55 protein-coding genes (1 of these 55 running past the window's edge) are annotated in these 55,928 nt (G+C 67.4%); 41 read left to right on the top strand and 14 right to left on the bottom strand.

Annotated features, from left to right (window positions below; genetic code table 11):
* The coding region (locus tag MAE01_RS10445; protein WP_147039488.1) for a peptide deformylase at nt 1-395 on the top strand (395 nt) is incomplete at its 5' end.
* Between the two features lie 149 nt (nt 396-544).
* Here MAE01_RS10445 and MAE01_RS10440 read toward each other — a convergent pair.
* Nucleotides 545-2,371, bottom strand: a complete 1,827-nt coding sequence (locus tag MAE01_RS10440) for an AMP-dependent synthetase/ligase (protein WP_147039487.1) — start codon at nt 2,369-2,371, stop codon at nt 545-547.
* A 178-nt stretch (nt 2,372-2,549) separates the two neighbouring features.
* Here MAE01_RS10440 and MAE01_RS10435 point away from each other — a divergent pair, with 178 nt between their 5' ends.
* Both MAE01_RS10435 and MAE01_RS10430 read left to right on the top strand, forming a co-directional pair.
* The gene (locus MAE01_RS10435; RefSeq protein ID WP_147039486.1) at nt 2,550-3,236 is read left to right on the top strand and encodes a lysophospholipid acyltransferase family protein; all 687 of its coding nucleotides are present in this window, start codon (nt 2,550-2,552) and stop codon (nt 3,234-3,236) included.
* 38 nt (nt 3,237-3,274) lie between these two features.
* Nucleotides 3,275-4,615 (top strand): class II 3-deoxy-7-phosphoheptulonate synthase, encoded by a 1,341-nt coding sequence (locus MAE01_RS10430; RefSeq protein ID WP_147039485.1) that lies wholly within the window; start codon nt 3,275-3,277, stop codon nt 4,613-4,615.
* A 425-nt stretch (nt 4,616-5,040) separates the two neighbouring features.
* On the opposite strand, the gene pknB is transcribed toward MAE01_RS10430, so the two are convergent.
* Together pknB and MAE01_RS10420 are read right to left on the bottom strand one after the other, a co-directional pair.
* Nucleotides 5,041-6,981 carry a Stk1 family PASTA domain-containing Ser/Thr kinase gene (gene pknB / locus MAE01_RS10425; RefSeq protein WP_147039484.1) on the bottom strand — a complete coding sequence of 647 codons (1,941 nt, stop codon included), beginning with the start codon at nt 6,979-6,981 and terminating at the stop codon, nt 5,041-5,043.
* Nucleotides 6,982-7,045: 64 nt separating this feature from the next.
* Nucleotides 7,046-8,284, bottom strand: coding sequence for a LysM peptidoglycan-binding domain-containing protein (locus tag MAE01_RS10420; protein ID WP_229718160.1), 1,239 nt, complete (start codon nt 8,282-8,284; stop codon nt 7,046-7,048).
* Nucleotides 8,285-8,430: 146 nt separating this feature from the next.
* Here MAE01_RS10420 and MAE01_RS10415 point away from each other — a divergent pair, with 146 nt between their 5' ends.
* On the top strand, nt 8,431-8,781 hold the full coding sequence (locus MAE01_RS10415) for an Rv2175c family DNA-binding protein (protein WP_147039482.1): 351 nt from the start codon (nt 8,431-8,433) through the stop codon (nt 8,779-8,781).
* A 21-nt stretch (nt 8,782-8,802) separates the two neighbouring features.
* On the opposite strand, the gene MAE01_RS10410 is transcribed toward MAE01_RS10415, so the two are convergent.
* Nucleotides 8,803-9,891: a polyprenyl synthetase family protein gene (locus MAE01_RS10410; protein ID WP_229718161.1), complete on the bottom strand. Its 1,089-nt coding sequence runs from the start codon at nt 9,889-9,891 to the stop codon at nt 8,803-8,805.
* A gap of 87 nt (nt 9,892-9,978) precedes the next feature.
* Between MAE01_RS10410 and MAE01_RS10405 the strand changes: the two genes are divergently transcribed.
* The 19 genes from MAE01_RS10405 to MAE01_RS10315 all read left to right on the top strand — a co-directional run bounded on the left by MAE01_RS10405 (nt 9,979) and on the right by MAE01_RS10315 (nt 28,235).
* On the top strand, nt 9,979-10,368 hold the full coding sequence (locus MAE01_RS10405; RefSeq protein ID WP_147039481.1) for an SCO2097 family morphological protein: 390 nt from the start codon (nt 9,979-9,981) through the stop codon (nt 10,366-10,368).
* A gap of 251 nt (nt 10,369-10,619) precedes the next feature.
* Nucleotides 10,620-11,051 (top strand): division/cell wall cluster transcriptional repressor MraZ, encoded by a 432-nt coding sequence (gene mraZ / locus MAE01_RS10400; RefSeq protein ID WP_147039480.1) that lies wholly within the window; start codon nt 10,620-10,622, stop codon nt 11,049-11,051.
* Nucleotides 11,052-11,151: 100 nt separating this feature from the next.
* Nucleotides 11,152-12,090, top strand: coding sequence for a 16S rRNA (cytosine(1402)-N(4))-methyltransferase RsmH (gene rsmH, locus MAE01_RS10395; RefSeq protein ID WP_147039479.1), 939 nt, complete (start codon nt 11,152-11,154; stop codon nt 12,088-12,090).
* Entirely contained in the window at nt 12,087-12,665 is a 579-nt protein-coding gene (gene ftsL, locus MAE01_RS10390; protein WP_229718162.1) for a cell division protein FtsL, read from the top strand. Before rsmH ends, ftsL begins: the two co-directional genes overlap by 4 nt.
* A 19-nt stretch (nt 12,666-12,684) precedes the next feature.
* Complete coding sequence (locus tag MAE01_RS10385) at nt 12,685-14,466, top strand: peptidoglycan D,D-transpeptidase FtsI family protein (RefSeq protein WP_147039478.1); 1,782 nt, start codon at nt 12,685-12,687, stop codon at nt 14,464-14,466.
* A gap of 28 nt (nt 14,467-14,494) precedes the next feature.
* Nucleotides 14,495-15,907: a UDP-N-acetylmuramoyl-tripeptide--D-alanyl-D-alanine ligase gene (locus MAE01_RS10380; protein ID WP_147039477.1), complete on the top strand. Its 1,413-nt coding sequence runs from the start codon at nt 14,495-14,497 to the stop codon at nt 15,905-15,907.
* A complete protein-coding gene (gene mraY / locus MAE01_RS10375) occupies nt 15,904-17,013 on the top strand; it encodes a phospho-N-acetylmuramoyl-pentapeptide-transferase (protein WP_147039476.1) in 1,110 nt (369 codons plus the stop codon). Before MAE01_RS10380 ends, mraY begins: the two co-directional genes overlap by 4 nt.
* Nucleotides 17,010-18,542: a UDP-N-acetylmuramoyl-L-alanine--D-glutamate ligase gene (gene murD / locus MAE01_RS10370; RefSeq protein WP_147039475.1), complete on the top strand. Its 1,533-nt coding sequence runs from the start codon at nt 17,010-17,012 to the stop codon at nt 18,540-18,542. Before mraY ends, murD begins: the two co-directional genes overlap by 4 nt.
* Entirely contained in the window at nt 18,511-19,704 is a 1,194-nt protein-coding gene (gene ftsW / locus MAE01_RS10365) for a putative lipid II flippase FtsW (RefSeq protein ID WP_147039474.1), read from the top strand. Before murD ends, ftsW begins: the two co-directional genes overlap by 32 nt.
* Nucleotides 19,701-20,780 carry a UDP-N-acetylglucosamine--N-acetylmuramyl-(pentapeptide) pyrophosphoryl-undecaprenol N-acetylglucosamine transferase gene (locus MAE01_RS10360; protein WP_147039473.1) on the top strand — a complete coding sequence of 360 codons (1,080 nt, stop codon included), beginning with the start codon at nt 19,701-19,703 and terminating at the stop codon, nt 20,778-20,780. The genes ftsW and MAE01_RS10360 overlap by 4 nt, the downstream gene beginning before the upstream one ends.
* Nucleotides 20,781-20,807: 27 nt before the next feature.
* Nucleotides 20,808-22,226, top strand: coding sequence for a UDP-N-acetylmuramate--L-alanine ligase (gene murC, locus MAE01_RS10355; protein WP_147039472.1), 1,419 nt, complete (start codon nt 20,808-20,810; stop codon nt 22,224-22,226).
* Between the two features lie 3 nt (nt 22,227-22,229).
* Complete coding sequence (locus MAE01_RS10350) at nt 22,230-23,159, top strand: cell division protein FtsQ/DivIB (protein WP_147039471.1); 930 nt, start codon at nt 22,230-22,232, stop codon at nt 23,157-23,159.
* A 166-nt stretch (nt 23,160-23,325) separates the two neighbouring features.
* On the top strand, nt 23,326-24,474 hold the full coding sequence (gene ftsZ, locus MAE01_RS10345; protein WP_147039470.1) for a cell division protein FtsZ: 1,149 nt from the start codon (nt 23,326-23,328) through the stop codon (nt 24,472-24,474).
* Between the two features lie 7 nt (nt 24,475-24,481).
* Nucleotides 24,482-25,165, top strand: coding sequence for a YggS family pyridoxal phosphate-dependent enzyme (locus MAE01_RS10340; protein ID WP_147039469.1), 684 nt, complete (start codon nt 24,482-24,484; stop codon nt 25,163-25,165).
* Between the two features lie 40 nt (nt 25,166-25,205).
* On the top strand, nt 25,206-25,694 hold the full coding sequence (locus tag MAE01_RS10335) for a cell division protein SepF (protein ID WP_147039500.1): 489 nt from the start codon (nt 25,206-25,208) through the stop codon (nt 25,692-25,694).
* Between the two features lie 22 nt (nt 25,695-25,716).
* Complete coding sequence (locus MAE01_RS10330) at nt 25,717-26,013, top strand: YggT family protein (protein ID WP_147039468.1); 297 nt, start codon at nt 25,717-25,719, stop codon at nt 26,011-26,013.
* 108 nt (nt 26,014-26,121) lie between these two features.
* Nucleotides 26,122-26,724, top strand: coding sequence for a DivIVA domain-containing protein (locus MAE01_RS10325; RefSeq protein ID WP_147039467.1), 603 nt, complete (start codon nt 26,122-26,124; stop codon nt 26,722-26,724).
* A 9-nt stretch (nt 26,725-26,733) separates the two neighbouring features.
* Nucleotides 26,734-27,312, top strand: a complete 579-nt coding sequence (gene lspA / locus MAE01_RS10320) for a signal peptidase II (protein ID WP_147039466.1) — start codon at nt 26,734-26,736, stop codon at nt 27,310-27,312.
* 2 nt (nt 27,313-27,314) lie between these two features.
* Nucleotides 27,315-28,235 carry an RluA family pseudouridine synthase gene (locus MAE01_RS10315; protein WP_147039465.1) on the top strand — a complete coding sequence of 307 codons (921 nt, stop codon included), beginning with the start codon at nt 27,315-27,317 and terminating at the stop codon, nt 28,233-28,235.
* Between the two features lie 7 nt (nt 28,236-28,242).
* Here MAE01_RS10315 and MAE01_RS10310 read toward each other — a convergent pair whose 3' ends face one another.
* A complete protein-coding gene (locus tag MAE01_RS10310; protein ID WP_147039464.1) occupies nt 28,243-28,842 on the bottom strand; it encodes a TetR/AcrR family transcriptional regulator in 600 nt (199 codons plus the stop codon).
* A 106-nt stretch (nt 28,843-28,948) separates the two neighbouring features.
* On the opposite strand from MAE01_RS10310, the gene MAE01_RS10305 reads away from it, so the two are divergent.
* The 9 genes from MAE01_RS10305 to MAE01_RS10265 are packed head-to-tail and all read left to right on the top strand — an operon-like array spanning nt 28,949 to nt 38,787.
* On the top strand, nt 28,949-29,545 hold the full coding sequence (locus tag MAE01_RS10305) for a DUF6230 family protein (protein ID WP_147039463.1): 597 nt from the start codon (nt 28,949-28,951) through the stop codon (nt 29,543-29,545).
* The gene (locus MAE01_RS10300; RefSeq protein WP_147039462.1) at nt 29,536-30,033 is read left to right on the top strand and encodes a DUF6114 domain-containing protein; all 498 of its coding nucleotides are present in this window, start codon (nt 29,536-29,538) and stop codon (nt 30,031-30,033) included. Before MAE01_RS10305 ends, MAE01_RS10300 begins: the two co-directional genes overlap by 10 nt.
* Nucleotides 30,030-30,764 (top strand): hypothetical protein, encoded by a 735-nt coding sequence (locus MAE01_RS15990; protein WP_186806200.1) that lies wholly within the window; start codon nt 30,030-30,032, stop codon nt 30,762-30,764. Before MAE01_RS10300 ends, MAE01_RS15990 begins: the two co-directional genes overlap by 4 nt.
* Before the next feature lie 44 nt (nt 30,765-30,808).
* Complete coding sequence (locus MAE01_RS10290) at nt 30,809-31,381, top strand: GNAT family N-acetyltransferase (RefSeq protein WP_147039461.1); 573 nt, start codon at nt 30,809-30,811, stop codon at nt 31,379-31,381.
* A 42-nt stretch (nt 31,382-31,423) separates the two neighbouring features.
* On the top strand, nt 31,424-34,942 hold the full coding sequence (dnaE, locus tag MAE01_RS10285; RefSeq protein ID WP_147039460.1) for a DNA polymerase III subunit alpha: 3,519 nt from the start codon (nt 31,424-31,426) through the stop codon (nt 34,940-34,942).
* 11 nt (nt 34,943-34,953) lie between these two features.
* Nucleotides 34,954-35,949, top strand: a complete 996-nt coding sequence (locus tag MAE01_RS10280; protein ID WP_147039459.1) for a hypothetical protein — start codon at nt 34,954-34,956, stop codon at nt 35,947-35,949.
* A 1-nt stretch (nt 35,950) separates the two neighbouring features.
* On the top strand, nt 35,951-37,279 hold the full coding sequence (gene hisD, locus MAE01_RS10275; RefSeq protein WP_147039458.1) for a histidinol dehydrogenase: 1,329 nt from the start codon (nt 35,951-35,953) through the stop codon (nt 37,277-37,279).
* Between the two features lie 4 nt (nt 37,280-37,283).
* Complete coding sequence (gene nrdR / locus MAE01_RS10270) at nt 37,284-37,760, top strand: transcriptional regulator NrdR (protein ID WP_147039457.1); 477 nt, start codon at nt 37,284-37,286, stop codon at nt 37,758-37,760.
* 10 nt (nt 37,761-37,770) lie between these two features.
* Nucleotides 37,771-38,787 carry a quinone-dependent dihydroorotate dehydrogenase gene (locus tag MAE01_RS10265; RefSeq protein ID WP_147039456.1) on the top strand — a complete coding sequence of 339 codons (1,017 nt, stop codon included), beginning with the start codon at nt 37,771-37,773 and terminating at the stop codon, nt 38,785-38,787.
* A gap of 96 nt (nt 38,788-38,883) precedes the next feature.
* Here MAE01_RS10265 and MAE01_RS10260 read toward each other — a convergent pair whose 3' ends face one another.
* On the bottom strand, nt 38,884-39,495 hold the full coding sequence (locus MAE01_RS10260) for a DUF3043 domain-containing protein (protein ID WP_147039455.1): 612 nt from the start codon (nt 39,493-39,495) through the stop codon (nt 38,884-38,886).
* On the opposite strand from MAE01_RS10260, the gene MAE01_RS10255 reads away from it, so the two are divergent.
* The 5 genes from MAE01_RS10255 to MAE01_RS10235 all read left to right on the top strand — a co-directional run bounded on the left by MAE01_RS10255 (nt 39,494) and on the right by MAE01_RS10235 (nt 44,539).
* Nucleotides 39,494-40,903: a dipeptidase gene (locus MAE01_RS10255; protein ID WP_147039454.1), complete on the top strand. Its 1,410-nt coding sequence runs from the start codon at nt 39,494-39,496 to the stop codon at nt 40,901-40,903. The genes MAE01_RS10260 and MAE01_RS10255 overlap by 2 nt on opposite strands.
* A 79-nt stretch (nt 40,904-40,982) precedes the next feature.
* Nucleotides 40,983-41,345: an iron-sulfur cluster insertion protein ErpA gene (gene erpA, locus MAE01_RS10250; protein WP_147039453.1), complete on the top strand. Its 363-nt coding sequence runs from the start codon at nt 40,983-40,985 to the stop codon at nt 41,343-41,345.
* Between the two features lie 96 nt (nt 41,346-41,441).
* Nucleotides 41,442-42,350, top strand: a complete 909-nt coding sequence (ctaC, locus tag MAE01_RS10245; RefSeq protein ID WP_147039452.1) for an aa3-type cytochrome oxidase subunit II — start codon at nt 41,442-41,444, stop codon at nt 42,348-42,350.
* Between the two features lie 5 nt (nt 42,351-42,355).
* Nucleotides 42,356-44,101 carry an aa3-type cytochrome oxidase subunit I gene (gene ctaD / locus MAE01_RS10240; RefSeq protein WP_147039451.1) on the top strand — a complete coding sequence of 582 codons (1,746 nt, stop codon included), beginning with the start codon at nt 42,356-42,358 and terminating at the stop codon, nt 44,099-44,101.
* Nucleotides 44,102-44,104: 3 nt separating this feature from the next.
* Nucleotides 44,105-44,539 (top strand): cytochrome c oxidase subunit 4, encoded by a 435-nt coding sequence (locus tag MAE01_RS10235; RefSeq protein ID WP_147039450.1) that lies wholly within the window; start codon nt 44,105-44,107, stop codon nt 44,537-44,539.
* Between the two features lie 259 nt (nt 44,540-44,798).
* Here MAE01_RS10235 and MAE01_RS10230 read toward each other — a convergent pair whose 3' ends face one another.
* From MAE01_RS10230 to ctaE, 5 genes are all read right to left on the bottom strand, one after another.
* Complete coding sequence (locus tag MAE01_RS10230) at nt 44,799-45,218, bottom strand: rhodanese-like domain-containing protein (RefSeq protein ID WP_147039449.1); 420 nt, start codon at nt 45,216-45,218, stop codon at nt 44,799-44,801.
* Nucleotides 45,219-45,462: 244 nt separating this feature from the next.
* Nucleotides 45,463-47,295, bottom strand: coding sequence for a cytochrome bc1 complex cytochrome b subunit (gene qcrB, locus MAE01_RS10225; RefSeq protein WP_147039448.1), 1,833 nt, complete (start codon nt 47,293-47,295; stop codon nt 45,463-45,465).
* Nucleotides 47,292-48,368, bottom strand: a complete 1,077-nt coding sequence (gene qcrA / locus MAE01_RS10220) for a cytochrome bc1 complex Rieske iron-sulfur subunit (protein ID WP_147039447.1) — start codon at nt 48,366-48,368, stop codon at nt 47,292-47,294. The genes qcrB and qcrA overlap by 4 nt, the downstream gene beginning before the upstream one ends.
* A gap of 36 nt (nt 48,369-48,404) precedes the next feature.
* Nucleotides 48,405-49,208: a cytochrome bc1 complex diheme cytochrome c subunit gene (qcrC, locus tag MAE01_RS10215; protein ID WP_147039446.1), complete on the bottom strand. Its 804-nt coding sequence runs from the start codon at nt 49,206-49,208 to the stop codon at nt 48,405-48,407.
* Between the two features lie 20 nt (nt 49,209-49,228).
* Complete coding sequence (ctaE, locus tag MAE01_RS10210) at nt 49,229-49,921, bottom strand: aa3-type cytochrome oxidase subunit III (protein WP_147039445.1); 693 nt, start codon at nt 49,919-49,921, stop codon at nt 49,229-49,231.
* 142 nt (nt 49,922-50,063) lie between these two features.
* On the opposite strand from ctaE, the gene trpD reads away from it, so the two are divergent.
* The 3 genes from trpD to MAE01_RS10195 are packed head-to-tail and all read left to right on the top strand — an operon-like array spanning nt 50,064 to nt 53,363.
* Entirely contained in the window at nt 50,064-51,128 is a 1,065-nt protein-coding gene (trpD, locus tag MAE01_RS10205) for an anthranilate phosphoribosyltransferase (RefSeq protein ID WP_147039444.1), read from the top strand.
* Between the two features lie 4 nt (nt 51,129-51,132).
* Entirely contained in the window at nt 51,133-52,119 is a 987-nt protein-coding gene (locus tag MAE01_RS10200; protein ID WP_147039443.1) for a PHP domain-containing protein, read from the top strand.
* Entirely contained in the window at nt 52,116-53,363 is a 1,248-nt protein-coding gene (locus tag MAE01_RS10195) for an MFS transporter (RefSeq protein ID WP_147039442.1), read from the top strand. The genes MAE01_RS10200 and MAE01_RS10195 overlap by 4 nt, the downstream gene beginning before the upstream one ends.
* An 18-nt stretch (nt 53,364-53,381) precedes the next feature.
* On the opposite strand, the gene MAE01_RS10190 is transcribed toward MAE01_RS10195, so the two are convergent.
* The 3 genes from MAE01_RS10190 to MAE01_RS10180 form a co-directional block, all read right to left on the bottom strand.
* Nucleotides 53,382-54,302 (bottom strand): 5'-3' exonuclease, encoded by a 921-nt coding sequence (locus tag MAE01_RS10190; protein ID WP_147039441.1) that lies wholly within the window; start codon nt 54,300-54,302, stop codon nt 53,382-53,384.
* Nucleotides 54,303-54,352: 50 nt separating this feature from the next.
* Nucleotides 54,353-55,072, bottom strand: a complete 720-nt coding sequence (locus tag MAE01_RS10185) for a hypothetical protein (RefSeq protein ID WP_147039440.1) — start codon at nt 55,070-55,072, stop codon at nt 54,353-54,355.
* Nucleotides 55,073-55,167: 95 nt separating this feature from the next.
* Nucleotides 55,168-55,713 (bottom strand): hypothetical protein, encoded by a 546-nt coding sequence (locus MAE01_RS10180; RefSeq protein ID WP_147039439.1) that lies wholly within the window; start codon nt 55,711-55,713, stop codon nt 55,168-55,170.
* A 209-nt stretch (nt 55,714-55,922) separates the two neighbouring features.
* Between MAE01_RS10180 and rpsA the strand changes: the two genes are divergently transcribed.
* Nucleotides 55,923-55,928 carry the start of a 30S ribosomal protein S1 gene (rpsA, locus tag MAE01_RS10175; protein WP_147039438.1) on the top strand. It continues 1,458 nt past the right edge of the window, so the window shows 6 of its 1,464 coding nt (coding positions 1-6); its start codon is at nt 55,923-55,925; the stop codon falls past the right edge of the window.

Here is a 55,928-nt window from a genome sequence, read left to right as displayed (position 1 = left end):
TCGTCGACAGCGTGAAGCTCCCAGGGCGCGCCGGCGTCGCGGCTCCGCAGATCGGCGTCGCCGCGCGGGCGTTCAGCTATAACATCGATGGCGACATCGGCTACGTCATCAATCCTGTGCTCGTCGAGGTGCGCGGCGAGCCCGTCCCCACCGGCGAGGGATGCCTCTCGGTGCCCGGACTCTGGCACGACGCGCTGCGTCACCCGTGGGCCCGGGTCGAGGGCGTCGATCTCGACGGCAAGCCGGTCGTGCTCGAAGGGGAGGGGCTGCTCGCGCAGGCGCTCCAGCACGAGACGGATCACCTCGACGGGATGCTGTATCTCTCGCGTCTCTCACCGGAGGACCGCAAGAAGGCGATGCGCGAAGTCAGAGAGAGCGACTGGTTTTTGACGTGAGCCGGATCAATGCCGCGCAGCGGCGTTGACGCGGCTTCGCGGCAAGATTGAGCGAGGAGCGCCGCGACGAGTCGAAATCTCAGCCGTCGCGTGGCAACTCCCACACATGAGAAATGCCCCTGCTCGCGCAGGGGCATTTCCGTAGGTGCTCAGCCGATCGGCACGTTCGTGGTCTGCACCGGCTCGTCGTAGATCGCGGAGATCTCACCGGCGAAGTCCGACACGATCACGTTGCGCTTGATGGACATCTTCGGGGTCAGGTGACCGCTCGCCTCGGTCCACTCGGTGTCGAGGATCGTGAACTTGCGGATCGACTCGGCGCGCGAGACGTTCTTGTTCGCGATGTCGACCGCGCGCTGCACCTCGGCGCGGACGGCCTCGTTCGAGCTGGCATCCGTGAGGGACATGTCGGCGGGCAGGCCGTTGTTGCCGAGCCAGGTGGGCAGCATCTCGGAGTCGAGGGTGATCAGGGCCGAGATGAACGGCTTCTGGTCGCCTACGACGACGACCTGGCCGATGATCGGGTTCGCGCGGATCGGGTCTTCGAGCGCGGCCGGTGCGACGTTCTTGCCGCCGGCCGTGACGATGATCTCCTTCTTGCGGCCGGTGACCGTGAGGAAGCCCTCCGAATCGAAGCTGCCGATGTCGCCGGTGCGGAACCAGCCGTCATCGAACGCCTCTGCGGTCGCTTCAGGGTTGTTCCAGTACTCCTTGAAGACGTTGATGCCCTTGACCTCGATCTCGCCGTCGTCGGCGAGACGCACGCCCACTCCGGGAAGCGCGGGGCCGACGGTGCCGATCTTCGACTTGTCAGCGAGGTTCACCGTCGCCGGAGCCGTCGTCTCGGTGAGGCCGTAGCCCTCCAGGATCACGACGCCGAGGCTGTGGAAGAAGTGGCCGAGGCGCGCGCCGAGCGGGGCGGAACCCGAGACGGCGTACTGGATGTTGCCACCCATCGCCTCGCGCAGCTTGCTGTAGACCAGCTTGTCGAAGAGCGCGAACTTGATCTTCAGGCCGAACGGGATCTTCTTGCCCTCTTCGAGCAGGCGGGAGTGTTCGATCGCGGCTGCCGCGGCGGCGCGGAAGATCTTGCCCTTTCCGCCGCCCTCGGCCTTCTGCTCGGCGGAGTTGTAGACCTTCTCGAACACGCGCGGCACGGCCAGGAGGAAGGTCGGCTTGAACGAGCCCAGCGCCGGCAGCAGCTGCTTCGTGTCGGGCTGGTGTCCGGTGCGCACACCGGCATGGACGTTCAGGATCGAGATGAAGCGCGCGAAGACGTGTGCGGTGGTGATGAACAGCACCGTCGATGCGCCCGGGGTCGAGACGACCTTGTCGAGCGACTTCGCGGAGTTGCGGGTGAGCTCGACGAAGTTGCTGTGCGTGAGCACGCAGCCCTTGGGGCGGCCGGTCGATCCGGACGTGTAGATCAGGGTCGCGATGTCGGAGGCCACCGCGAGGTTGCGGCGACGCTCGATCTCGGCATCCTCGATGCTCGCGCCGGCCGCGGTGAGCGTGTCGATCGCGCCGAGGTGGAGCTGCCAGACGTCGCGGACGAGGGGCAGGTCGCCGCGCACCTCGTCGACCTTGGCGAAGTGGTCGCCGGACTCGACCATGAGCGCGATCGCGCCGGAGTCCTCCATGATCCACTGGATCTGGGCGGGGGAGCTCGTCTCGTAGATCGGCACCATGACCGCGCCGGCGTAGAACAGCGCGAAGTCGACCAGCGACCATTCATAGGTGGTGCGGGCGAGGAACCCGACCTTCTCGCCGGGCTGGATGCCGGCGGCGGCGAACCCCTTGGCCAGGGCGATCACGGCGGTCTGGAAGTCGGCCGCGGTGATGTCGCGCCATCCGGCGCCCTCGGGAACGGAGAACAGTGCGAGGTTCGGTGTGGCCTCGACGCGCTTCACCAGAAGATCGGTGATGTTCGCCTCGGGATCGGCGGGGACGATCGCAGGGACTTCGAATTGAACCACGGCAACTCCTTCGGTACCGGTCGGGCACGGCTTTCCCTGAGTCTAGGGCACAACCTCACGCGAGCTCGATGAATCTTGGCATTCAGTAGCGTATCAACTGAGACTCAGTCGCACGTTCTTGGGCACAGTCTCAGAGCGCGATAGTCCAGCCCGATGCCCGGCGATAGACTGCGTGACGATGTTCTACTGGCTGATGAAGTACGTGGTGGTCGGCCCCATCGTCAAGGCGGTCTTCCGGCCGTGGATCGTGGGGCGCGGCAATGTGCCGCGCAACGGTGCGGCGATCCTCGCCAGCAACCATCTCTCGGTCTCCGACTCGGTTTTCCTCCCGCTGCTGATCGACCGATCGATGAGTTTCCTCGCCAAGAGTGACTACTTCACCGGCCGCGGGATCAAGGGCTGGGCGACGAAGAACTTCATGAAGGCCACCGGTCAGATTCCGATCGACAGGTCGGGTGGCAAGGCATCCGAGGCGTCGCTGAACACCGGCCTGCAGGTGCTCGGCCGCGGCGACGTCCTGGGCATCTATCCGGAAGGGACTAGAAGCCCCGACGGCAAGCTGTACCGAGGCCGCACCGGCATCGCCCGCATGGCGCTCGAGGCCAAGGTTCCCGTCATCCCGGTGATCATGGTCGACACCGATACGGCGATGCCGATCGGGCGCAGCATCCCGCGCGTAGTGCGCGTCGGCATCGTGATCGGAGAGCCGCTCGACTTCTCGCGCTACGCGGGAATGGAGAACGACCGCTACATCCTGCGCTCCGTCACCGACGAGATCATGGTGGCGCTGCACCGGCTGGGGGAGCAGGAGTACGACGACGTCTACGCTTCGTCGGTGAAGGAGCGGGCGCGGCGCCAGTCCTGACGGCGCGAGAGCACGTGTCGCGCCAGTAAGCTGGGGAAATGCCTCAGCAGCACGATGCCGATCTCGACGCCTGGCGCGACCTCCCGATCAAGCAGCAGCCCACGTGGCCGGACGCCGATCGTGTCGCGGACATCTCGCAGCAGATCGCGGCCCTTCCTCCGCTGGTGTTCGCCGGCGAGGTCGACAACCTTCGCGATCGCCTGGCGCGCGCGGCATCCGGCGGAGCCTTCCTGCTCCAGGGCGGCGACTGCGCCGAGACGTTCGCCGGCGCGACCGCCGAGCAGATCCGCAACCGCATCAAGACCGTGCTGCAGATGGCCGTCGTGCTCACGTACGGCGCATCGATGCCGATCGTCAAAATGGGCCGGATGGCCGGGCAGTTCGCCAAGCCCCGCTCCAGCGATTCCGAGACTCGCGGCGAAGTGACCCTTCCCGCATACCGCGGCGACATCGTCAACGGCTACGACTTCACCGAGGGCTCGCGAACGGCAGACCCGGGTCGTCTGCTGCAGGGCTACCACACCGCGGCATCCACGCTGAACCTCATCCGCGCCTTCACGCAGGGCGGTTTCGCGGACCTGCGCGAGGTGCATTCCTGGAACAAGGGCTTCGCGACGAACCCGGCCAACCAGCGCTACGAGCGCATGGCCGTCGAGATCGATCGCGCGATCAAGTTCATGGAGGCGGCGGGCGCCGACTTCGATGAGCTCAAGCGCGTCGAGTTCTTCACCGGTCACGAGGGCCTGCTGATGGACTACGAGAGCCCGATGACCCGCATCGACTCGCGCACGAACACGCCGTACAACACGTCGGCGCACTTCCTCTGGATCGGGGAGCGCACGCGCGACCTCGACGGCGCGCACGTCGACTACTTCTCGAAGATCCGCAATCCCATCGGCGTGAAACTCGGTCCGACGACAACGCCCGAGACGGCGCTCGCGCTGATCGACAAGCTCGACCCGAACCGCGAGCCGGGCCGGCTCACCTTCATCACCCGCATGGGCGCCGGGAAGATCCGCGACGCGCTGCCTCCGCTGCTGGAGGCCGTGCGCGATTCGGGCGCCAAGCCGCTGTGGGTCACCGACCCCATGCACGGCAACGGCATCACGACGCCGACCGGATACAAGACGCGTCGCTTCGACGACGTCGTCGACGAGGTGCGCGGCTTCTTCGAGGCGCACCGCGCGGTGGGGACGTTCCCCGGCGGCATCCACGTCGAGCTGACCGGTGACGACGTCACCGAGTGCCTCGGCGGTTCGGAGCAGATCGACGAGCAGGGTCTCGCGACCCGCTACGAGAGCCTGTGCGACCCGCGCCTGAACCACATGCAGAGCCTCGAGCTCGCGTTCCTCGTCGCCGAGGAGCTCGAGAAGCGCTGAGTTCGGGCGAGTCGGGTTGGAGAAGGTTTCGACTCGGTCGCCTCCGGCTCCCTCGCTCAACCCGTTTCGTCTCGCTCCGCTCGCTCAACGACCCGCGTAGGAGAGCCCCTCGTGGGTGAGCCCTGCGTAGGGGGGCCCGCGTGGGGGAGCCCCTCGTGGGAGAGCCCTCGTGGGAGAGCCCTCGTGGGTGAGCCCCTCGTGGGAGAGCCCTCGTGGGAGAGCCCCTCGTGGGAGAGCCCCTCGTGGGTGAGCCCCTCGTGAGAGAGTCCCCCGCGTGGGGAGTCCGCTCGGGGAGTTCACGCGACGGGGAGCTGGCTTGGGGGATCGCTCGTGGGGAGCACAGACATCTTCTGCGGGGCGTTGAGCGGAGGGGCGCAGCCCCGCAGACGAAACGGGGTGAGCGAGCGGAGCGAGTCGAAGCCGACTCAGAACGCGGCGCTGATCTGCATGTAGATCTCGGTGCCGGCACGACGCATGGAGCCCGCCTTCGGATCCGTGCCGCTCACCTCAGTGATGTCGTTCGGAGCACCGTTCCACAGGACCGCATTCGTCGGCTCGAACCCGGCATCCCGAAGCGTCTGTGCGGCCTCGTCGCGCGTCATACCCTCGACGTCGGGAACCTCGAACAGCTGCGGGCCGAGCGAGACGACGAGGGTCATGGTGTCGCCGGGGCGCCAGTTCTCGCCACCCTCGCGGTCGCCGGTGCGGATGACGCGGCCCTCTTCGACGTCGTTGTTGTATTCCTCGACCGTGCTCGTCTTGATCTGCTTCTCGCCGAGCGCGCTCGATGCCTCCGAGACGGTCATGCCCACGACATCCGGCAGTCCGCCCAGCGACACGATCAGGCTGGCCGTGTCATCCTCGAACACCTCGCAGCCGTCGCCGCACGCGACCGCGTCACCGCCGGCGCGCGGCGTGACGCTGGCGTTGATCACGACGCCGTTCTCGGCACCCGAGTACAGCAGCAGATCGTCGTCGGAGACGTTGATGCCGAGCTCGGCCAGATAACTTCGCGCCTCGTCCGCGGTCTTGCCGTTGAGCGCTTCCACGGTGCGCGGCGCGGGACCGGTCGAGACGAAGACCGTGACCTCCGTACCCTTGTCGAGGCGATCGCCCTCCGCCGGGTCACTGTGGATCGCGATTCCGGGCTCGACATCGACAGAGCTCTCATCGGCCTGCACGGCGACGAAGCCCTCCTCCTCGAGCGCATCTGCGGCCTGTTCGTAGGTCATACCGGCCACTGAGGGCACGGCGACGAGAGACCCGGGTCCTGAGCCGAACCACCATCCGACGCCACCGGCCAGCACCGCCAGCAGCAGCACGAGCGCGAGCAGGAACGCTCCCCGTGCGCGGCGCTTCGATGCCCTGCGCCGAAGCACCGTCGCGTTGTCGACCTGCTGGGAGACCGGGCCGGTCGGCGGAGCGAGCACCATGGTGGCGGGCATGACCGTCGTCACGTCGCCCGAATCGCTCTGCGATCGCATCGGCATTGTCGCCGTCGTGGCGGGCGTGGGGGCGATGCCGAGCTCGCGTTCGATCTCGCGCAGCCGATCGAGCATCGCCTGCGCGTCGTCGGGGCGCTCGTCCGGCACCTTCTCGGTCGACCACAGCACGAGCTCATCGAGCTGCTCGGGGACGCCGGGGTTGCGGACGCTGGGGCGCGGTACCGACTCCGTCGCGTGCTGGAACGCGATCTGCATCGGCTGCTCGCCCTTGTACGGCTGCTCGCCGACGAGCATCTCGTACAGCATGATGCCGAGCGCGTAGATGTCGCTGCGGGCATCCGCGGTGCCCCGGGTGACGAGCTCGGGCGCCAGATAGGCGATCGTGCCGAGCAGCTGCTGTCCTGTGGCGGTGTTCGCGGTCGTCGCGCGAGCGAGGCCGAAGTCGCCGATCTTGATGCGGCCGTCCTCGGCGAGGAGCACGTTCTCTGGCTTCACGTCACGGTGCACGATGCCGGCCTTGTGAGCCGCGGCGAGGCCGGAGAGGATCGCGTCCATGATCGAGATGGTCTGGGGGATCGTCAGCCGCTTCTGCTCGCGCAGCAGCTCACGCAGGGTGATGCCGGGCAGATACTCCATGACGAGGTAGGCGAGCTCGCCGTCCTGGCCCTGATCGAAGACGTTGACGACGTGCGGGTCGGCCAGACGGGCGGCGGCACGCGCCTCCTGGATGAACCGGCTCTGGAAGACCGAGTCGTCGCTGAGGTGGCCGTGCATGACCTTGAGGGCGATCCGCCGCTCGAGCCGCAGGTCGGTGGCGACGTACACAGTCGCCATGCCTCCGCGCGCGATCCGCGCACGAACCCGGTACCGACCGTCGACAAGTCGCCCGATGAGGGGGTCGGCCTGCTGATTGGTCGTCACGTACAGATTCTATGGAGAAGTGCCTGCAAGCCCGCGGAGCGCCTCACCCTTTCGGCCGGGTATCTCAGCCGTAGAGCGCGATCCACTCGTACGCGGCGTCTTCCCACGGACCGTACCGCTCCGGGTACGCCGAGATCTGCACCGCCTGCGCCGCGTCGCCGAAGGGCATGCTCTCCCAGCCGGGCACGTCGAGCAGTCCGTGCGTGATCGTGCCGTCGGCGTTCGACTGGCCGTGGAAGAACGAGCGGATGCTCTGCGCCCTGTCCATGATCTGCTCGGCAGTGCCCCACCCGGTGCTCGGACGCTGCTGGAACAGGCCGAGAGAGTCCCGGTCGCCCCAGTCGAGGTTGCGCAGCCACGACTCGACCATCGAGGTCGCCAGGGCGATCGCGATGCCACGGTCGGAGACGCCGAGCTCACGCCCGATCTTGATGATGAGCGTGGCGTTCTCGGCCTGCGGTGCGTTCAGCGTCGTGCTGTGCGGCGTGCTGGCCTTCGAGGCGGGGGACGGCGTGGATGCCGGCGCCGGCGCGACGGCGACCTTGAGGGTCTGACCGGGGTAGATGATGGACGACGGCTCCAGGCCGTTCGCGGCGTACAGCTCGGCGACGGTGATCCCGTGCTTGTTCGCGATCGCCCACAGCGTGTCGCCCGCGGCGACCGTGTGCGATGCGCCGGCGGGCGCCGGGGCGGCGGTCTTCGCCGGGGCCGCTGCCGGGGCGGATGCTGCGGCAGGAGCGGCAGTGCCGGAGACGGCGATCTTCTGACCGGGGTAGATGACGGCTCCCGAGCCGAGCCCGTTCGCCGCGAGGATCGCATCGACCGAGGTGCCGTTCTTCTTGGCGATGCCGAAGATGGTGTCACCGGCGATGACGACGTGCGTCTTCGCGGTGGCGGCCGGCGCGGGGGCCGCGGCAGCAGCCGCAGCGGGAGCGGCGGACAGGCGGATCTTCTGCCCCGGGTAGATCACCGAGCGCCATCCGAGGTCGTTCCACTCGAGGACGTCGGCTGTCGCGAGACCGAACCGCTGCGCGATCCCGGCAACGGTGTCACCGGGCTGGACGGTGTACGACGACGGCGCAGCCTGGGCCTGCTTGACCTGGCTCTGTTTCACCGCGACCGGCTTCGCGGCGGCCGGTGACAGCTGCGGCAATCCGGCCAGGCGCTGGTGCGATCCGGTGTCGGCCGGAACGGCGGACGCCGGTGCGGCTGCAGACGCAGGTGCTGCCGCGAGAGCGCTCGCCAGCACCCCCAGCGCCGCTGCAGGTACGCCGAGCTGGGCGTAACGGGTGCGGTTCGACAAAGCAGTGAGTCTCAAGGCTTCCCCCCTATTCAGACTCCTGAAACGCTGACACGGATGTAAAGAGAAGTCAACAGAAGTGACGGATGTGGCTGGTGTGCACAGCGAGGCGATGTGCGTCGCTCCGCGGGAGGTGAGATAGTCGAGACGTGTCTGAGAATGCTGCTGAACTCTCCGCTGTCGAATGGCTGACCACGCCTGATCTGGTCGAGATCCTCGACGAGCCGCTCGGGCGGGTGCGCCGCCTGATCGCCGAACAGCACCTGATCGGCTCCACGCGGAACGGCGCGTTCGCAGTGCCTTCGGTGTTCATCGTCGACGGGCGTCCGCTCGCGTCGCTGCGAGGCACCATCATCGTCCTCACCGACGCCGGCTTCACCGATGACGAGGTCATCGACTGGCTGTTCGAAGAGAACGAGGAGCTCGGCCGCACGCCGATCGCCGCGCTGCTGGACGGGCACAAGAGCGCGGTCCGCAGGATCGCGCGGACCCTCGCCTGACAGCCGGCGCGCGAAGGCTCGTCAGGCCGTGCGCACGGTCGCTGCCCGGGCGAGCTCGCGCAGGTCGCTGACCGAGGCATTGTCGAGGCGGGCCCCCGCAAGAGCACGATCGGCCTCCGCCGCATAGGTGCGGATCATGTCCTCGACCCGTTCGAGCGCTCCGGACTCGGCGATCGTGGCCTGCAGTGCCGCCACCTGGGCGGCATCGAGATCGGCATCCCCGAGCAGATCGTCGAGAACGTTCCGGGTGGAGGCGTCCAGGCGCTCCCTGGTCAACGCGATCAGCACGGTGCGCTTTCCCTCGCGCAGATCGTCGCCGGCCGGCTTGCCGGTCACGGATTCGTCGCCGAACACCCCCAGGACGTCGTCGCGCAGCTGGAAGGCCATGCCGACCGGGTGCCCGAACGCGCGCAGCGCACGCTGCTGATCGTCGTCGGCGCCGGCCAGTGCCGCCCCCAGCACCAACGGCTGCTCGATGCTGTAGCGCGCCGACTTCAGCGAGACCACCCGCAGCGCCCGCTCGGCATGCTCCGCATCGGGGTTGACCCGCCACGCGGACTCCTCGGCGATGTCGAGGAACTGTCCCGTGGTCACGTCCCTGCGCATGCGCGCATACTCCCGGCGCACGGTCACGGCATGCGGATGCTGCGCGAGGGCGCGCTCGAGAAGATCGTCGCTCCACGAGATCAGCAGGTCCCCGAGGAGGATCGCGGCCGAGCGGCCGAACGCCTCGGCGCCGCCGGACCATGCGAGCTCTCCATGCCGCGCCTCGAGCGCGCGGTGCGCGGCCGGGCGGCCGCGGCGGGTGTCCGAGTTGTCGATCAGGTCATCGTGCACGAGAGCGGCGGACTGGAAGATCTCGAGCGCGGCGCACAGGTCCCACAGGGCGTCGGTCTCGGCGGCCGCACGATCGGCTGCGCGCGCGACGGAGCGCCACCCGGAATGGCAGAAGCGAGCCCGCAGACGCTTGCCCCCCTGCAGGGTCTCGGCCGCGGCATCCAGGAACATCGCAGCGTCAGGACCGTAGGGCGCCGACTCAGCTCGCGCGTCGGTCAGGAAGCGATCCAGGCGGTCGGCTGTGGCCTGCTGGACTTGGCTGGAGAGGGGCACGATAATCAGCTTAGGTTCTCAGCCGAAACCTAGCCTCCGCGGTTCTGCGCGCGTAGACTGGAAGACACTTAACCCGAGGGGGGCGTCATGCCACTGTCTGAACAGGAGCAGCGTCTGCTCGATGAGATGGAACGCCATCTCCTGCACAACGACGCTGACATCGTCAGCGCGCCTTCGGGGGATCGAACCCTGAGCTATCGCAACCTCGTCTACGGTGCCGTACTGCTGCTCGTGGGCATTGGCGCTCTCGTCGCAGGTGTGGCGCTCGGCGGCCAGCTCGGCCCGGTCGTCAGCATCATCGTCGGCGTGATCGGCTTCGCGGCGATGCTCACCGGTGTCATCCTCGCCGTCACTCCGACGCGTCGAACCGGTCCCGCGCGTCAGACGAAGAACCCCTCGTCCAAGTCCCCGCAGGGCTCGGCCTCCTTCATGGACCGCATGAACGATCGCTGGGATCGTCGCCAAGACGGCCACTGACCTCCACTTCACAGACCCGGATGCCCACGGCATCCGGGTCTTTTTGCGTTTCTGAGCACTTTTCCTCCACTGGGCCTCCACTGCCCTCCACCTGCGCTCCACCCGCACTTCCCGCGGAATGACGGGGGAGCGGTGTCACGCGTGCCGGGCGATATGGCATCATTTTCACCGTTGCTCATATGAATGTGGAGCAAAGTGGAGTAAAGTGGGGCTCACCTCGAGTTGGCCGGACGTAGAGGGGGTGATGGCCGATGTTGCTGGGTACGCACTCACCCAAGCTCGACGACAAAGGTCGCGTCATCCTGCCGGCGAAGTTCCGTGAGGATCTCGGCGGCGGCATCGTCGTCACCCGCGGCCAGGAGCGGTGCCTGTACGTCTTCAGCACCGCCGAGTTCGAGGCCATGCACGAGCGGATCCGGCAAGCGCCGCTCAGCAACAAGCAGGCCCGTGACTTCCTGCGCATGTTCCTCTCGGGGGCCAGCGCAGAGATGCCCGACAGCCAGAACCGCATCACCATTCCAGGACACCTCCGCCAGTACGCGGGGCTCGAGAAGGAGCTCATCGTCACCGGCGTCGGCGCACACGCCGAGATCTGGGATGCCGCGGCCTGGAACGACTACCTCGCCGCCGGCGAGGACACGTACTCAGAACTGGAGCAGGAGGTGATTCCGGGACTCTTCTGACCTCGGCTGTGATGCCCCGCCGCTCCCGCCCCGACACACTTCCCCGGTGCCGGGTCGAGATGCGGAGGGGGATCAGGGCCAAGGTCACCGGAAAACGATCATGAATCTCCGCGACATCCACACCCCCGTACTCCTCGAGCGCTGCATCGAGCTGATGGCCCCGGCGCTGCAGCACGATGGCGCGGTCGTCGTCGATGCCACGCTCGGCATGGGCGGCCACTCCGAGGCACTGCTCGAGCGCTTCGACAACATCCGGCTCATCGGGCTCGACCGGGACACCGACGCGCTTCGCATCGCGGGGCAGCGCCTGGAGCGCTTCGCCGACCGGATCACGCTCGTGCACACCGTCTACGACGAGATCGGCCTGCACGCGCAGGGCGCCTCGGCGATCCTCATGGACCTCGGCGTCTCCTCGCTGCAGCTCGACGAAGCCGACCGCGGATTCGCCTACGCGAAGGACGCCCCGCTGGACATGCGGATGGATCAGACCAAGGGCGTGACGGCCGCAGAGGTCCTGGCCACCTACAGCGAGGGCAACCTCCGCCGCATCTTCGAGCGCTACGGCGAGGAGAAGCTCGCCGCGCGCTACGCCCGCTTCATCGTCCAGGCCCGCGACACAACCCCTATGGTCCGGTCGCAGGACCTCGTCGATCTGCTTCAGAAGGCGACGCCGGCAGCCGCCCAGCGCAGCGGACACCCCGCCAAGCGCGTCTTCCAGGCGCTGCGCATCGAGGTGAACGCCGAGCTGAGCGTGCTGGCCGACGCCATCCCGGCAGCGATGGACGCGCTGAAGGTCGGCGGCCGCATCGTCGTCATGAGCTACCAGTCGCTGGAGGACCGCCTCGTCAAGCAGGCGTTCGCGGCAGCGTCGGCATCCACTGCTCCGGCCGGCCTCCCGGTCGAGCTGCCGGAGCACGCGCCACGGTTCCGCACCCTCACCAAGGGCGCCGAACTCGCCAGCGATGAAGAGAAGGCGCGCAACCCGCGCGCCATTCCGGTGCGCCTGCGCGCCGCAGAACGAGTAAGGGAGGCCGCATGAGTCGCGCCACCGCCGCAGCGATGCTGCCGCAGCCGAAGGGGCCCGCGCAGACCCGTCCCTCGCGAACGCTCAGGCCTGTCACCGCGCCGTCCCCCCGCCGCCGGCCGAAGCTCGCATACGCGCTGATCGCGCTCGGCGGCGCCTTCGCCATCGGCGCAGCTCAGATCGGGCTCTCGCTCGCGATCACCCACGACTCCTACGTGCTGGCCGACCTCACCTCGCAGCAGCGCGAACTCAACCTGCAGACCAGCGCCCTGGAGGACGACCTCGCCGGAATCGCCTCGCCTCAGTACCTGGCGACGGAGGCGTCCGAGCTCGGGATGGTCGTCGCCGGCTCCGCCTCGTACCTGCGACTGAGCGACTCCGCCGTCCTCGGCGCGAACACCGGCGCAGGATGGCGCTCGACCGTCGACCCGACCGGCGTAGGCGCCGTCGACAACGCCCTGCTCGACGCCAAGGCAGCAGAGGCCGCCGCCGCCGCGCAGGCGCAAGCAGACGAAACCCAGAGCACCGCCGTCGATCCGGACCTTCCCCCGGCCATCACCGACGGCCTCCCCAGCCCCTCGACCCGCTGACGAAGATGGGAGCAGCAGCATGACGACTCGAGCCACGCGCGGACCTCGCCGGAGGACCGTGGTCGCCCTCGCGGTGATCCTCGCCGTCCTGGCCGCATTCGTCGTCCGGCTCGTCGACATCCAGGTCGTCAGCGCGAGCGACCACGTCGCGGATTCGCTGCACGTCGGTCAGCTGGGCTACACCGAGACGCTCCGCGGCAACCGCGGCTCCGTCGTCGACGAGAACGGCACCCTCCTCGCCTCGAGCACCAAGGTCTACGACGCGCAGATGGACCCGAAGGTCATGAAGCTGCTCGAGGAGAACGAGGACAACCCGCCCGAGACGCCCTGGCACGAAGCCGCCGACCAGATCGCCGAGGTCACGGGGCTGGATGCCGACGAGCTGCGCGCCGGCGTGGCAGAGACGCTCGCGGCGAATCCGGAATCGCAGTACTACCCCCTCAAGAAGGGGCTCAGCACCGCCGAATACCTGAAGCTTCGCGACCTCGGCCTGAGCTACGTGCACCCGATCCCGCGTGAGACGCGCGTGTACCCCAACGGCGCCGTCGCCGGAAACGTCGTCGGCTACCTCGACAGCGCTGGCAAGGCCCAGGCCGGCATCGAGCAGATGCAGGCCCAGTGCCTCTCGCCGGAGAACGGTGAGCGCACCTATCTGCGGGGAACGGACGGCGTCATCATCCCCGGCAGCGACCGTACGGTCGACGCCGTCGACGGCGGTACCGTGCAGCTCACCATCAACAGCGACCTGCAGTGGTACATGCAGCAGATGATCGCCGAGGAGGCTCAGAAGCAGGGCGCGAAGGCAGGAACGGCGTTCGTCCTCGAGGTCGAGACCGGCAAGATCCGGGCCGCAGCCGAGTGGCCCGCCCTCGACCCCAACGACCTCGACGCGTCGTCGCCGGAAGACTGGGGCACACGCGTCTTCGGACGGTCGTTCGAGCCGGGCTCGACGTTCAAGGCGATCACCGCATCCGCTGTGCTGGACTCCGGAGCCGTGAACATGAACACCACGGTGTCCGCGGCGAGCCATGAGACGTTCCCGAACGGAGCCGTCGTCAACGACGCCTTCGTGCACGGCGCCTACAACTACACGCTCGCCGGAGCACTGATCGACTCGTCCAACGTCGCACTGTCGAAGTTCGGCACCATGGTCGACCCACAGGTGCGCTACGACTACATGAAGAAGTTCGGTGTCGGCGACAAGACGATCGACTTCCCCCGTGAGGAGTCCGGGACGATCCACCCGGTCTCCGAGTGGGACTCGCAGTCGCTGTACACCACGACTTTCGGCCAGTACTTCACCGTGACCGCCCCCCAGCTCGCCGGCGCCTACCAGGCCATCGCCAACGGCGGCGAGAAGATCGATCTGTCGCTCATCGAGTCGTGCACGCTCGCCGACGGCACCGTGGTCGAACGGGACGATCCGAAGCACGAGCAGATCATCTCCGAATCCACCGCCGACACCGTGGCGCGGATGCTGGAGAACGTGTCCGTGCAGGGCAGCCTGGCCGAGCAGATCGAGATCCCCGGGTATCGGGCGGCCACGAAGACGGGCACGGCGCAGGTGCCGGACAACAAGGGCGGCTACAAGCCGGGCGTCTACTACACCAGCATGGTGGGGTTCGCTCCGGCCGAGGATCCCCAGTACGTCGTCGTGGTCACCCTCGACGAGCCGCTTAGAATAAGGGGATCCGCAGCTACAGCGCCCGCCTTCCAGAAGGCGATGACTCAGGTGCTGAAGACCTACCGAGTCTCACCGTCCACAAAGCCGATGGACGAGCTGCTCCCGAAGTTCAAATAGCCGGCACTGCGCCGCGCATGGAGACGTCATGATCGCCCTGTCGCTTGCCGAGATCGCAACCATCACGGGCGGTGATCTTCACCCTGTCGACCCCGACACCGCAGACACCGTCGTGAACGGCGTGGTGGACACCGATTCACGCAAGATGACCCACGGCGGCATCTTCGTCGCGAAGCCCGGGGCAGAGACCGACGGACACCGGTTCGTCGGCGCAGCCGTCGAGAACGGTGCCGCCCTCGCCCTGGTCGAGCACCTGGTCGATGACGCGGTCTCGCAGATCGTCGTCCCCGACGTGGTGGATGCCCTTGCCGCCCTCGCCTCGGCTGTCGTCGCGCGCGTGCGCGCGGGCGGGATGCTGAAGATCGTCGGCATCACCGGATCCAACGGCAAGACCACCACGAAGAACTTCCTCGCCCGCATCCTCGAGTCCGCCGGCGAGACCGTCGCCCCGATCGACTCTTACAACAACGAGGTCGGCGCGCCGGTGACCATGCTGCGCGTCACCGAGAACACCCGATTCCTGGTGAGCGAGTTCGGTGCCGCAGGCCCGGGAAGCATCGCCCGCCTGGCCGGGCTCGTCGAGCCGGATCTCGCCGTGATCCTCATGGTCGGCATGGCCCACGCCGGCGGGTTCGGCGGAATCAAGGAGACCGCGAAGGCGAAAGCGGAGCTCATCACGGCATCCCGCCCCGGCGGCGTCGCCGTGCTCAACATCGACGACCCGCGTGTGGCGGCCATGCGGGAGACGGCCGAGCGCCGCGGCATGACCGTCATGGGCTTCGGCCAGGGCGCCGACGCCGATGTCAGAGCATCCGACATCCATGTCGAGGCCTCCGGCACCCGCGCGACGATCACAGCCGACGGCGAGACGCAGACGCTGCACCTGAAGGTGCTCGGCGCGCACCACGTCGGCAACGCACTCGCGGCGATCACTGCCGCCGGTGTGCTCGGCGTTCCGCTCGCCGATGCCATCGCACGACTCGAGTCGGTCGAGGTCGCTGAACGCTGGCGCATGCAGCCGATGGGCAATGACAGCGTCCGCATCATCAACGACGCCTACAACGCCAGCCCGGACTCCATGGCTGCGGCCCTCCGCACCCTCGCGCAGATCACCGGTCCAGACGAGCGCACGGTCGCCGTCCTCGGCGCCATGAGCGAACTCGGCGAGAACGCGGGGGAGGAGCACGACCGGATCGGTCTGCTCGCCGTCCGCCTCAACATCCGCCGCATCGTCGTGGTGGGACCCGAGGCGCGCCGCCTGTACCTCGCGGCAGTCGGCGAAGGCTCCTGGGACAGCGAGGCGGTGCATCTGCCCGACCAGGATGCCGCGTACGAGTACCTGCGCACCGAACTCCGCGAGGGAGACCGAGTGCTCGTGAAATCATCCAACTCCGTGGGGCTGCGGCATCTCGGCGATCGTCTGGGAGAATTGTTCTCGTGAGATCACTCCTCATGGCGGCGGCGATATCGCTCGCCTTCAACCTCTTCCTGACTCCCGTCTTCCTCCGGCTGTTCCGGCGGTGGGGCTGGGGGCAGGTCATCCGCACCCCCGAGGACGTCGCCAACCCGAGCCACGAGGCCAAGCGCGGCACGCCGACCATGGGCGGCGTGATCTTCATCGTCGGCACCATCGTGGGCTACTTCGCCGGCGTCATCGCCGGCGGCAGCACCCCAGCGCTGTCCGCCATCCTCGTGCTCTGGCTCATGGTGGGCTTCGGCGCCGTCGGCTTCATCGACGACTACATGAAGGTGCGTTCGCAGCGCAGCCTCGGTCTCTCCGGCTGGCGGAAGGTGATCGGCCAGCTCCTGGTGATGGTGCCGTTCGGCGTCGTGGCGCTGAACTTCCCGAACCAGTACGAGCAGACGCCCGCGAGCGGCTACATCTCCCTGTTCCGCGACATCACGTGGCTGAACCTGTTCGCCTTCGGGGTCGTGATCGGCTGGATCGTCTACCTGATCTGGATCGCCGTGATCGGCATCGCGACATCGAACAGCGTCAACCTCACCGACGGCCTCGACGGACTCGCGGCCGGCGCGGGCGTCTTCGTGGTCAGCGCGTACAGCCTCATCGCGTTCTGGCAGTTCAAGCAGTCCTGCGTCGGAACCGGCGTCGAGGCCGACGCGCTGGATGCCTGTTATCAGGTGCGAGATCCGTTCAGCCTCGCGATAGTCGCGGCATCCTTCGCCGCCGGCCTCGTCGGGTTCCTCTGGTGGAACGCCCCCAAGGCCAAGGTGTTCATGGGCGATGTGGGCTCCATGGCGATCGGTGGCGTCATCACCGCCATGGCGATCCTCACCCGCACCGAGCTGCTGCTGTTCGTGATCGCCGGCATCTTCGTGCTGTCCTCCGGATCGGTGATCCTGCAGCGGACCTACTTCAAGGTCACACGCGGCAAGCGGCTGTTCCTGATGAGCCCCTTCCACCACCACCTCGAGATGCGGGGCTGGCCCGAGGTGACGATCGTCGTGCGCCTCTGGATCATCGCCGGTCTCCTCGCGGTGTCCGCGATCGGTCTGTTCTACGTCGAATGGCTCACCCTGATATGACCGCAAGACTGGATGGCCTCACCAGCTGGCACGCCGACTGGAAGCGCCTGCGGGTGGCAGTCCTCGGACTGTCGGTGACCGGATTCTCCGCCGCCGACACGCTCACCGAGCTGGGTGCCGAAGTCCTCGTCCTCTCCGAGTCCGCCTCGGAGGAGTACGAGCGGCTCGTACCGGTCATCGGCGCCCGACTCGTACTCGGCTCCCTCGACTCAGCGCCGGACGAGCTCATCGAGTTCGCTCCGGATGTGGTCGTCGCATCCCCGGGATTCGCGCCGTCGCACCCGGTCATCCGCTGGACGCAGGATGCCGGCATCGCCCTGTGGGGCGACGTCGAACTCGCCTGGCGCGTGCGCGACAAGGTCGTGCGCGCCGATGGAACGCCAGCCGACTGGGTGCTGATCACCGGCACAAACGGCAAGACCACCACCACTCAGCTCACCGCGAGCCTGCTCGTCGAGGGCGGACTGAGGGCAGCGCCCTGCGGCAACATCGGCGTCCCCGTGCTGGACGCGGTGCGCGATCCCGCCGGGTTCGACGTGCTCGTCGTCGAACTCTCCAGTCATCAGCTCTGGTACATCGGCCGCAGCGAACCCGCCGGTCAGCTCGTGCCCCACTCGTCGGTCTGCCTCAACCTCGCCGACGACCACCTCGTCTGGCACGGCAGCGCCACCGCGTACCGCGAGGCGAAGTCGTACGTGTACCGCAACACGCGTGTCGCCTGCGTCTACAACAAGGCCGATGAGGCGACGCGCGCGATGGTGGAGGATGCCGACGTGATCGAGGGTGCGCGGGCCATCGGGTTCGACCTCGGTGTTCCCGGGCCCAGCGACCTCGGGGTCGTCGACGGCATCCTCGCGGATAGGGCCTTCCTCGACGACCGTCGCAACAGCGCACTCGAGCTGACGACGATCGCCGACCTCGAGCGGGTCGGGCTCGCCGCGCCGCACATCGTGCAGAACATCCTGGCCGCCAGCGCGCTGGCGCGCGCTCTCGGCACGCAGCCGGAGGCGATCCGCCGCGCACTGGAGACCTTCCGCCTCGACGAACACCGCATCCAGGTCATCGCACGCCACGGCGGGATCACCTGGGTCGATGACTCCAAGGCCACCAACCCGCACGCCGCGGCTTCCTCGCTGAAGGCCTACCCTGGCGCGGTATGGGTCGTGGGCGGAGACTTGAAGGGCGTTGATCTGTCGGATCTGATCGCGGATGCCGGGCGCACGGCCAGCGCGGCACTGGTGATCGGCGCCTCCCGCACCGAAGTCGTCTCGGCATTCGCACGACACGCGCCCGAGGTGCGGGTGTATGAGGTCGCCACTGGCGAGACTGAAGAGGTCATGACTCGCGTGGTGGAACTCGCCGCGGGAATCGCCACCGACGGGGGCACAGTCCTGCTGGCTCCCGCAGCGGCATCCTTCGATCAGTTCACCGGCTACGCGGATCGGGGCCGCCGCTTCGCCGATGCGGTGCGCACATGGATCGACAGGGGGAGCGCCGATGACACAGGTGGCTCGCCCGTCGAACCCTGAGTCCAGAGGCGCTCAGTCCAGAGGACTCGCCGCCCGCGTCTCACTGGGGCGCATCTTCACGCCACCATCGAACGAGTTCATGCTCATCGCATCCACTGCGGTTCTGCTGACGGTGTTCGGCCTCATCATGGTCATCTCCGCGACCAGCGCGACCGAGTCCGGTGTCATGGACACTGCGCTCAAGCAGGGCATGTTCGCCGTCGTCGGCCTGCCGCTGATGTTCCTGGTCAGCCGCCTTCCGATCTCGTTCCTGAAGAAGCTGGCGTGGCCCGCGCTCATCGGCGCCACGGCCATGCAGCTGCTCGTGTTCACTCCGCTCGGCATCGAAGACGCCGGAAACCGCAACTGGATCCGCATCGCGGGGTTCACGATGCAGCCGTCCGAGTTCTTGAAGCTCGCACTGGCGCTGTGGATCGCCTATGTCCTGCTGCGCAAGCGCACCCGACTCGCCATCTGGCACCACGTGTTCATCCCGGTGATTCCGGTGTCAGTGCTCGCAATCGGCTCGGTCATCGCAGGAAACGACCTCGGCACCGCGATGGTGCTCGTGCTGATCCTGCTCGGCTGTCTGTTCTTCTCCGGTGTGAAGCTGCGGCTGTTCATCCTGCCGGTTATGCTGGGCATCGTGGGCGTCATCGCCCTCGCCGTCGTGAGCCCCGACCGGATGCGGCGCATCACGGCGGTCTGCTCCGACATGAGCAACTACGAGCACGACTGCTACCAGTCCATCCATGCCGTCTGGGGCATGGCCAACGGCGGCATCTTCGGACTGGGCCTCGGCAACTCGCAGGAGAAGTACGGCTGGCTTCCCGCAGCGGCGAACGACTTCATCTTCGCGATCGTCGGGGAGGAGCTCGGCCTCATCGGCTGCGTGGTCGTACTCGCCCTGTTCACGTTCTTCGCCGTTGGCGCGTTCCACGTCATGCGCAAGACCGATGACCCGTTCATCCGCATCGCCACCGGCGGCATCACCGTCTGGATCCTCGGACAGGCGCTCATCAACATCGGCGTCGTGATCGGCGTCTTCCCCGTCATGGGCGTCCCCCTGCCGTTCATGTCGCAGGGCGGTACGGCGCTGCTCGCAGTGCTGCTCGCGTGCGGAGTCCTGCTGGCCTTTGCGCGGACGATCCCTCAGCCGGAGCGGGGTAAGGTCTCGAGGTGACCTCGTACCTCCTCGCCGGTGGCGGCACCGCCGGCCACGTCAACCCCCTGCTCGCCGTCGCCGACGGACTCCGTGACCGAGAGCCCGATGCAGACGTTCTCGTCCTCGGCACGAAGGAGGGCCTGGAGGCCCGCCTGGTGCCGGAGCGCGGCTACGAGCTGCTGATCGTCGACAAGGTGCCGTTCCCGCGGCGCCCGAACGCGCAGGCGCTGGCGTTCCCGCGCAGCTTCAGCAGGGCTGTGTCGCAGGTCCGCAGGCACATCCGCGAGCACGGTGTGGACGTGGTGGTCGGGTTCGGCGGATACGCGTCCGCCCCCGCGTACGTCGCCGCTCGTCGCGAGAAGGTGCCCTTCGTGGTGCACGAGGCCAACGCGAGGCCGGGGCTCGCCAACCGGCTCGGCGCGGGCAGCGCCGCCGGCATCGGCGTCGCCTTCGCCGGAACCCCGCTGAAGAACAGCGAGGTCGTCGGCATGCCGCTGCGGCGCGAGATCGTCGACCTCGACCGCGCGGCACGCCGTGCCGAGGCCGCTGACGCATTCGGACTGGATGCTGCGAAGCCTGTGCTGCTCGTCTTCGGCGGGTCGCTCGGGGCCCAGCGGCTCAACGAGGCGCTGGGGGACTCCTGGGCCGACGTGCTCGCCGCCGGCTGGCAGCTGCTGCACGTCACGGGCGAGCGCAGCGACCTCGCCGACCCCGAGGTGCCCGGGTACGCGCTGCGGCGCTATGTCGACCGCATGGACCTCGCGTTCGCGCTGGCCGATCTGATCGTCTCCCGTGCCGGTTCCGCGACGGTCAGCGAGATCAGCGCCCTCGGCATCCCCGCCGTATACGTGCCGTACGCGGTCGGCAACGGCGAGCAGCGTCTGAACGCGGCGTCCGCCGTGGCAGCCGGTGCCGCCTTCCTGCTCGAGGACGGCACGTTCGACGGGGACACGGTACGGGAGCGGATCATCCCGCTCCTCGGCGACCGCGATCGCCTCGGGGCCATGGCCACCGACGCGGAGAACGTCGGCACCCGCACCGGCACCGAGAACGTCATCGCGATGATCGACCGCGCGCTCAGCGCCGGTCGCTGAGCGCGCGCGAATTAGGATGGAAGCGACATGATCAGACCTGACCTCTCGCTCCCGATCCCGGAGTCCATCACCGCCGCCCACTTCATCGGGATCGGCGGTTCCGGCATGAGCGGACTGGCGAAGATGTTCCTCGACGCCGGCATCCGCGTGTCCGGTTCCGACCGTTCGGACAGCGACAATCTGCGTGCGCTGGCGGCCGCGGGGGCGACCGTGCACATCGGCCATGACGCCGCTCATCTCGGCGACGCCGACACGGTCGTGCACACCGGCGCGATCTGGCCGGAGAACCCGGAGTTCGTCACCGCCAAGGAGCGCGGTCTGCACGTCATCCACCGCTCGCAGGCGCTGCACTGGCTGATCGGCGGACGCCGGCTCGTCTCGGTCGCCGGCGCACACGGCAAGACCACCTCGACCGGCATGATCGTCACCGCGCTGCAGGCGCTCGGCGCCGACCCGAACTTCGTCAACGGCGGAGTGATCGAGCAGCTCGGCACCTCGAGCGCGTCCGGCGCCGACGACCTGTTCGTCGTCGAGGCGGACGAGTCGGACGGCACGTTCCTGCTCTACGACACGGCGATCGCCCTGATCACGAACGTCGACCCCGATCACCTCGATCACTACGGCTCCGACGACGCGTTCCACGACGCGTTCATCCGATTCGCGGATGCCGCGCGCGAGGCCGTCGTCATCTCGAGCGACGACCCCGGCGCGCTCAGGGTCAAGGCCGGGCTGTCGCATGACAAGGTCATCACCTTCGGCCGTGCCGCGGACGCCGACGTGCGCCTCACCGAGATCTCGACCTCCGGGCCCGTCGCGGCAACCGTCACCCACGCGGGACGGGCCGCGCGCATGCAGCTGGCCGTGACAGGAGAGCACAACGCGATCAACGCCGCCGGTGCCGTCTCGGTGCTGCTCGCGCTCGGGCACGGCCTCGAGGAGTCCGTGAAGGCGGTCGAGGGGTTCGCCGGCACGGTGCGCCGCTTCGAGCTGCACGGCGTCGAGCGCGGCGTGAGCGTCTTCGACGACTACGCGCACCACCCCACCGAGGTGAAGGCCGCTCTCGAGGCGGCGCGCGGCGTCGTCGGCGATGGGCGCATCATCGCGATCCAGCAGCCGCACACGTACTCGCGCACGCAGCACATGTACCGCGAGTTCGCCGACGTGCTCGAGACCTACGCCGACCACACCGTCATGCTCGACGTGTACGGTGCGCGCGAGGACCCGGTGCCCGGCGTCACCGGCGAGCTGGTCAGCGGCGCCTTCGCGGATCAGAGCCATGTGCACTACGTTCCCGACTGGCAGCAGGCGGCCGACTACGCGGCGTCCATCGCACGCGAGGGCGACTACCTGATCACGCTCGGCTGCGGCAACGTCTATCTGATCATCCCGCAGGTGCTGGAGTCGCTGAGGCAGAGCCCGGCGCCGCAGCCGAGCGCCGAGGACTGAGCGATGCGTCGCCCTGGGCCGCTTCCACCGTCGCCGGAGGAGACCGAGTCCGTACAGGCTCCGACAAGCCGTCGCCGTGTGGTGGACGAGCCGCGCGACCCGGTCGAGCTCCACGGCGTGCCCCCCGAGCACTCTGCGGCGGCGGATGGCGTCGCCGGCGAGCCGGAGGGGCTCGAAGGCCTCACCGCGCGTGATGTGTGGCGCGCAGCGCGCGCCCGCCGCAAGCGCCTGCGCGCGGAGATCCGCCGGTTCACACAGCGTTCGCGTCGCCGGCGGCTGATCTGGCTGGGTGCGCTCGGCGCGCTCGTCCTCCTGGTCGGAGGAAGCGTGATCGCCGCATACAGCCCGCTGTTCGCGGTCGAGAAGATAACAGTCGCGGGTGCTTCCTCGCTCGACCCCGCCACGATCGAGGCGGCCCTGGAAGGGCAGATCGGCACTCCGCTCGCGCTCGTAGACGAGAGCGAGGTCAAGGCAGCGCTGATCGCGTTCCCGCTCATCGAGACCTACGCCCTCGAGGCCAGGCCGCCCCACGATCTCACCGTGCGTATCGTCGAGCGCACCCCGATCGGAGTCATCGAATCGGATGCCGGGTACACCCTGGTCGACGCGGCGGGAGTCGCTCTCTCGACGACGGCGGAGCAGCCGGCGGGCCAGCCGGTGCTGCACGTCGACGGTGGGATCGATTCGGATGCGTTCGAGTCGGTCGGACTCGTCGTCCGATCGGTGCCGGCCGACGTGCGCGAAGCGCTCGTGGAGGTCACGGCGAGCACCGTCGACGACGTCACGCTGCGGCTGTCGAGCGGGCTGACCGTGGTGTGGGGGAGCGCCGAGGAGTCCGTCGAGAAGGCGCGCACTCTCGTGGCCGCCATGGCGGCGAATCCCGGTGCGAGCAGGATCGACGTGTCCTCTCCGGACGTCGTCGTCGCCGGCTGAACGCGTTTCCGCACCGAAAGCACCGACACGCCCGTGTCGTTGCGTCCGCACGCCGAAACGGCGCATACCTTCGATCAAGAGAACGCAATACCGGGAAATACTTTACACCTCTAGTTGAGGTTTAAGGTTCACATTCTTTCCAGGCTCGACATATCGGAGGCCGGCCATGAGCCAGAACCAGAACTACCTCGCCGTGATCAAGGTCGTCGGCGTCGGCGGTGGCGGCGTCAACGCCGTCAACCGCATGATCGAACTCGGCCTGCGCGGCGTCGAGTTCATCGCCGTCAACACCGACGCCCAGGCGCTTCTCATGAGCGACGCCGACGTCAAGCTCGATGTGGGCCGCGAGCTCACCCGCGGACTCGGCGCAGGCGCCGACCCCGAGGTCGGGCGTCGCGCCGCAGAGGACCACGCCGAGGAGATCGAGCAGGCGCTCACCGGTGCCGACATGGTCTTCGTCACCGCCGGTGAGGGCGGCGGCACCGGCACCGGCGGCGCCCCCGTCGTCGCGCGCATCGCGAAGTCGATCGGCGCGCTGACCATCGGTGTCGTCACCAAGCCGTTCTCGTTCGAGGGGCGCCGCCGCCAGAGCCAGGCCGAGGCCGGCGTCGCCAAGCTCAAGGAAGAGGTCGACACCCTCATCGTCGTGCCGAACGACCGGCTGCTGGAGATCAGCGACCGCGGCATCTCGATGATCGAGGCCTTCGCCACGGCCGACCAGGTGCTCCTCGCCGGTGTGCAGGGCATCACCGACCTCATCACCACACCCGGTCTCATCAACCTCGACTTCGCCGACGTCAAGTCCGTCATGCAGGGCGCGGGCTCCGCGCTCATGGGCATCGGGTCCGCGCGCGGAGCGGATCGCGCGATCAAGGCCGCCGAGCTCGCGGTCGAGTCGCCGCTGCTCGAGGCATCCATCGAGGGTGCGCACGGCGTGCTGCTCTCGATCCAGGGTGGATCGAACCTCGGCATCTTCGAGATCCACGACGCCGCCGACCTCGTCAAGGAGGCTGCGCACCCCGAGGCGAACATCATCTTCGGAACCGTCATCGACGACACGCTCGGCGACGAGGTGCGCGTCACGGTCATCGCGGCCGGCTTCGATGGCGGCGAGCCGTCGCTGCGCCTGGACCCGATGGTCGTCTCCCGCCCGGAGCCGGCCACGCTGCCCGAGGTGACGCTCTCCGACGACGAGTCCGAGGCGCCCAAGGCCGCCGACCCGGTGGACGCGAAGCCCGCTCAGCGCGCTCCGGCGACGAGCCTCGAGCCGGCGTTCGCCGACGACGACATCGACATCCCCGAGTTCCTGAAGTAGGAGCGTCTTGACCGAACTCGCACAGCGGCTGTCCGCGATCGACGCACAGATCGCGGACGCCGCGCGGGCGGCGGGGCGGGATGCCGGCGAGATCACCCGCATCGTCGTCACGAAATTCCATCCCGCGCAGCTCGTGCGCGAACTTCACGCGCTCGGTGTGCGCGACGTCGGAGAGAACCGGCAGCAGGAGCTCACAGCGAAGCATGGCGAGCTCGAGCTCGATGGGCTGCGCTGGCACTTCATCGGCCAGGCGCAGACCAACAAGGCCGGTGCGATCCGGCGCAGTGCTGATGCCGTGCACTCCGTCGACCGGGTCAAGATCGCCGACGCGCTGCATCGTGCTTCTGAGAACGACGACGACGTGCTCGACGTCCTGGTGCAGGTGAACCTCACCGAGGATCTCGGGCGCGGAGGCGTTGCCCCCGCAGACGCGGAGCAGCTCGCCGAGCACATCCTGACACTGCCGTCGCTGCGGCTGCGCGGGGTCATGGGCGTCGCACCGCTCGATGAGGATCCGGCATCCGCGTTCGCGCGTCTGCGCGCGATCTCTGACGGCATCCGCCGGGTCGCGCTCGACGCCACCTGGATCTCCGCCGGCATGACCGGCGACTTCGCCGAGGCGATCGCCGCGGGTGCGACACACCTGCGGATCGGCTCTGCAATCACCGGACCCCGGCCTGACCGGGGTTAACCTCGAAACAGATCAGCCCATGTCGAACACGGAGGACACGATGGGAAACCCGCTGAAGAAGACCATGGTGTACCTGGGCCTCGCCGATGAGGAAGAGGCCTACGAGGAGCAGGCCGCTCCGGCGCCGGCGCGCGCGCACCGCGAGCGTGACCGCGATCGTGGTGGCGATCAGGAAGAGGCCGCCCCGGCTCCCGTGACGCCGCTGCGCCGCCCCGTTGCCGTTCGCCAGCCGTCTGCGGGCGCCGTGAACGAGATCCTCACCGTGCACCCCAAGCAGTACCGCGACGCGCAGCTGATCGCTGAGAGCTTCCGCGAGGGCGTGCCGGTGATCATCAACCTGTCGCAGATGAGCGACGCCGACGCGCGACGACTGATCGACTTCGCCAGCGGGCTGTCGCTCGGCCTGTACGGCCGGATCGAGCGCGTCACCAGCAAGGTCTTCCTGCTCTCGCCCGAGAACATCGCGATCTCGGGTCATGGCGGCATCGCGCACGCAGACCCGGAGGCTGCGGCCTTCGACCAGTCCTGAGTCGCAGAGCTTTTTCAAAGTCGTGGCAGTCGTCTCCTGGATCGCATCGATCGTCCATCTGGTCCTGCTGATCTACATCTTCGTGCTGTTCGCACGACTGATCCTCGATTACATCCCGCTGTTCAATCGAGGCTGGCGCCCCAAGGGCGCCGGTCTGATCGCGGCTGAAGTCGTCTACACGGTCACCGACCCGCCCATCAAGCTGTTCCGGCGCTTCATTCCTCCACTGCGCATCGGCACGCTCTCATTGGATTTCGGGTTCACGTTCACGATGCTCGCCGTGCTGATCCTGATGGCGATCGTGAGGCAGTTCATCTGATCGGGGGCTATGCTTGCTCGAGGTGCGCGCCCCGGGTACGCGCCACATCAATACCGAGCCATGCTTCAGACACTGGCAACAGAACTCATCGAAAGAGGAGCCGAGAAAATGGCACTGACCCCGGATGACGTCGTCACCAAGCAGTTCCAGCACGTCCGATTCAAGGACGGCTTCGACCCGGACGAGGTTGACGACTTCCTCGACGAGATCGTCGTCGAGTGGCGCAAGGCCCTCGAGGAGAACGCCGCGCTGAAGGCGAAGCTCGCCGAATACGAGTCCGGCGAGAAGCCCGCCGAGCAGGCTCCCGTCGTCGACGAGGTGCCCGCACCGGTCGCCGCGGCTCCCGCCGCCCCCGCCGTCGAGTCTCCGGAAGCCACCGGATCCACCTCGACCTCCGCCGGCATCATCGAGCTCGCCCAGCGCCTGCACGACGAGCACGTCGCCGAGGGTGAGACGAAGAAGAAGCAGCTCATCGCCGATGCCGAGGCCGAGGTCGACCGCATCCGCACCGAGGCTCAGGCCAAGCAGCGCGAAGAGTCGGCACGTCTCGAGCGCGAGCGCAACACGCTCGAGGCTCGCATCACCGAGCTCCGCAACTTCGAGCGCGACTACCGCACGCAGCTCCGCGGCTACATCGAGGGCCAGCTGCGCGACCTCGACGAGAAGTCGGCCTCCACGGACTCGACGCCGGTCTCCGCGATCGGACTGTAGGTCAGCTCTTTGCCTGAACGTCGTCCAATTCGTCGGTCGGCGGCCGGCATCATCGTCGCGGTCCTCGCGGCAGTGGTGCTGGCCGCCGATCAGTTCGTGAAGTACCTCACGATCGAGAATCTCCCGCTGCACGAGGTCGTACCCGTGCTCGGCGAATTCTTGCAGCTGTACTACATCCGCAACTCCGGGGCAGCGTTCTCTCTCGGCAGCGAGGTGACCTGGATCTTCACGATCGCACTCACCGTCGTCGCCGGCATCATCATCTGGAAGGCGTTCGGCCTTCGCTCGCGGCTGTGGGCGATCGTGCTCGGCTGCCTTCTCGGCGGCGTTCTCGGGAACCTCACCGATCGTCTGCTCCGCGAGCCCGGCTTCGCGGTCGGCCACGTCGTCGACATGATCTCGATGCCGTGGATGATGCCCGCGATCTTCAACGTCGCCGACATCTTCATCGTGTGCGGCATGATCACTGTCGCACTCCTGGTCGTCCTCGGCATCCGATTCGACGGCACTCGCGAGAAGGACCACGTCGAGTCCGCCGACGCCGGAACGCCCGGCATCGAGCACGAGGCCATCGAGAAGGACGCCTGATCGTGGAGTCCCGTTCGCTGCCCGTGCCTGACGGGCTCGACGGCGCACGTGTCGACTCGGCGCTCGCGAAGATGCTCGGCTTCTCACGAACCTTCGCGGCCGAGGTGATCGCCGCCGGCGGCGCACGGCTCGACGGCGTCGTCCTCGACAAATCGGACCGGCTCCGCAGCGACGGTTGGCTCGACGTCGAATGGCAGCCGAAAGAGGGCCCCGCCATCGTTCCGATCGAGGTGCCTGAGCTCGGCATCGTCCACGATGACGACGACATCGTGGTGGTCGACAAGCCGACAGGTGTCGCAGCGCACCCCTCGATCGGTTGGGAGGGTCCGACCGTGCTCGGCGCTCTCGCCGGCGCAGGTTTCCGGATCGCCACCAGCGGCGCCGCGGAACGCGCGGGCATCGTGCACCGGCTCGACGTCGGCACCAGCGGCCTCATGGTGGTCGCCAAGACCGAGTCCGCCTACACCGACCTCAAGCGCGCGTTCAAGGAGCGCACGGTCGAGAAGGTCTATCACGCGGTGGTGCAGGGGCATCCCGACCCGCTCGCAGGGACGATCGATGCGCCGATCGGGCGGCATCCGAACCACTCGTGGAAGTTCGCCGTGATCCCTGACGGCAAGCCTTCGGTGACGCACTACGAGACGCTCGAGGCGTTCCCCGGCGCTTCGCTCCTCGAGATCCACCTCGAGACCGGACGCACCCACCAGATCCGCGTCCACATGGCGGCGCACCGGCACCCGTGCGTCGGCGACCCGCTCTACGGCGCAGACCCGACGATGTCGGCGAGGCTCGGCCTCACCAGGCAGTGGCTGCACGCGCACCGGCTCGGGTTCACGCATCCGGCCACAGGGGAGTGGGTGCAGTTCGAGTCGGACTATCCCGCCGACTTCGTGCACGCCCTCGAGGTGCTGCGCGGCGACTGAGGCCGTGTCATAAAGCGCTGTCGCTCGAGGCGGCGACGGTCGCATCGAGCGTGCGCACCAGGAGCGCGACGAGTTCGGCGTCGTCGGCGAGGTCATCTGCGGCGACGCTCACGAAGACCTCCTCGGCGAAGGCGACCCAGGCGCGCAGCGCCATTCGCACCGCCCTCGTGTCGGGCACCCCGAGCTCTCCGAAGGCCTCCCTGAGATGCTCGGCGTTGAGTTCGCGCGATTCGTCCACCAGGGCGCGCACGGTCGGGTCGCTGCTCGCGACGCCCCGCACGAGCGACAGGAACGTGCCGCGGTGATCGCGCACGAAAGTCGCGAAACGCCGCAGGGTGTCATCTATGCGCTCGCGCGGCGGCAGATCGGCGCGCGGTGCCGTGGCGTGCAGGAGGCTGTCGCGGGCCGTGGTCACCACGGCGCGATGCATCCCCTGCTTGGACTCGAAGTAGTGGAACGCGAGCGCGCGGGAGACGCCGGCGCGGCGGGCCAGTTCGTCCATCGTGAGCTCGTCCAGCGGGTGGTCGGCGAGGAAGTTCACCCCGATGGCCATCAGCTGCGTGCGACGGTCCTCCGGTGTCAGGCGACTGCGACGCTCCTCCGGCATGTGCTCAGCCTATCCACAGGGCAGGACTACCCATATTGACTCTGAGTCAATGAGGGTTATGCTCGAACGCGGCCGCCGACGACGACGGCCCGACATAGGAGGATCGATGAAGTTCCCGTCACTCACGAAGTCCCACGCCGGTCGCGTCACGCTCGCAGCGGTACCCGTCGGGGTCGTCGCCGCACTGCTCCTCGGCGGCGTCGCACAGGGGCAGGTCCCGGTCTCCTTCGCCGTGTCGGGAAGCCAGTTCCAGATCTCCGCCAGCCAGCTCGAGGGCACCGGGTTCTCGCAGTACGCGGGCGTCGCCACGGACTCCGAGGGCGGCGAGCACACCGTCGCGATCGCGAACATCAAGAGCGCGACGCTCACCGACCTCTGCCAGTCCGTGATCACAGAGACTCCGCTCGGCACCGTCGGCGTGCTGATCAAGGCGGGCGGGGGAGACAACCCCGCGAGCGCCTCCGACCTGCAGATCGGCATGACCGGGCTTGCCGGCGATGCCTCGTTCGGCAACATCCGGATCGGCGTCGACGCGTCGACCGTGCAGACGGATGCCAAGGGCTCAGCCGGCGACTTCGCCCAGGATGCCGACACCGTCTCCATCGCGAACCTCCAGCAGACCGCGTGGAGCACTCAGGCTTCGGTGTTCACCCTGACCGGCATGACCCTCGAGCTGACCGACGGATCGACCCCGTGCTTCTGACGGAGAGCGTCGAGGTCCCCGTGTCTCGGCGGAACGCCCGCGGCCGGTGGCGGCGCTTCACGGCATGGCGCCGACGGCGACCCTTCCTGGGCGGGCTCCTGATCGCCGTCGCCGGTGTGGAGATGTTCTTCTCCGGCCAGATGGACATCGGACACCTTCACGTGCAGCTCGGCATCGAGGGCCTGCAGGCGACGATCATCCCGATCGCGCTGGTGCTGCTGGGCGTTCTCGCCATCACGATGCCCGCGCATCACGTGTTCTACGGCGTGCTGTCCCTTGCGGTCGGCCTGTATGCGCTGGTCGGCGTCAATCTCGGCGGGTTCCTGCTCGGCACGATCATCGCCTGCGTCGGCGGCGTGCTCGTGGTGGCATGGATGACGCCGGAGGCGAGGGCGGAGTCGAAGGCGCGGGCGGGCTCGAAGGCGCGGGCGGGCTCGAAGGCGCAGCGCGCGTCGCGGCGGGAGGCCTCGGCGGAGGAGGCTGGGTGAAGCCCCGCAGTCTGCGCCCGGTCGCCGTCATCGCGGCGCTGCTCATCACCGCGCCGCTCGTCGTGAACGCGGCTCCCTCGCCGCGTCATACCGGGTTCTGCGACTCGTTCCTGTCGTTCCTGTGCCCGAAGACGGATCCGGATCCCGCGGAGACCGCAGCGCCGGAGGACGGACAGACCCCAGGCCTTGAGACCCCCGCGCCGGGCGAGCCCCTCGCGCCGAACGACACCCTCGCTCCGGAGGAGACTCCAGCGCCGGAGGAGACGCCCGCTCCCGAGGATGAAGAGCCGGTGGAGGCGCCCGTCGACGACGGCGCGCCGATCTTCACCGGCACGCCTGCGGCGATGCGCTCCGGAGGGCTCTCCTTCACCGGTCTGAGCGGCATCAGCATCGTCAGCGTGCCCACCGCGGACGGTGGCAGCGTCCGCGCGCTCAGGATCAGCGCGGACTCCATCACGATCAGCGGGTTCTCGCTCACCGTCCGCCCGCACGACGAGCCGGGACTGGTCACCACGGCCGACACGATGTCGTTGCAGGGGAACGTCTCGGTGTACCTCGGATCGATCTCCGCGTCAGCGCTCGGAGGCGAGCCGCTCACACTCGGCACCGACACGCCGCCGTCCCTGGAGGAGATCGAGCCGGGGCTGCTGGATGTGACCATGGGCCTGATCGGCAGCACCGCCGATTCCATCACGTACTCGAACACCGACCAGAACATCGTCGAGCCCTGAGCAGGCCGGTGGCCGATGTCGGCGCCACCGGCCACACTGTCAGCATGAGTATCGAGGTGCGGCCGGCGACCGTCTTCGATGATGTCGCGACTCTCGTCGGCCCGAAGAAGCCGACATCGAACGTGTGCTTCTGCCTGAGCTACCGGATCGGGTCGAAGGAGAACATCTCTCTGCGCGGACCGGAACGCGGCGAACGCATGCGGGAGCTGTGTCACCAGGATCCACCGCCCGGTGTGATCGCCTACTCCGATGACGAGCCGGTCGGATGGGCAGCGCTGCAGCCTCGGCGCGAGACGAGCTTCGCGAGAAACCGGCGGATCCCGCACGTCGACGATCTCGACGTCTGGTCGCTGTGGTGCCTGCGCGTACGACCCGGCCATCGAAAGCAGGGGATCATGCACGAGCTGGTCGCCGGCGCCGTCGCGTACGCGAGGGAGCGGGGTGCGCCCGCGATCGAGTCGTATCCGGTGGACAACCGCGGCGAGAAGGTCGATCTGACGATGATGTATGTCGGCACGAAAGCGCTGTTCGAGAAGGCCGGATTCACGCAGGCGTCCGAGACCGAGTCCGTGCTCAACGGGTTCCCGAGAGTGCTCATGCGGCTCGATCTGCGGTGACGCCGGAAGCCGGCGTCGGTACCCGGACGTAGACTCGATATCGTGGCATCCGACTCCTTCGTACACCTGCACGTGCACAGCGAATACTCCATGTTGGACGGTGCCGCGAAGATCAATGCGATGACCCAGGCGGCCGCCGATTACGGCATGCCGGCCATCGCCGTGACCGACCACGGCAACACCTTCGCGGCCTTCGAGTTCTACAACGCCGCCAAGAACGCCGGCGTGAAGCCGATCATCGGCCTCGAGGCGTATGTGACCCCCGGAACGCACCGCAGCGACAAGTCTCGCGTCGCATGGGGATCCCCGGATCAGAAGAGCGACGACGTCTCCGGTTCCGGCGCCTACACCCACACGACGATGTGGAGCCAGAGCACCGAGGGCATGCACAACCTGTTCCGGCTGAGCTCGCTGTCGAGCATCGAGGGCTACTACTTCAAGCCCCGCATGGACCGGGATCTGCTGCAGAAGTACAGCAAGGGACTCATCGCGACCACCGGCTGCCCATCCGGCGAGATCCAGACGCGACTGCGCCTCGGGCAGTACGACGCGGCGCGGGCCGCGGCCGCCGAGTTCCAGGACATCTTCGGCAAGGAGAACTACTTCACCGAGATCATGGACCACGGTCTGTCGATCGAACGTCGCGTCATCTCCGACCTGCTGAAGATCTCGAAGGATCTGAACATCCCGCTGGTGGCGACGAATGACTCGCACTACACGCACCAGCACGAGGCCGACGCGCATGCGGCCCTGCTGTGCGTGCAGTCCGGCTCGACGATGGACGATCCGAACCGGTTCAAGTTCGATGGTGACGGCTACTACATCAAGACGGCGCAGGAGATGCGTCAGATGTTCAGCGACCACCCCGAGGCGTGCGATAACACCCTCCTGATCGCCGAGCGCTGCGAGGTCGAGTTCAACACCGCGGCGAACTACATGCCGCGCTTCCCGGTGCCCGACGGCGAGACCGAGGACAGCTGGCTCATCAAGGAGGTCGAGACGGGGCTGCACTACCGGTACCCGAACGGCATCCCCGACAAGGTACGCAAGCAGGCCGAGTACGAAACCGGCATCATCCTGCAGATGGGGTTCCCCGGCTACTTCCTCGTGGTCGCCGACTTCATCAACTGGGCGAAGGACAACGGCATCCGCGTCGGTCCTGGGCGTGGTTCCGGTGCGGGATCGATGGTCGCGTACGCCATGAAGATCACCGACCTCGACCCGCTCGAGCACGGTCTCATCTTCGAGCGCTTCCTGAACCCCGACCGCGTCTCGATGCCCGACTTCGACGTCGACTTCGACGACCGTCGCCGCGGCGAGGTCATCGACTACGTCACGGCGAAGTACGGCTCGGAGCGCGTCGCGCAGATCGTGACGTACGGCACGATCAAGTCCAAGCAGGCGCTGAAGGATGCCGGGCGCGTGCTCGGATTCCCGTTCAGCATGGGGGAGCGGCTGACCAAGGCCATGCCGCCGCCCGTCATGGGCAAGGACATGCCGCTGGACGGCATGTTCGACTCCGCGCATCCGCGCTACAAGGAGGCCAGCGAGTTCCGCACGCTCATCGAGACCGATCCCGAGGCGAAGACGGTCTTCGACCGCGCGCTGGGTCTTGAAGGACTGAAGCGTCAGTGGGGTGTGCACGCGGCCGGCGTGATCATGTCGTCCGAGCCGCTGCTCGACATCATCCCGATCATGAAGCGCGAGCAGGACGGTCAGATCGTCACGCAGTTCGACTACCCGTCGTGCGAGACGCTCGGACTGATCAAGATGGACTTCCTGGGGCTCCGAAACCTCACGATCATCTCCGACGCGCTCGACAACATCCGGATGAACCGCGGCGAAGAGGTCGACCTCGAGCACCTGGAACTCTACGACCAGCCCGCCTACGACCTGCTGGCCCGCGGTGATTCGCTCGGCGTCTTCCAGCTCGACGGCGGGCCGATGCGCTCCCTGATGCGTCTGATGAAGCCCGACAACTTCGGTGACATCTCGGCGCTCATCGCTCTGTACCGCCCCGGTCCCATGGGCGCCAACTCGCACACGAACTACGCGCTGCGCAAGAACGGACTGCAGCCGATCACCCCGATCCACCCTGAACTCGAGGAGCCGCTGAAGGACATCCTCGAGGAGTCCTACGGCCTGATCATCTATCAGGAGCAGGTCATGGCCATCGCGCAGAAGGTCGCCGGCTTCAGCCTCGGCCAGGCAGACATCCTGCGTCGCGCCATGGGAAAGAAGAAGAAGTCCGAACTCGACAAGCAGTACGAGGGCTTCTCCGGGGGAATGAAGGAGCGCGGTTACGGCGAGGCCGCGGTCAAGGCGCTGTGGGACATCCTGCTGCCGTTCTCGGATTACGCCTTCAACAAAGCGCACTCGGCGGCCTATGGACTCGTCTCGTACTGGACCGCATACCTCAAGGCGCATTACCCCGCCGAGTACATGGCCGCGCTGCTGACCAGCGTCGGCGACTCCAAGGACAAGATGGCGATCTACCTCAACGAGTGCCGTCGCATGGGGATCAAGGTGCTGCCGCCGGATGTCCGCGAGTCGATCAACTTCTTCGCCGCCGTCGGGGAGGACATCCGCTTCGGCCTCGGTGCTGTTCGGAACGTGGGCACCAACGTCGTCGACGGCATCGTCGCGTCGCGCGAGAAGGAGAACTTCACCTCCTTCCACGACTTCCTCAAGAAGGTGCCCCTGCACGTCTCGAACAAGCGGACGGTCGAATCGCTGATCAAGGCGGGCGCGTTCGACTCGATGGGCGACACCCGTCGGGCTCTGATGGAGATCCACGAGGATGCCACGGAAGCCGCCGTCGACCAGAAGCGCAACGAGGCCCAGGGCGCGATCGGATTCGACTTCGACAGTCTGTACGACGCGCACGACGACGCCCCGCCGGCGAAGGTGCCGGAGCGACCCGAATGGATCAAGAAGGACAAACTCGCCTTCGAGCGCGAGATGCTCGGACTCTACGTGTCAGACCATCCGCTGGCAGGGCTTGAGGTCCCGCTGGCAAAACACGCCTCGATCTCGATCCACAATCTGCTCGCGTCGGAAGACCTGCAGGACGGAGACCAGGTCACGGTGGCGGGACTGGTGACGAGCGTGCAGCACCGAGTCGCCAAGGCCAGCGGAAACCCTTACGGCATGATCACCGTCGAGGACTTCAACGGCGAGGTCACCGTGATGTTCATGGGCAAGACGTACACCGAGTTCCAGCACACGCTTCAGCAGGATGCCATCCTCGCCGTGCGCGGCCGGGTCTCCCGCCGAGACGACGGGCTCAACCTGCACGCGCAGTCCGCGTTCTCGCCGGATATCGGCTCCTTCGACGCCGCCGGCCCGCTCTCGCTCGTGCTCGCCGAGCAGCGCGCCACGGAGCACGTCATGAACGAGCTCGCAGAGGTGCTGCGCAGGCACAACGGCGACACCGAGGTGGTGCTCCGGGTGCACCGCGGACAGACGGCGAAGGTGTTCGATGTGCCCATGCCGGTGAAGGTCTCCGCCGACCTGTTCGGCGACCTCAAGTCCCTGCTCGGGCCGACCTGCCTCGGGTAGGGTAGGGACACATGAGCACGGACATTCCGGATGAATCCTTCACCGAAGAGCCCTTCACAGAAGAGGACGGCGTCCTCTACGAAGAAGAAGTCGCACCTCAGCACGGGGTCCTCGGATTCACCATCCGCGAACTGCTGATCGTCGCCATCTGGCTGGTCATGTTCATCACTTCGTTCTTCCCGATCGGGTGGAGCGCGGCCATCTGGACTCAGGGCATCGCCTGGATCCTTCCGCTCGGCGTGCCCACGGTCGCCGTCTTCCTCATCGTCCTCCGCCGCTTCTCTCCGGACGGGATCCGCCGGGTCGGCTCACTGGGCATCGATCAGTTCGCATCCGTGGCCTTCTCGGTCGCCGCCGTCTGGTGGATCCAGCAGCTCTGGCAGTACATCGCTGCGATGTCGCAGACCGGTACCTCGCTGAACATCTGGGTGCCCTGGGTGCAGGTGGTCGCCCTGCTGGTGCTGGTCGTGCTCACCGTCTTCGCACCGATCATCCCTGGCCTGCGCGACGACTTCCGCGGGCGTCTGGTCACGCTCGCACATCGCAACGCGAATCCGGTGCGTCCGGTCATCGCCCGTCCCCGGCCCGAGCGGCCGGTCGCCTCTCCCGCTGCCGCGGACGAAGAACTGGCCGCCATCGACGACGCCTTCGTGGACGACACGACGCACGACGCCGATCAGCCGGCACTCGACGAGAGCCTCCCGCTGACCGAGCACGCCTCAGGCGGAGCGCTCGGCACCGCACCCGAGCTCGACGACGACTACGTCCCCGGCTACGCTCGCTCATCGCGCGGCGACGACGAGACCGGCGAGATGATCGGCCAGCCGTTCTGGGTGCTCGCGCCCACCGAACGTGACGTGTTCGACGAGACCGGCGAAGCCGTGTTCCGCGTCGGGCCGGAAGCCTGGGTGCTCGTGATCGAGGATCGGGGCGGCAGCTATCTTGTGCGCCACGACGACGGACGCGTCGGCTACCTGCACGACATCGCAGACATCACGAAGGGCTGACGTGCGCACCATCGATCTGCGGGGGCGCGAGCTCTCGCCGGCAGACATGCTCGCCGCTGTTCCCCGTGCCACGCAGGCGCGGGCAGAGGCGCTGGAGACCGCGGCGCGGATCGTCGAAGACGTCCGCACCGGGGGAGAAGCGGCCCTGCGCGCCCAGGCGGATAAGTTCGACCGGGTCTCCGGCCACGCGATCCGCGTTCCGGTGACGCACATCGAGGATGCTGTCGCCGCTCTCACCCCGGAGATCCGCACCGCCCTCGAGGAGGCGATCCGCCGGGTCAGGCAGGCCTCCGCCGCACAGGTTCCCGACACCCGGGTCACCCAGATCGGCGACGGCGCCCTCATCACGCAGCGCTGGCAGCCGGTGAACCGCGTCGGGGTGTACATCCCCGGCGGCAAGGCCGTCTATCCCTCCAGCGTGATCATGAATGTCGTCCCGGCGCAGGTCGCCGGCGTGCAGCAGATCGCGCTGGCGTCGCCCCCGCAGCACGATCAGGACGGCCGCATCCACCCCGTCATCCTCGCTGCGGCAGGTCTCCTCGGGGTCACCGAGGTGTACGCCATGGGCGGTGCCGGAGCGATCGGCGCCTTCGCGCACGGCGTCGCCGACCTCGACCTCGACCCCGTCGATGTGGTCTCCGGCCCCGGCAACAACTACGTCGCCTCCGCCAAGCGCGCGGTGGCCGGCGTCGTCGGCACCGACTCCGAAGCGGGTGCCACCGAGATCCTCGTCGTCGCCGACCGCACGGCGGATGCGCGGCTCATCGCCGCAGACCTCGTGAGCCAGGCCGAGCACGACGAGCAGGCATCCGCCGTGCTCGTCACCGACGACGAGGCCCTCGCCGAGCGCGTGACCGTCGAGGTCGACCGGATCGCAGCATCCACGATGCACGCCGAGCGCGTCGCCGTCTCGCTGGCAGGACCGCAGTCCGCGATCGTCCTCGTCGACGACCGCGCGATGGCCACCGCGTTCAGCAACGCCTACGCGCCCGAGCACCTCGAGCTCCACCTCGAAGACGCCCCCGAGGCGTCATCCGCGTTCACCAGCGCCGGTGCGGTGTTCGTCGGCGACCAGACACCGGTGAGCCTCGGCGACTACATGGCGGGCAGCAACCACGTGCTGCCGACCGGGGGACAGGCGCGCTACGCGCCCGGGCTCGGCGCCTACACGTTCCTGCGCCCGCAGCAGGTCATCTCCTACGACCACGCTGCCCTCGCAGCCGTCCGCGACGGCGTCGTGGCACTGGCGAACACCGAGGTGCTCCCGGCCCACGGCGAGGCCATCGAAGCGCGCTTCCAGGCTGACGAACAGGGAACGACTACGCTGTAACACCATGCACTGCCCGTTCTGCCGTCACCCCGATTCCCGCGTGATCGATTCGCGCACCAGCGACGACGGCCTGTCGATCCGCCGACGTCGGCAGTGCCCGGAATGCGGTGGGCGGTTCACGACCACCGAGACCGCCAGCCTCAACGTCATCAAGCGCTCCGGCGTGATGGAGCCGTTCAGCCGCGACAAGGTGATCTCCGGCGTCCGCAAGGCCTGTCAGGGGAGGCCGGTGACCGAAGCCGACCTCGCCATCCTCGCTCAGCGCGTCGAGGAGGCGGTGCGCCAGACCGGCGTATCGCAGCTGGATGCCAACGAGATCGGACTGGCGATCCTCGGACCGCTCCGCGACCTGGACGAGGTCGCTTACCTGCGATTCGCCAGCGTCTACCAGGCGTTCGAATCGCTGGAGGACTTCGAAAGCGCCATCGGCGACCTCCGCGCCGACCATGCGCAGTCGAAGGCGGCTACCGCCGACCGGTAATCTGGCAGGGATGTATCCCCTCCTCTTCCGCGCCGTCCTCTCGCGCTTCGACCCCGAGTTCGCGCACCACGCCGGCATGGCCGTGATCCGGGTGCTGGGCGCGCCGCCGTTCGCCTGGGCCACTCGCGCTCTGTGTGCGCCCGACCCGACGCATCGGGTGTCGACGCTGGGGCTTACGTTCGATTCGCCGTTCGGCGTCGCGGCGGGTTTCGACAAGAACGCCGTCGGCGTGCGCGGACTCGCAGCGCTCGGGTTCGGACACGTCGAGGTCGGCACCATCACAGCCATCCCGCAGGACGGCAACCCGAAGCCGCGTCTGTTCCGCCTCGTGCCCGATCGCGCCGTGATCAATCGGATGGGCTTCAACAACGCAGGAGCGGATGCCGCGGCGAAGCGCCTCGCGAAGCTGCGCCGCCGTCGCCCTGCGACGGTCATCGGCGTGAACATCGGCAAGAGCCGGGTCGTCGAGGTCGAGAACGCCACCGCCGACTACGTGTCCAGCGCTCTCGCGCTCGCCCCGCTCGCGGACTACCTCGCGGTGAACGTGTCATCTCCCAACACTCCGGGTCTGCGCGGACTGCAGGCGGTCGAGACGCTCGCCCCGCTGCTGCGCGCCGTCAAGATCGCCGCCGGCTCCACGCCGCTGCTGGTGAAGATCGCGCCCGACCTGCCGGACGACGAGATCACGGCGATCGCGCAGCTGGCGGTCTCGGAGGGGCTCGACGGGATCATCGCGCACAACACCACGATCGGCCGCGAGGGTCTGAAGACGGATGCCGCGGTCGTCGAAGCTGCCGGTGCCGGCGGACTCTCCGGCGCGCCCCTGCGGGAGCGCTCCATGGAGGTGCTGCGCGTCGTGCGCGCGGCGGTGCCCGGAGACTTCTGCGTCATCTCCGTCGGGGGAGTGGAGACCGCATCCGACGTGCAAGAGCGACTGGATGCCGGCGCCACTCTCGTGCAGGGATACACGGCGTTCCTCTACCGCGGCCCGTTCTGGGCGCGGCAGATCAACAAGGGGCTGCGTTAGAGGTTTCGACTCGCTAGCGCTCGCTCAACCCGTTTCGTCTCCGATGGCTTCGCCATCTTCGCTCAACGACCAGCGGTAGACGAGTCGAAACCGGGATCACTCCGGGTACTGGCCGCGCTTGACCTGCGGCTTCGGCAGGCGCATGAAGCGCATCTGCAGCGACCGCATCCCGGCGTACCAGCCGAGCCCCTTCTCGAGGCGCTCCTTGCCGAACTTCGCGGCGGCCTTCCGCTTGACGCGTGCGCCGAGAAGGATCATGTCGAGCACGGCGACGATGATGAAGCACCACAGGCCGATGAACGCGTAGAACGAGAAGGTCGGGTTCGGCACGAGCGAGACGAGGATGACGATGACCATCAGCGCCATCACCCACTCGGACACGTGCCAGCCGGCATCCACGTAGTCGCGCACCCAGCGTCGCTGCGGACCCTTGTCGCGCGGGGGAAGGTACTTGTCCTCGCCGGCGGCCATGCCGGCCTGCGCACGCTCGCGCTGCTCGCGCATCTGGACCTTGGCCGCGGCGCGCGCCTCCTTGGTGTCCGCGACGAGCGGACGACGACGGGCAGCCTCCTGCTCGGCGCGGCTCGGAGTCGGCCGTCCCTTGCCGACGACCGGCGTCTCGGCGGACTCGTCGTTCGTCGATGGGGTGGAAGCGGCCACGGGACTCCTCGGATCAAGATTCGGGTGAAGCCTTAAGATTACTCGCATGACCTCAGTGCCGCCCACCGCAGACCCTGCCATCGAATCCGCCGTCAGCGAAGCGGCGGCGATCGGCATCCCGAGTGCGCTCGCAGATCTCGGCGATCTCGTGCGCATCCCCGGCATCGCCTGGCCGTCGTTCGACCAAACGCAGCTCGAGCGCAGCGCCGAGCGCGTGGCGAGTCTCGCCGAGGGCACCGGAGTCTTCGATGAGGTCCGCGTGCTTCGCGCCGCGATCCCCGGAACGGACGAGCACGGCCAGCCCGCCGTGCTCGCGACCAGGGCAGCACGCGGAGGCAAGCCGACCATCCTGCTCTACGCGCACCACGACGTTCAGCCTCCCGGCGACGACGCGCTGTGGGAGACGCCGCCGTTCGAGCCGACCGTGCGCGACGGACGGCTGTACGGCCGTGGTGCTGCGGACGACAAGGCCGGGATCATGACGCACATCGCCTCGCTGCGGGCGGTGCGCGAGGCGCTCGGCGACGATCTCGAGCTCGGCGTCTCGATGTTCATCGAGGGTGAGGAGGAGTACGGCTCCCGCTCGTTCGCGCAGTTCCTCAGCGACAACGCCGATGCGCTGCGCGCCGACGCGATCGTCGTCGCCGATTCGGGTAACTGGGACTCCACGACCCCCGGCTTGACCGTCTCGCTGCGCGGCAACGCCCGCTTCACGCTCAAGGTCCGCACGCTCGACCACGCTTCGCACTCCGGGATGTTCGGCGGCGCGGTGCCCGACGCCATGATGGCTACCGTGCGCTTGCTGTCGACCCTGTGGGATGCCGACGGCGCCGTCGCGGTGGATGGGATGAGCGAGCGCGACGCTCCCACCCCGGAGTACTCCGAGGAGACGTTGCGCGACGAGGCCGGACTGCTGCCCGGCACCACGCCGATCGGCAGGGACAGCATCCTCAGCCGGATCTGGAACAAGCCGGCCGTCACGGTCATCGGCATCGACGCGACCAGCGTGGAATCGGCATCCAACACCCTCCTTCCCGAGGTGACCGTTGTCATCAGCGCTCGCGTGGCCCCCGGCCAGACCGGTGAGGAGGCGTACGCGGCGCTCGAGAAGCACCTGCGCGCGAACGCGCCCTTCGGAGCCGAGCTGACGTTCTCGGATGTCGATCTCGGCAACGGCTTCCTCGTCGACACCAGCGGCTGGGCCGTCGGCCTCGCCCGTCAGGCGATGGCGGACGGGTACGGCAAGGATGCCGTGGATCTCGGCGTTGGCGGCTCCATCCCGTTCATCGCCGATCTCGTCCGCGAGTTCCCGGACGCCCAGATCCTCGTCACCGGGGTGGAAGACCCGCATTCGCGCGCGCACAGCCCGAACGAGTCGCTGCACCTGGACACGTTCCGCCACGCCGTCGCCACCGAGGCGCTGCTGCTGGCGCGCATGAATGCGGCCACTGTCTGAGTCCCGAGCCATTTACAGTCCCCGGCAGTAGAATCGCAGTACCAGCCGTGCGCATGCGCGGCACGTCAGAAGGAGCGACATGAGCGACACCACCATCACTTCCGAGACCAAGACCGCACACGGCGTCACCCTCACGGACGCTGCCGCCACCAAGGTGAAGAACCTTCTCGCGCAGGAGGGCCGCGAGGACCTTCGACTTCGCGTGGCAGTGCAGCCCGGCGGATGCTCCGGTCTGATCTACCAGCTCTACTTCGACGAGCGTTACCTGGACGGCGACGAGACCGTCGACTTCGACGGCGTCGAGGTCATCGTCGACAACATGAGCGTGCCCTACCTCGACGGCGCAGCCATCGATTTCAAGGACACGATCTCGGAGCAGGGCTTCACGATCGACAACCCGAATGCGGCCGGAAGCTGCGCTTGCGGCGACAGCTTCCACTGAAAGTAAGCCGTGTCCGACCTGCGTGGTTGGCATGAATCAGGTGTGAGCTTGCCCTAGACTGGGATGAGCCCTGTCCGCGATCTTGAAAGGTGTATCGTGCCCTCGAAACGCCGCCTTCGTTGGGCTGCAGTTCCGGTAGGAATTGCAGCAGCCGTGGCTCTGGCGGGATGCTCTCCCACCGAGCTTCACGGATTCCTCCCGGGCTTCGTGGAAGACGGCACTGCCGCCACGAACCAGACCGACCGTGTCGCGTCGCTCTGGGTCAACTCCTGGATCGTGCTTCTGGCCGTCGGCCTGATCACGTGGGGCCTGATGGGCTGGGCCGCCATCGCGTACCGCCGCCGGAAGGGCCAGACCGGCCTGCCGGTGCAGATGCGGTACAACATGCCCATCGAGATCTTCTACACGGTGATCCCGCTGATCCTCGTCATGGGAATGTTCTTCTTCACGGCGCGCGACCAGGCTGAGATCGAGACCCAGTGGGGCGATGACGCCGACGTCGAGATCACCGCGATCGGCAAGCAGTGGGCGTTCGACTTCATGTACGCCGGCGAGGACGACGACCTGTCCGACGCCGTGTGGACCATGGGTATCCAGGCGCAGCCGGATGCCGATGGCAACATCGACAAGGAAGAGCTGCCCACGCTGGTGCTCCCTGTCGACCAGAAGGTGCACATCAGCCTGCAGTCGCGCGATGTCATCCACTCGTTCTGGATCATCGACTTCCTCTACAAGAAGGACATGTACATCGGGAAGGACAATTCCTGGTCCTTCATCCCGACCCGTGTCGGCGAGTACGACGGCAAGTGCGCCGAGCTGTGCGGCGAGTACCACTCGATGATGATGTTCAACGTCAAGGTCGTCGAGCAGGACGAGTACGACGCGTACGTCGAGTCGCTCCGCGAGGAGGGCAACGTCGGCGACATCAATGACGCCTACGACCGACTCGGCAATCTCCCGGGCACGGGTGCCCAGGGAACGGACTCCGAGGAAGAGGGAGAGTAATCCTCATGTCAACCACTGAGGCCCCCAGCCAGGCTCCTGGCGCTCGCCCCACCGCAATTCCGGCCCGTCAGGCCGCTCTGCTGAGCTCCTCCCGCACGGAGGAGAAGGGCAACATCGTCGTCAAGTGGATCACGTCCACTGACCACAAGACCATCGGGTACATGTACCTGATCACCTCTGTGCTGTTCTTCCTGCTCGGTGGTGTGATGGCGCTCGTCATCCGTGCCGAGCTGTTCGCTCCCGGCATGCAGATCGTGCCGACCAAGGAGCAGTACAACCAGCTGTTCACGATGCACGGCACGATCATGCTGCTGATGTTCGCGACGCCGCTGTTCGCCGGATTCGCGAACGCGATCCTCCCGCTTCAGCTCGGTGCTCCCGACGTGGCGTTCCCGCGACTGAACGCCTTCGCGTTCTGGCTGTTCGGCTTCGGCTCGATCATCGCCGTCGCCGGCTTCCTCACCCCCCAGGGTGCGGCATCATTCGGCTGGTTCGCCTACCAGCCGTTGGCGAACGCGTCGTTCTCGCCCGGAGCAGGTGGAAACCTGTGGATGGTCGGACTCGGCATGTCCGGTTTCGGCACGATCCTCGGTGCGGTGAACTTCATCACCACGATCATCACTATGCGTGCACCGGGTATGACCATGTGGCGCATGCCGATCTTCTCGTGGAACACGCTCATCACGAGCCTCCTGATCCTGATGGCGTTCCCCGTGCTGGCTGCGGCGATCTTCGCCGCTGCTGCGGACCGTATCCTCGGCGCTCACGTCTTCGACCCGGCGAACGGCGGCGTGCTGCTGTGGCAGCACCTGTTCTGGTTCTTCGGTCACCCCGAGGTGTACATCATCGCGCTGCCGTTCTTCGGCATCGTCTCCGAGGTCTTCCCGGTCTTCAGCCGCAAGCCGATCTTCGGATACAAGACCCTGGTGTACGCGACGATCGCCATCGCCGCCCTGTCCGTGGCCGTGTGGGCGCACCACATGTACGTCACCGGATCCGTGCTGCTGCCGTTCTTCGCGCTCATGACGATGCTCATCGCGGTGCCGACGGGTGTGAAGATCTTCAACTGGATCGGAACGCTCTGGCGAGGCTCGGTGACCTTCGAGACGCCGATGGTGTTCGCGCTCGGCTTCCTCGTGTCGTTCGTCTTCGGTGGTCTGACCGGAGTCATCCTCGCGTCGCCGCCGCTGGACTTCCACCTCAGCGACTCGTACTTCGTCGTCGCCCACTTCCACTACGTGGTGTTCGGAACCGTCGTGTTCGCGATGTTCTCCGGCTTCTACTTCTGGTGGCCGAAGTGGACCGGCCGCATGCTCAACGAGCGTCTCGGGTACGTGCACTTCTGGATGCTGTTCATCGGCTTCCACATGACGTTCCTCATCCAGCACTGGCTGGGTGTGGACGGCATGGTCCGCCGCTACGCGGACTACTCGGCAGCCGACGGCTGGACCTGGGGCAACCAGGTGTCGACGATCGGTGCCATCATCCTCGGCGCCTCGATGCTGCCGTTCTTCCTGAACGTGTGGATCACGGCCCGCAAGGCGCCGAAGGTCACGGTCAACGACCCGTGGGGCTATGGCGGATCGCTCGAGTGGGCGACCAGCTGCCCGCCGCCGCGTCACAACTTCACGTCGATCCCGCGTATCCGCAGCGAGCGGCCCGCATTCGACCTGAACCACCCGGAGGCCGCAGAGCACCCGGTCGGGGTCGCCGCGTCCGGCGTCTCGGATGCGAACGGAGAGGCGAAGTAAGTCATGCGTTCAAACATCGTTCTGTGGTGGATCCTCGCCGGCTTCTTCTTCCTGGTCGGCACCGGATACACGGTGTGGCACATCCTCGCCTACCCGGAGCTGACCGGCGCGATGAGCGTCGAGTGGGTCGGCACGGTCGCGCTGTTCTTCGGCATGTTCATGTCGGCGATGGTCGCGGTCTACCTGCAGCGCACGCACAAGGCGCAGGGCGGCGAGCTGCCCGAGGACATCCTGACGGCCGACATCGATGACGGCGACCCGGAGCTCGGCGAGTTCAGCCCGTGGTCCTGGTGGCCGCTCGTGCTGGCCGGATCCGCGGCCATCTTCCTGATCGGCATGGCAGTGGGACACTTCCTGCTCCCGATCGGCGTCGCGATCTTCGCGGTCGCGATCGTCGGCTGGGTCTACGAGTACTACCGCGGTCACTTCGCCCGCTGAGACACTCTCTCGTCAGAAGGCCCCTGGACCTCGTCCAGGGGCCTTCTGCGTTGAGCGGCCGGGGGCGCGGCTCGTCTACCCTGAGCTCGTCCTTCCCGCAGGTGGCGCTTCTTGCCGCCTGGCAACCGCTCAGGCGGCAAGAAGCGCCACCTCCAGGCTGGCGTGGGCGCGCGGGAGGTCGGCAAGTGTCTCTTAGCGCCGCTTGATGGCGCGATAGGCGGCAATTGGCGACACCTCTCAAGGATCGCTTGCGTGCGCGTCAGGCCCGAGAACGAACGCGCGGCACGCCGGTGAGCGGGTCGATCGGCCGGCGGTGGATGCCGTCGTGATCCTCGACCGGGTATCCCTCGCGGGCCCAGTACTCGAAGCCGCCGATCATCTCCCGCACCGGGTAGCCCAGCTTGGCGAACTCCAGAGCGCCCTTCGCGCCGGCGTTGCATCCCGGGCTCCAGCAGTACACCACGACATCAGTGCCCTCCGGGATCTCCTGCGGTGCTCTGGCGGCGATCTCGCTGTAGTGCATGTGCACGGCGCCTGCGACGCGTCCCTGCGCCCAGGCCTCATCCGAGCGGACATCGATGACCACGACGTCGTCTCCGGCCTTCTGGCGGGCATACAGGTCGCTGGCGTCGGTCTCGTAGGCGAGCTTTGCGGCGAAGTAGTCAGCGCGTTCGATCATGGCTCCAGCTTAGGACCCGACTCCGGAGCCGTACGGCGGCCGGAGCGACCGAGCCGGGCGGTCATCTGGATGCGTTCACCGTGCTTCCTGAGGTCGAGGCACGTCTCGACGTCGTGCAGACGTCAGTGGAAGGGGGAGCGGAGCTCACTGCGGCTGGATCCGCACGTCTTGTAGACACCTTTCAGATACGCAGATGGCCCCGACGCAGATCGCGTCGGGGCCATCGAAAAGGGGAGAGGCGCTTTTACTTGCCGTCCTCATCCTCCTGCGTGGTGGTCCTGTTCTCGCGGGAGTCCTCATCCGGCTCCGTGGCGATCACCGAGCTCGGCGTGTTGGCCGTCTCGCCCAGGTGGGTCTCGGTGGTCGGGTGCAAAGGAGCATCCGGAGCGCCTGCGCGCTCGTGAGCGCCCTGGATCTCGGCAGCCTCGGCCTCGTCCATGTGGGTCGTGACGTGGTGCTGGTGCGCGTCTGCGGCGCTCACCTCGGCCTGCGTGAGCGGCGAGAGGCGGTCCTCGTAGAACCAGCGCGACATCGAGGAGCGCAGGTTCTGCGTCCACGGGATGCGGCCCTTGGCGTTCGGGCGCACCACGAGCGGCTCGTAGCCGTCGACGTCGATGAGCTTCCAGCGGTCGTACTCGTCGACCGGCTGGTGGACCTCGATGAACTCGCCACCGGGAAGGCGGACGATGCGACCGGACTCGTAGCCGTGCAGCACGATCTCGCGGTCCTTCTTCTGCAGCGCGATGCAGATGCGCTTGGTGACGAAGTAACCGATGATCGGGCCGAGGAACAGCAGAGCCTGCAGCGTGTGGATGACGCCTTCCATCGTGAGGTGGAAGTGGGTCGCCATGAGGTCGGACGACGCCGCAGCCCACATCACCGCGTAGAAGATGACACCGGCAACACCGATCGCGGTGCGCGTCGCGGCGTTGCGCGGGCGCTGTGCGATGTGGTGCTCGCGCTTGTCGCCGGTGATCCACGCCTCGATGAAGGGGTAGATGGCGACGGCGACGATGAACAGTCCGAGGACCGCGACCGGCACGAGGATGCCGAGTGACAGCGTGCGCTCGAGGAACACGATGTCCCAGTTCGACGGAGCCAGACGCAGGGCGCCGTCCGCGAAGCCGATGTACCAGTCCGGCTGCGTACCGGCCGAAACGGGGGAGGGGTCGTACGGACCGTAGTTCCAGACCGGGTTGATCTGGAAGAACGTCGCGATGAGCACGATCGCGCCGAAGACGATGAACAGGAAGCCGCCCATCTTCGACATGTACACGGGCATCATCGGGTAGCCGACGACGTTGTCGTTCGTTCGGCCGGGGCCGGCGAACTGCGTGTGCTTGTTGACGATCATCAGCATCAGGTGCACGACGATGAGGCCGATCACCAGCAGCGGCAGCAGCAGGATGTGCAGCGTGTACAAGCGGCCGACGATGTCGGTGCCGGGGAACTCGCCGCCGAACAGCAGGAACGAGGTCCAGGTGCCGATGAGCGGGATGCCCTTGACCATGCCGTCGATGATGCGGAGGCCGTTGCCCGAGAGCAGGTCGTCCGGAAGGGAGTAGCCCGTGAAGCCCTCGGCCAGCGCGAGGATGAACAGCACGAAGCCGATCACCCAGTTGAGCTCGCGCGGCTTGCGGAACGCACCGGTGAAGAAGATGCGCAGCATGTGCACACCGATACCGGCGACGAACACCAGAGCTGCCCAGTGGTGGATCTGGCGAACCAGCAGGCCACCGCGCAGGTCGAACGAGATGTGCAGCGTCGACTCGAGCGCAGCGGACATCTCGATGCCGCGCATCGGGGCGTAGGCACCGGTGTAGTGCGTCTCGACCATCGACGCTTCGAAGAAGAACGTCAGGAACGAGCCGGAGATGAATACGACGACGAAGCTCCACAGCGCGATCTCGCCGAGCATGAACGACCAGTGGTCGGGGAAGATCTTGCGGCCCAGCTCCTTGACGAAGCCGGAGAGGCTGGTGCGCTCATCGATGTAGTTCGACGCTGCGCCGACGAAGCGGCCGCCGAGAGGGGCCTTGTTGTCCTTGTCCTCTTTGGACAGCGTTGCGGTGCTCAATGGCGCTCCCAGAAGCTCGGGCCGACAGGTTCTTCGAAATCGCTGCGTGCGACGAGGTAGCCCTCGTCATCGACCGTGATCGGCAGCTGGGGCAGCGGACGTGCGGCCGGGCCGAAGATGACCTTGGCGTGGTCGGTCACGTCGAACTGCGACTGGTGGCAGGGGCACAGCAGGTGGTGCGTCTGCTGCTCGTAGAGAGCAACCGGGCAGCCGACGTGGGTGCAGACCTTGGAGTACGCGACGATGCCGTCGTACGACCAGTCCTTGCGCTCCTCGGACTCGATGAGCTGCTCGGGCCGCAGGCGCATCATCAGAACGATGGCCTTGGCCTTCTCCTCGAGGTATCCGTCGTGGTGCGACAGGGTCGCGAGGTCCTCGGGGATCACGTGGAAAGCGGAGCCGAGCGTGACATCCGCCGCACGGATCGGCGTGCCATCCGGGTCGCGGACGAGACGCTGGCCCTCAGCCCACATCGTGTGCTTCAGGAGCGCGACCGGGTCGCCGGCGGTCGGGTCCTCGGGGGTGCTGTGCGGAGCGAGCCCGCGGAACAGCGCGACACCGGGGACGATGGATGCCACGACCGCTGCGATCAGCGAGTTGCGGATCATCGTGCGACGGCCGAAGCCGGACTCCTCGTTCGCGTCGGCGAATGCCTGGATCGCTGCCTCGCGGGTGGCGTCCTTGCCGCGGGTGGGATGCCGGTGCTCGATGAACTCCTTGTCGCTCATCAGCGCCTTGGACCAGTGGATGGCTCCCAGACCGATCGAGAGCAGCGCCAGAGCGATTCCGAGACCGATGAAGAGGTTGTTGTTGCGGATCGCCGCCATCGAGCCGTCCTCGATGGGGAACAGCATGTAAGCCGCGACGGCCCAGATGCTTCCGGCGAGTGACAGGTAGAACAGCGTGTAGACAGTCCGTGCCGCGCGCTTCTCGGCCTTCGGGTCCAGGTCCGTCATCCGCTCGCGGTGCGGCGGCAGACCCGGGTTCTGCACGGGATCGCTGACTGCGACACCCAGCCCCGGAGAGGGCTGGTAGGCCCTGTCAAGGGCCTGCGAGTCGTCGTCGTGTGCCATGGTGCTCCTCGTACGTTCCTCTTCGATGAATATGCGTCAGTTGGACTTCGCCGTGATCCACACGGTCGCACCGACGAGGGCGCCGATGCCGAAGATCCAGATGAACAGGCCCTCGGAGACAGGTCCGAGCGAGCCGAGCGTGAAGCCGCCGACCTGGACCTCCTGCTGCTGGAAGAGCAGCGCCGAGATGATGTCGCGCTTGTCCTCGTCGGACAGGTTCATGTCGCCGAACACCGGCATGTTCTGCGGGCCGGTGACCATGGCCGCGTAGATGTGCAGGGCGCTGGTGCTCGTCAGCGGCGGGGCGTACTTGCCCTCGGTGAGTGCTCCACCGGCCGCTGCCACGTTGTGGCACATGGCGCAGTTGATCCGGAACAGCTCGGCGCCGTGAGCCACGTCGCCTTCACCGTCGAGGATCTCGTCAGCGGGGTAGCTCGGGCCGGGGGCGACCGACTGGACGTACGAGGCCATCGCCTCGATCTGGTCCTGCGTGAACTGCACCGGCTTCTGCGGGGCCTGAGGGCCCTGCATCTGCAGCGGCATACGACCGGTGGCGACCTGGAACTCGACGGACAGCTCGCCGACGCCGTAGAGGCTCGGGCCGTTGTCGGTTCCCTGCAGGTCAAGGCCGTGACAGGTCGCGCAGTTCGCCTGGAACAGCTTCTCGCCGTCGTCGACCGTGAGCTGAGTGCTCGCCGCCGTCGGAGTCTCGGTCGCAGCGATCGCCGCAGACGCGCCGGCATAGATGCCGCCGGTGATCAGGAGTCCCGCACCGATCAGCGCCGCAGCGGCCAGGGGGCTACGGCGTCCGTTCGAGCGACGCTTCTTCTCTCGTGCCATTTCGCAGGTCAGCTCCGCTCTTATTTCAGGAAGTAGATGACGAAGAACAGCACGATCCAGACGACGTCGACGAAGTGCCAGTAGTAAGACACGACGATCGAGGTGGTCGCCTCCTTGTGCGTGAAGTTCTTCACCGCGAACGCGCGTCCGATGACGAGCAGGAACGCGATGAGTCCGCCGGTGACGTGAAGGGCGTGGAAGCCCGTGGTCAGGTAGAAGGCCGAGGCGTAGGAGTCAGCCTGAATCGGCATGCCCTCGGCGACCAGCTGGGCGTACTCCCAGACCTGACCGGAGACGAAGATCGCGCCGAGCGCGAAGGTGAGCCAGAACCACTCGACCATTCCCCAGCCGAAGAGGCGACGGCGTCCTGCGCTGTTGAACTGCCCCTTCTTGATGCGGTAGGCCTGCATGTCCTCGGCCGCGAACACGCCCATCTGGCAGGTCACGGAGGAGAACACCAGGATGGCGGTGTTGACTGCGGCGAACGGGACGTTCAGCAGCTCGGTGCGGTCCGCCCACAGTTCGGGGGAGGTGCTGCGGAGGGTGAAGTAGATCGCGAACAGTCCCGCGAAGAACATCACCTCGCTGCCGAGCCACACGATGGTGCCGACAGCTACCGGATTCGGGCGCTTGATAGTTCTTGCCGCCGGGGCATAGGTCGCTGAGGTGGTCACCCCTCCATTATGGCCGATCCGCGGCGGTGATTCTTGCATCCGGCATCCCCGTTTCGATGTTCGTAGACTTAGGGGACCCTAAGGAAACGCTGCGAATCCTCGGTGAATCCAACGAAAATCGGAGATTGTGCGTCGACGTCCCGCGCGCAAGGAATTTATTCGCGCCGATAGGATCACTGTCATGGCTGATTCCCTGACCTGGCCCGATGTCCTCACCACTCTGCTGGAGCGGCGCGATCTCAGCGTCTGGGAGTCGACGTGGGCGATGCGCCAGGTGATGCAGGGCAATGTGTCCGACGCGTTGCTGGCAGGATTCCTCGTCGCCCTGCGCGCCAAGGGCGAGACGATCGACGAGGTCGTCGGCTTCCGCGACGCGATCCTCGAAGCGGCCGTACCGCTCCCGGTCTCCCCGAACGTTCTGGACATCGTCGGCACGGGAGGCGACAGGGTCGGCACGGTCAACGTCTCGACCACGGCGGCGATCATCATCGGGGCAACGGGCATCCCGGTCGTCAAGCACGGCAACCGTGCGGCCAGCTCCGCGTCCGGGTCGTCAGACGTGCTCGGTGCGCTGGGGCTGCAGCTGTCCCTCTCTCCGGAGGACGTCGCCGCAGTGCTCGACCGCACCGGCATCACCTTCGCGTGGGCGGCAGCGTTCCACCCTGGCTTCAAGCACGCCGGCGCGGCTCGAGGCGAACTGGGTGTCCCCACTGTGTTCAACATGCTCGGCCCGCTCTGCAACCCTGCGCGCGCCGAGGCGAACGCGGTCGGAGTCGCTCAGCTCGAGCGCGTGCCGCTGATCACCGGCGTCTTCCGCACACGTGGTGCGACCGCGCTCGTGTTCCGCGGCGACGACGGGCTCGACGAACTGACCACCACCGGCCACAGCCGGATCTGGGAGGTCTCGCGCGGCGACATCCATGAGCACGACCTCGATCCTCGTGACCTCGGCATCCCCACGGCGGACCTCGCCGACCTCATCGGCGGCTCGCCGGAGCACAACGCCGGGGTTCTCCGCGACACGCTCGCAGGCACGAAGGGCCCGGTGCGCGACATCGTCCTCCTCAACGCCGCGGCCGGCATCGTCGCCTTCGAGCTCTCGCAGGATGCCACGCAGGCGACGCGTCCGATCCTCGAGCGCCTCCGCGACGGCTACGCGCGTGCAGAGGCCGCGATCGACGACGGCAGCGCCGCGGCGAAGCTCGACGCCTGGGTGGCGGCCACTCGCGAACTCGCATCCGCCTGAGACCATGGATCCCGTCGACGCGCTGCTGGAGATCGCGTCGCTTCTCGAGCGCGAACGCGCATCGCGATACCGGGCCAAGGCCTTCCGTCAGGCGGCCGCGACGCTGAAGGCGCTGCCGCAGGACGTCGTGGACGACCCGACACGCCTACGCGCGGCCAAGGGGATCGGCGAATCGACGTTCGCGGCGATCCGGCAGGCTCAGGGCGGCGAAGTGCCCGACTATCTGGTCGACCTGCGCGGCGACGTCGCACCGGAGCGGGCATCCGCGCTGCGTGCAAAGCTCCGCGGTGACCTGCACGCGCACACGGAATGGTCTGACGGCACGACGCCCATCTCTGTGATGGCGGATGCCGCGCGGGCGCTCGGACACGAGTACCTGGCGATCACGGATCATTCGCCGCGTCTGCGCGTGGCGCGCGGACTGTCCGCCGAGCGGCTGCGTGAGCAGCTGCCTCAGGTTCGCGCGGAGTCGAGGGGCGGCCTCACGATGCTCACGGGCATCGAGGTCGACATCCTCGAGGACGGGGCGCTCGATCAGGATGCCGCGCTGCTCGACGAGCTCGACATCGTCGTGGCATCCGTCCATTCGAAGCTGCGCATGGAGACGCGTGAGATGACCGCGCGCATGCTGAACGCGGTGTCGCAGCCGCACGTGAACGTGCTGGGCCACTGCACGGGCCGGCTCGTGCAGGGGGAGCGCGGCACACGGCCGCAGTCGCAATTCGACGCGCACGCGGTCTTCGACGCCTGCGCAGAGCACGGCGTCGCCGTCGAGATCAACTCACGACCCGAACGCCAGGACCCGCCGGACGACCTGATCACGATCGCCCTGGACGCCGGCTGCCTGTTCTCGATCGACTCGGACGCGCACGCGCCGGGGCAGCTCTCGCTCCTCGACTACGGCGCCGAGCGCGCCGAGAACGCAGGTGTGCCCGCGGAGCGCATCGTGACCACCTGGGGGCTGGAGCGTCTGAAGGCCTGGACGGAATGACGCGACGCACCATTCCGTGGCTGGTGCTCATCGGCATCCTCGTCGCCGCTCTCAGCCTGCGCGCACCGATCATCGCGCTCACCCCGGTGCTGCCGGAGATCATCTCCGATCTCGGGATCAGTTCGGCATCCGCCGGTCTGCTGACGACAGCTCCGGTCGTCATGTTCGCCGTGGTGACTCCGCTGGCGGCACTGGTCATCCGCCGAGCAGGAGCCGAGATCGCGCTCCTGCTCTCACTCGCGGGTGTGATGATCGGCACGCTCGTGCGGGCGCTCCCGGGGTTCGGTTCGATGCTCGCCGGGATGGTCGTCATCGGCGCGGCGATCACGATCGGGAACGTCGTGATCCCGGTGATCATCCGGCGTGATCTGCCGCCGGAACGGACCGCGATCGCGACGGCCGCCTACACGGCGACGTTGAACGCCGGCTCGCTCTTCGCCGCCTTGGCGACCGTTCCGATCGCGGAGGCCACCGGCTGGCCGCTCGCGCTTCTGCTGTGGGGTTCGTTCGGCGTCATCGGGATCTCGCTGTGGCTGGTGCACATCGTGCGATCGCGTGCCTGGAGTTCAGCCGACAGGACCTCGGGCGAGGCCGCCACGAGTCGATCGGGCGCGACTGCGGAGACGGCGACGCTCACGGGACCGACCCCGGTGATCGTCGACAATCGCGTCGCGGCGATCATCCGGCGCCCGATCGTGTGGCTGCTGGCGGCGGCGTTCGCCACGCAGTCGACGGTCTACTACGCGATGTCGACCTGGTTCCCGACGATCCTGCTCGACACCACGGACGTGGATGCCGTGGGCGCCGGCGCTCTCTCGTCGGTGTTCCAGGGCGTCGCGATCGTCGGCGCGATGATCGCTCCGCTGCTGCTGCGCTTCGTGGGGGCCGTCTACTCGGCGCTTCTGCTGGGTGTCTTCTACGCGGTGATGGTCATCGGGATGCTGATCGCTCCGGAGTTCGCGGGCTTGTGGGCGTCGTTCGGCGCGATCACGCACTCGGGCGGGTTCGTGCTGATCTTCACCGCACTGGTCCGTGTGTCGAGGTCGGACGCGGAAGCCGCCACCACGTCAGCCGTGGTGCAGGGCGGTGGATACCTGTTCGCGGCGCTCGGCGCACCAGTCATGGGCGCGCTGCGCGAGGCGAGCGGTGGATGGCAGGTGCCGTTGCTGGCGATCACGGTGGTCGTGCTGGCCTACACGATCGCGCTGATGTCGGCGATGGTCGTGGCGTTCCGGCGGCGCTGACTCACCGGTTCGCGGCCGTCACCGGTTCAGGGCGGCGATCGCGCGCTGCATCGAACCGCCGAGGTTCCACTGTTCGGCAAGGGCCTCTGCGGCGGCGGTCCGGGCGGCGTCGAGTGCGCGGACCGGCTCTGCGGGCACCTCGATGTTCAGGTTCCGCGCGACCTCTACGACTGTCGGGGCGACGTCGAGGTACTCGGATGCGGCGAGTACCTTCGCCTGCACCCCGGAGCTCATGCCTTCGCCCGCGGCTGCTGCGGCGCGGATGCCGGCGAGGTCGCCGTGTGCCTTGAGGAGGGTGGCTGCGGTCTTCTCGCCGACGCCGGCGACACCGGGGAGCCCGTCGGACGCGTCGCCGCGCATCGTCGCGAAATCGGCGTACTGAGTCGGCAGCACGCCGTACTTCGCGACGACGGACTCGTCGGTGAGGATCTCGAGGTTGCTCATGCCGCGGGCGGTGTAGATGACCCGGATGCCGCGGCTGTCGTCGACGAGCTGGAAGAGGTCGCGGTCGCCCGTGACGATGTCGACCGGGATGCTCGACCTGGTGGCGAGAGTGCCGATGACGTCATCGGCCTCGTGCGCGGTCACGCCGACGATCGGGATGCCGAGGGTGGTGAGCGCTTCGCGGATCAGAGGGATCTGCGCTTCGAGCGGGTCGGGCACCTCTTCGACATCCGGGCCGGATTCGACGACCTCGACGACGCGATGCGCTTTGTAGCTCGGGATGAGGTCGACTCGCCACTGCGGGCGCCAGTCGTCGTCCCAGCAAGCGACGATGTGGGTGGGCTCGTACAGGGTGACCAGCTTCGCGATGATGTCGAGCAGTCCGCGGGCGGCGTTGACAGACGTGCCGTCAGCGGCCTTGACCTTGTCGGGCACGCCGAAGAAGGCCCGGAAGTAGAGGGATGCGGTGTCCAGCAGCATCAGCTTGTCGCTCATGCGTTCAGCATGTCACAGGGCGGCGACACGGCTTGAGGCGTCGATGCGCGTCAGCAGCCGGGGGAGCTGGGCGCCTGCGCGCAGGTGTGGGCGACGAGGGCGGTGTGCGCCTCGAAGATGCGCACGTCCTGCGCCGGGCCGGTCGAGGTGACCTCGCCGCTGATCGGGAACCAGCCGATCCCGAAGTCGACTTCGGCCGTGTACCGGACGTCGGCCCGAGCCGTGTACGTGCCGCGCTCGCGATAGGTGTGACTCGTGTCGGTCGGCGTGAACTGCGCTTGGCCGAGATCGGACCACGTCGTTCCCCCTGATGTCGTCGTCACGGTGTCGCCGTCTCCGAACGAGAAGTCGTACGCGGATGGCGTGAAGCGCACCGACACCGGGAAGCCGAAGAGCTCGCCCGTGACGGTCTGAGCGGATGCCGTCGTCACGAAGTTCGTCGGGAGTCCCGCCACGCCGACGTTGTCAGGTTCACCGGTAACGCTGGAACCGGCGGGGGCGAAGCGCGCGAGATCCGTGATCGTGATCGGTGGGATCGCGAGCGCTTCTTCTTCCGCTTCTTCGCCTTCGACCTCCTTGGACGCCTCATAGCAGCGGATGTAGGAGTCCCACTCGCGCAGGCACTCGTCGAACTCCTCCTCCGGTGTCGGGGGAGGAGTCCACGAGTCGTCGAGGGGAGGTTGCCAATCGTTGTTGATCGGGGACGTGCCGGGACTCTGCTCCGTGTCGTGCGAGCCGTCGATGATGACCTCGGTGCCGGAGTTCTGCACGCCACACAATCCAGCGACTTGCTTCCACGCAGGGCACTCGTCCGATGCCATCACGCCAAACGGGTGGGCGAAGAAGACGCCGAAAAGAACTGAAACTACTGCGAGGCGCACTTGGGATCCTCGATCGCTTGCGACGTTGAAAGCATCAATTGGTCGCCGTTGGCAACGAAGGTCAGTTCGATCGCATAGTGCGTGGGACGATCTTCGGACACGATCGACTTCCCATCCTTGTCGATCACGTCCGTCGCAGAAACATCGTTGCAAGTTCGAGCTGTCACAGAGTTCGGTGGGACAAATTGCGTTCCGTTGAACCAGGTGATCTTGATGTCACCGGTTCGCGAATTTCCCTCAGCGTGCATCTGGGATAGACCTTCGCGCTCATCCGATCGATAAGCGCCAGTCGTAAACGCGTCGAGCGCCTCGAAAGTAGAAGGGTCGCTATAGTCGACGGCGTTCGAGGCCCCGACGTACGCCCGGTACACCTCTTCCGCGGCCGCGAAGGCCTCTTCCTCGCTGGCGAAGGCGGCGGTCGGCGTCGGGCTCGGCTCCGGCGTCGGACTGCAGGCGCTCAGCGTCGCACCGGCCATCACCAGCAGCGCCAGCATCCGGATCCGGCTCGTCTTCGATCGGAGGAGGGTCACCCGCTCACGCTAACGCGAACCCGCGGCATCCCGCCTGACTTATCCACAGAGTCACAGAAGCGGATTCTCTGATATTCTGAAGTGTCACTCGTGGCGTGCACACGCGCGCCTGAGTGCAATCCAACCAAATCCATTCGCTCTTCCGGCGAGATCACGCATGCGTGAAACCGGTCGGGCCCGAGTATCCACCCACAAGGACAACCCACTACATGACT

Origin of the sequence: Microbacterium aerolatum (genome assembly GCF_007988825.1) — a bacterium.
GTDB lineage: Bacteria > Actinomycetota > Actinomycetes > Actinomycetales > Microbacteriaceae > Microbacterium > Microbacterium aerolatum.
The sequence above is the reverse complement of the archived record's forward strand: the minus strand, read 5'-3'. Positions and strand labels throughout refer to the sequence as shown.

Coding starts and splice junctions, on each gene's coding strand:
- MAE01_RS10280 (WP_147039459.1), top strand. CDS start 34,954: ATGAGCACGGACATTCCGGATGAATCCTTCACCGAAGAGCCCTTCACA.
- mraZ (WP_147039480.1), top strand. CDS start 10,620: ATGTTGCTGGGTACGCACTCACCCAAGCTCGACGACAAAGGTCGCGTC.
- MAE01_RS10310 (WP_147039464.1), bottom strand. CDS start 28,842: ATGCCGGAGGAGCGTCGCAGTCGCCTGACACCGGAGGACCGTCGCACG.
- MAE01_RS10430 (WP_147039485.1), top strand. CDS start 3,275: ATGCCTCAGCAGCACGATGCCGATCTCGACGCCTGGCGCGACCTCCCG.
- nrdR (WP_147039457.1), top strand. CDS start 37,284: ATGCACTGCCCGTTCTGCCGTCACCCCGATTCCCGCGTGATCGATTCG.
- MAE01_RS10230 (WP_147039449.1), bottom strand. CDS start 45,218: ATGATCGAACGCGCTGACTACTTCGCCGCAAAGCTCGCCTACGAGACC.
- murC (WP_147039472.1), top strand. CDS start 20,808: ATGATCAGACCTGACCTCTCGCTCCCGATCCCGGAGTCCATCACCGCC.
- MAE01_RS10235 (WP_147039450.1), top strand. CDS start 44,105: ATGCGTTCAAACATCGTTCTGTGGTGGATCCTCGCCGGCTTCTTCTTC.
- MAE01_RS10350 (WP_147039471.1), top strand. CDS start 22,230: ATGCGTCGCCCTGGGCCGCTTCCACCGTCGCCGGAGGAGACCGAGTCC.
- erpA (WP_147039453.1), top strand. CDS start 40,983: ATGAGCGACACCACCATCACTTCCGAGACCAAGACCGCACACGGCGTC.
- ftsW (WP_147039474.1), top strand. CDS start 18,511: ATGACACAGGTGGCTCGCCCGTCGAACCCTGAGTCCAGAGGCGCTCAG.
- MAE01_RS10405 (WP_147039481.1), top strand. CDS start 9,979: ATGCCACTGTCTGAACAGGAGCAGCGTCTGCTCGATGAGATGGAACGC.
- rsmH (WP_147039479.1), top strand. CDS start 11,152: ATGAATCTCCGCGACATCCACACCCCCGTACTCCTCGAGCGCTGCATC.
- MAE01_RS10290 (WP_147039461.1), top strand. CDS start 30,809: ATGAGTATCGAGGTGCGGCCGGCGACCGTCTTCGATGATGTCGCGACT.
- MAE01_RS10195 (WP_147039442.1), top strand. CDS start 52,116: ATGACGCGACGCACCATTCCGTGGCTGGTGCTCATCGGCATCCTCGTC.
- MAE01_RS10435 (WP_147039486.1), top strand. CDS start 2,550: ATGTTCTACTGGCTGATGAAGTACGTGGTGGTCGGCCCCATCGTCAAG.
- MAE01_RS10255 (WP_147039454.1), top strand. CDS start 39,494: ATGACCTCAGTGCCGCCCACCGCAGACCCTGCCATCGAATCCGCCGTC.
- ftsZ (WP_147039470.1), top strand. CDS start 23,326: ATGAGCCAGAACCAGAACTACCTCGCCGTGATCAAGGTCGTCGGCGTC.
- MAE01_RS10385 (WP_147039478.1), top strand. CDS start 12,685: ATGACGACTCGAGCCACGCGCGGACCTCGCCGGAGGACCGTGGTCGCC.
- MAE01_RS10325 (WP_147039467.1), top strand. CDS start 26,122: ATGGCACTGACCCCGGATGACGTCGTCACCAAGCAGTTCCAGCACGTC.
- MAE01_RS10265 (WP_147039456.1), top strand. CDS start 37,771: ATGTATCCCCTCCTCTTCCGCGCCGTCCTCTCGCGCTTCGACCCCGAG.
- qcrA (WP_147039447.1), bottom strand. CDS start 48,368: ATGGCACACGACGACGACTCGCAGGCCCTTGACAGGGCCTACCAGCCC.
- MAE01_RS10335 (WP_147039500.1), top strand. CDS start 25,206: ATGGGAAACCCGCTGAAGAAGACCATGGTGTACCTGGGCCTCGCCGAT.
- murD (WP_147039475.1), top strand. CDS start 17,010: ATGACCGCAAGACTGGATGGCCTCACCAGCTGGCACGCCGACTGGAAG.
- ctaD (WP_147039451.1), top strand. CDS start 42,356: ATGTCAACCACTGAGGCCCCCAGCCAGGCTCCTGGCGCTCGCCCCACC.
- MAE01_RS10380 (WP_147039477.1), top strand. CDS start 14,495: ATGATCGCCCTGTCGCTTGCCGAGATCGCAACCATCACGGGCGGTGAT.
- MAE01_RS10305 (WP_147039463.1), top strand. CDS start 28,949: ATGAAGTTCCCGTCACTCACGAAGTCCCACGCCGGTCGCGTCACGCTC.
- ftsL (WP_229718162.1), top strand. CDS start 12,087: ATGAGTCGCGCCACCGCCGCAGCGATGCTGCCGCAGCCGAAGGGGCCC.
- MAE01_RS10190 (WP_147039441.1), bottom strand. CDS start 54,302: ATGAGCGACAAGCTGATGCTGCTGGACACCGCATCCCTCTACTTCCGG.
- qcrC (WP_147039446.1), bottom strand. CDS start 49,208: ATGGCACGAGAGAAGAAGCGTCGCTCGAACGGACGCCGTAGCCCCCTG.
- MAE01_RS10200 (WP_147039443.1), top strand. CDS start 51,133: ATGGATCCCGTCGACGCGCTGCTGGAGATCGCGTCGCTTCTCGAGCGC.
- MAE01_RS10260 (WP_147039455.1), bottom strand. CDS start 39,495: ATGCGAGTAATCTTAAGGCTTCACCCGAATCTTGATCCGAGGAGTCCC.
- ctaE (WP_147039445.1), bottom strand. CDS start 49,921: ATGCAAGAATCACCGCCGCGGATCGGCCATAATGGAGGGGTGACCACC.
- trpD (WP_147039444.1), top strand. CDS start 50,064: ATGGCTGATTCCCTGACCTGGCCCGATGTCCTCACCACTCTGCTGGAG.